Genomic DNA, 57,671 nt, shown 5'->3' with positions numbered 1-57,671 from the left:
TTTCGACACTCACGTCCTGCATCGAAACTGGCAGCAACTTCCGCTTCCAAAACGCAACACACCGCAACACCCCGCCGATGTACTTCGTTTGAACCCTTTTCCTAAGATGACGGCGCAGCACAACCTCATCTCAGAACAAGGATGTTCAAATGGCCACGCTTATTCACCCGTCCTCGATCGAATATAACGACGCAGACATTGCCGACATGCAACTTGTCGCCAATGAACGGCAACCTTCAACGATCGACTATGACGACGACAATTCCCGCCCGCCCTCTCCTGCGCTCAAAAACAAAAGAGCGCAGCTTAAAACCGTGGACCAAGTCTTCGGCCCGCTGCAGATAGGCGAATACTCCATTAGCCGCAGAGCGCTGGACACATTGGGCGCAACGGTCGACGGGCACCCCCTGGATGGCAAGAACACGTTTTTCCGTACCCCAGGAAAGCGCTTTATCAACGCCCTGCAATTTGACCCGGTCGCCATTGAAGCGCGGATGAAAACAACGACCGGCGCAGACGACTATTTACTGCCGGCCCTGCTCTTCGAAATGGCCAGCCGACGCCCTCTCACGGCACCTCCCTTGTTGATTGATCCACTCGATACTCAAACCGATCCAGGTGCTTATCAGGCCAAGCTGAAACAACTTCTGAACTCGGCGCAGAGACTCAATATCCGCCATGCCCATATCGAGGAGCCACTTCCCAACTGGGTCAAACGCTCAAGCAGCCGAACCATGGCCAGCACCGGTATCGGACTTCAGGCGTTCGGTATCTACAGTGGTCTTCGCGGTCTGCAGGATGCGATCAGAGACAAGGATTCGTATGGCATTGTGTTCAACAGCTCGGCGTTCACCGCCGATGTCGCTTCGATAGCGATCGATCTGGCCGTCGCCCGCAAAGCCACACAAATGCTCAAAGCCAGCGAGAGTGCCTACAAGGGATTTGCCAAAACCAGTTTCGCCCTCAAGTTGGGTCGCGGCGGTGGCTTGATCGGCGGTGCCCTGACGCTGCCGTTCGATGTCATTTCTGCAGTGGATGGTTTCAAAGCGGCAGCCAGGACAACCGGGAAAGAGTCGATCAATAATTATGTGAATGCCGGGCTGAGCGTCACCAGCGCGACCATGACCGTGCTGCTCGGCGCCGCGGCCCTGGCCGGATTTTCCTCGGCCGGCCCGATCGGGCTGGTCGCGGGTTTGCTGCTGGTCGCGGGATCGCGAGTCTGGGCGGCAATCAATGTAGTCGATGACATTGACGATTACATCACGCTGACCACCGAAGAGCGTCTGCGTACCGGCTGGTTCGCTTTCTGGGGCATCAGCCCGGATGAAAGCATTGAAGATCGTCACCTCATTGCCAGATCGGCTGCCCGACATTCACAACAACTTCAAACCACCGCCCGCAAGTTGCTGGACGAAACACTCAAGGATCAGACCGAAGCCATCATCAATGGCAGTTTCCGGGTGGAAGTCGAATCACTCCAGGTCGCGACTTATGAGTGGACCCCGGAAAACCCGAAGTACAAAACCATCAAGCGTCCACGAATCAGCGATAACAACGACAACATCGACGCACATGCAGGCGTCACCCAAGACACACCCGGGGCAGTGTTTGGAACTTCTGCCGACGACAAAGACATCCTATGGTTTATCGGTGGCGGTAACGACACGATTCTGGGGGTAAAGAAAAAACCGAACAGGTTCTATTACGGTGCCGGCCATAAATCCCTGAACGGTGGCGAGAAAGCCGACGAGTTCATCTTCGAGGGCGCTGCCGACCTGCTGAAAACCGGCACGCAAGAAACACTGATTTCCGAACTGCAAGGTGATGCAGGTAACGACACGCTGAAACTGGCGGGGCACTTTCCGCAAACCAACGAAGATCGTTACGGATTCCGAGTTGATTTGCATAAGGGCGAGATGTCGCTGCTGGTCAAGCCGCTCACTCCAAAAGAGCAGGCCTACAGGCTGCACAGTCATCTGCAAAGTATCGAAAACGTCGAGACGCTGGCCGGTGCAACCAATGAAGTCATCGGTAGTGACGGTCCGAACATCATCAAGTCCCGTGGTCGCGACGAGATTGATGCAGGCCCCGGCGAGGACCAGATTTATTTACTCGGCAGTTACGTATCGGCCAATGGCGGCAAAGGCAAGGATGCCTACGCAATCGCTCACGTCCCCGGCATGGTATCGATTATTGAAGACGGCGCAGATGAAAGCATCATTGCGCTGGACTGGCGCTGCGAGCTGATCGAAAGCTGGAAGATTGAAAAACGGGAACTGGTCATCACGTCAGGATTCGAATTCGACGATACCAGCAAGAAAATTGTCCGGATCAAGAATGTCTACCAGCAAACCGGGGACAAACGATTGCTACAGAATGGAAAACTGACCTTCATCAGCAAAGATGGATTTCATCTCGTGCCGGAACTTCCAGCCAGCATAGAAACGCCGCTAGCGGTCGATGTGGAAGTGGTGATCCTGCGACAGGGAACACGCCAGCTTCCGGTCATTGTGTTTGATAAGCAGCTCACCGTCCCCAACGACAGAAGTTCGAGCTACTGGCTGTCACGCAACAATATCCAGACGGTTTTCCAGGTAACAACGCCCGGTAATACAGGGGTCACTACGCTGCACATCGATTGTGCCAGCACAGAACTGACTCACGTCGAGGCTTATTACAACGCCGACCTCATGCGCGGAACTCATTTCAACTACATAATGTACAAGGAATGCGGGCTGACCCTGCATTTCGGCAGCAAACAGCTATCGATCAAAAATCTTGCCTCTTCGACCGTGTCCGGCATGCGCGATCTCAAGCCCCGGTTGAAGGCCCCCGAGCTGGCAACCAACCACTCGTTCATTCTGATCATGAACGACGGCGCGTCTTATCGACTTATCCAACCCCCTGTCACCGACAGTCATTTTTTGAACGACACGTTTGAAATAAGCGGCCCGATGCATTGGACCAGCAACGTGCCTCTGCCACTTTCCCCCAGAGCGGGAACGCATCAATACCTGCAACCGCTCGACAACCAGACACATGCGCTAGGTAGCGGGGAGAAGTGCGTCATGCTCAAACCGGCTGCGCAACAGACTGCCGTGGAAAGCCTCACCGGTGAAGGTTCGAAGTACCTCGTCCACCTCAACCCCGGCATGTCGTTGCGCATTTCCACGCCAGGCGCATTGGCGACCGCGAGCCAGCAACTGGCCTTTTCCTCGACTTGGGAATTCGACGCCTCCAGCCTGGGCGAGGTGGAGATCAGGCTCATCGACAACCAGTTGCAGATCGGGCAGACGATCATCTATCTGCCGCAATACCAGAACACGGGCGACCTGATCGACCAGGTTCGCGTGATAACCGCGCAGGGCATTGTCTGGGCGGTCGATCTGATTTTCGAGGCGGTCTATATCGAAGCGATAGACGCACGGTTCCTGGTACCGGCAACCGATGTTTCGACCTCCTTGCCTGCCGGGCTGAAGCAACATCCGGAAGACCACATACTTGTACGCAACATGGTCATGAAAGATGGCAGCCTCGGTGCACTGCGGTATCACCTGACACAGCGCAAATGGATGCTCGACACAGACAAGTCCCGCACCATTGACCGCCAGGATCTGCAGACAACCAACCACTGCACCCACCAACTGAAACTGTTCGAAGAAGTGGCACAGATCGGCCTCGCTTACTCTCCCCCGCTGGGCGACCACGCCTTGAGAGTCCTGCGCGAACATTGCGTCAGGCTGATGGGCGATCTCTCGCTGGATTACCCGGCAAAACTGGAACAGGCGAAACACCTCGCCTGGCTTTTATCCGGACAATCGCACTACAACTGACGCCCTCGGGAGTCACGGACTCCGCTGGAAACGCTTTGCATCAGTCGCTTGCGCCAATTGATATATGTACCACACGCCAGAAGCCTGCTTTGACGATCATTCAGCCCCCTTTAGCCAGCACCACTCCATGGCTTTACACCGCTGAATCAGTCGTACATCGGAGCACTTCAAATGGCCAAGCCACCCAAGCAGATTCCTCCCGCGAGTTCGTCGCCTCCCAGGTCCTTGACAGACACGCCTCCTGTCAATGTCGATCACGTTTCGAACATTCGCCCCGGCACGCATTTGCCAAGCGTCGAGCTGACGTTCGCCGGACATTCATCGCAACACACGGCAGACCATGGCGGGGGCAAACAGCCCTCGGTCGAGGTCAGCGAGATGCTGACCCGCCAGCATCCACACGGGTCAGTCATTGCACCTGACGCCTCGGCGAGGCCGACATCACCCGTGTTCATTCCCGTTCATCTGGCCCTCAGGCTGACCCCGGCAGCAGACTCACCGCAAGGCATTCGCCGTGACGGTCGTGAACGAACCTATGTCGACATGCGCGAAGGCACTGCCATGGTTCATCAACACCCTGACGGCCGCTATCAACTGACCTCGGCCAGCGAGTTGACGCCATCCGGTTTTCAAGTCGAGCGGATCCATGGCACGAATCTGTGGCAAAAACGCCAAGCCATCGCGGCACGTCGCCCGCATGTCGACGAGCCGGACGAGCAAGCCGGTCCGAGCAAGCGCCCGCGACTGAACGAAGATGAGGCGTCGACAACCATCCAGCAACCACTGGATCTGTCCAGCAAGCCATGGCGAAGCTGGGGTCAACCGACAAAACCCACCAGCGGTCAATCGGTTGAAGTAGATGGGCTGCACTACCCGATCGTGTCGCAGATCGTTCGCTCCAATACTCCCATTGTCTGCATCAAGCACCCGCGCTTCAACCCGGAACGCTTCGAAGCTTTCGAACAGATGCTCGTAGACAATCGCACGCTGCAACCGCGCTGGGCAGCCCGTGCCCCGGACAACCGGTGGGTCGTTGCAGACGATCACCTGCCATTCGAAAAACCGCTGACGCAATACGTCGCCGATACCTTCGAGTACTTGTCCGGGCAATCCGCCAGGGCCGTGGCCAAGGCCATGTTCAGCGCGTCACGTGGCGCCGAAGTGATCAATGGTGAGGGATTGCAGGCACTGAGCCAGACGTTCCGTTACTGGGAAAACAGGACCATCCCCGCCCACCGACAGCTCGCAGATCCGCTGATGTTGCTGCCGATCCAGCCCATCATCGATGACGGCACTTTCGGGGGAGGGATCGTACTGCCCCCGACAAGCGGGCCAAGCCTGCAGCGAGTCGATATTGATCCGCAGAAATTTTCGCAGCAATGGAATGAATATACGGCTGAACCGGGGGCTGCGAGCTTGCAAAAGCTCTTCTACAAAATTCTGGTCAAGAGCGGCTACACGGTCAGTCCGCCAGATCCCCTGCTGCTGGAAAACTCGCTGGTTTTCCGTCGGGAAGGACTGGACTCGCTTTTCGTACTGAAGCTCCCGCTCGTCTCCTCCGACTTCATCCCGCGATACACCCGACCGGGTTCCGAACTGACCAGCTCGGCAGCGCTGATGACACTCGACGAAACCGGACGGCAACGGCTGAACACCCTGCTGGCACAAGACAAAATCAACTATCTGGTGGGCGGCATTCAACGACCGAGTCCGGACCAACCCACCCTCTTCATTCTTCGCGAAGGCTGATCATCAATGAGCCCCAAACGCCCCACCCGACCGAAAACGGATACACCGGACTCCACGCCTGTCGTACGAGACACCACGCCGGACATTCCAGTCCCCCCACGCCTGACGCCCGACACCTTGATCGACCCAACCCTCACGCATCCGGCCTGGCAATTGCCTGCGCCGCCCGTGACTCGCCGTCAGATGATCGAAATCTACGATCTTCCTGCCGAGACACAGGTCAGGGCCAGCACCGCGCAAAGGCCGATCGGCAGTTATTTTCTTGCACCCGGGCTGGTCAACAGGTTGCCGCCTCCCGACTTGCCGAGCGGCATTCGTTCCGCCGGACGCTATGCCTATGTCGATCTTGTCGAGGGTGGCACCGTGCTGATCGACCCCGATGCACAGGATGGAGTAAGAGCTCGTTTATCGAACGAACTCTTCGCGTCCGGTCCGTTGCTGGAGCGGGTTGAAGGGACGCTGATGTGGCGCCCGGTTCCCGTGGAAACCGCGCCAGATACTTCCAGGCTGACCATCACACGCCACCGATTGCCGGATGATGAACCGTCAGCCGTACCGTCAAAACGCTCTCGCCTGGAAGAGACGCCGTGGAGCGATTGGGGCATCGACCCGCAACATGCCACCCCGGGTGACATTCGCGTCGACGGTATCCAGTACAAAGTCATTCCGCCAGGCGATGCGAGAGATCCGATCGTCTATATCAAGAACCCGAGTCACCTGATCTACGACTTCGACCTGCTGGAGCGCACACTCCGACTGGACCCGCAGCAACAGCCGCGAGGCGCCATTCAGGTTCCGCCTGCCCAGCACTGGCAAATCGATCCGACGTTGCCATTCGATCGTCCATTGACGAATTACGTCGCTCGATACTTTCCCGAGTTGTCCGCGAGCTCGCAGGAGAATGTCGCGTTTCACCAGTTTGTGCTGGCAAACGGAACCAATACCGCCACCGGCTCGGGACTGACCTTGCTGCGACAAACCTTCAACGACTGGGAAACCGGAAACGACACTCCACGCCAGCAATTGGCGGATCCGTTGCTGATGTTGCCGATCCTGCCAACGTCGGGCGCTGGAACGATCCGTGTGATCGAACTACCGACGCCGGAATCGGGTGGTCCGCTGCAGCGACTGGATTTCGATCCGGCGCTGTTTCGCCAGGAATGGCTGTATTCGACCAATACCCAATCGGCGGTGGATCTCAAACGCTTCATGGCGACGCTGCTGACCCGTAACGGTTACGCCGTGTTCGATCCTAGCCCTTCCAACTCGTATCCGGCATTGGTGTTCAAGCGCACCGGGCATGACTATGTATTCTTCATCAGCCTGCATCGCATCCGGGGCCGCAAGATCAACCAGACTCTGAATGTCGATCAGAACAGCGCCAGCTTGCGCCTGCATATTCAGGTGGGCGCACCGGCGGCGGCAGCGGTGATCGCAGCAAATGCCAGAAACAAAGTCGTCTGGCTCAGGGGCGGCCCGCAGACGCTTGCAAACGCTGACGACACAGTGTTTATCGTGCGCGACGGGCACCCACGGCTGTGATCGCAGATTGCTGAATGACAGACGAAAAAAAGCCCGCAGTGTGAGCGGGCGAAAGACCAAAGAAGCTATATGCGCAGTCGCTTCCCGGTAGGGGCAGCTGCTTGGGGGTCAGCTGCCCCGATAGGTGGAATAGCTGTAAGGCGAGATCAGCAACGGTACGTGGTAGTGATCCTGTTCGGCAGAAATGCCGAACCGCAGCACGACCACGTCCAGGAATGCCGGCTCCGGCAACTGGACGCCACGGGCGCGGTAGTAATCGCCGGCGTGGAACTGAACCTGATAGACACCGGTACGGTAGTCATCGCCTTGCAGCAGTGGCGCATCGACCCGGCCATCGCTGTTGGTAAGCGCACTGGCGACCAATTCCAGGTGCGAACCTTCAACGCGGTACAGCTCGACCTTGATCGAGCTGCCCGGGCAACCGTGTGCAGCGTCCAAAACGTGTGTTGTCAAACGTCCCATTGATTCTGCGCGCCTGCCTGCGTGGAGCAGTCAGACCTCGCGCCTCCCGAAGTCAGTTGAAAAGGAGACCGCACCGTTTCGGAGCACGAAAAGCTGCGGCGAGCGATTGATTAAGACACTTTTCAAAAAAATTGTACACAATAAAAACGACATTTTTGCTGCTACCCCCGCCATCCTTCGATTTCCCGGTGATTTGCCCCATAACCTCGCATTCATTGAACCCCCAATCCATTAGCTGACTGGTCAGGCAGGTTTCTTGCAGGTTCACGCCATTAACAGCAAAAGATGACAGCCGGTGAAAAATGCGAAAATTCAGGCTTACAAATTGAGAATAAAGTTGTATACAATCAGCCCATCGCTGTGACGCCAGCCTGCCATTCAAACTTCAGGGCGCCACACAATCTGTCAACGAATAAGAAGGAAGACTGCAGTGAGCGCTGACTACCCACGCGACCTGATCGGTTACGGCAGTAACCCTCCTCACCCACACTGGCCGGGCAATGCCCGGATCGCCCTGTCGTTCGTACTCAATTACGAAGAAGGCGGCGAGCGCAACATTCTGCACGGCGACAAAGAATCGGAAGCCTTCCTGTCCGAGATGGTTGCTGCCCAGCCTCTGCAAGGCGCGCGCAATATGAGCATGGAATCGCTTTACGAGTATGGCAGCCGTGCCGGCGTCTGGCGGATCCTGAAACTGTTCAAGGAATTCGATATTCCGCTGACCATCTTCGCCGTGGCCATGGCCGCCCAGCGTCACCCGGACGTGATCCGCGCGATGGTCGAGGCCGGTCACGAGATCTGCAGCCACGGCTACCGCTGGATCGACTACCAGTACATGGACGAAGCGCAGGAACGCGAGCACATGCTCGAAGCGATCCGCATCCTCACCGAACTCACCGGCGAGCGCCCACTGGGCTGGTACACCGGTCGCACTGGCCCGAACACCCGTCGCCTGGTGATGGAAGAAGGCGGTTTCCTCTACGACTGCGACACCTATGACGACGACCTGCCCTACTGGGAACCGAACAACCCGACCGGCAAGCCGCACCTGGTGATCCCGTACACCCTGGACACCAACGACATGCGTTTCACCCAGGTCCAGGGTTTCAACAAGGGCGACGATTTCTTCGAATACCTCAAAGATGCGTTCGACGTGCTTTATGCCGAAGGCGCCGAAGCACCGAAGATGCTGTCGATCGGTCTGCACTGCCGTCTGGTGGGCCGTCCGGCGCGTCTGGCTTCGCTCAAGCGCTTTATCGAATACGCTAAAAGTCATGAACAGGTGTGGTTCAGCCGCCGCGTCGACATCGCGCGTCACTGGCACGAAACCCACCCGTACCAAGGGGCTGCCAAATGAGCACCTTTCAAACCCTGCAACCGTCGACCCTGAGCCGCGACGCCTTCGTCAAAGCCTTCGCCGACATCTACGAACATTCGCCATGGGTGGCCGAGAAGGCCTTCGACCTGGGCCAGGACGCATCGATCGACCAGATCGAAACCCTGCACCAGCGCATGAGCGACATCCTGTTGAGCGCCGATCACGCCAGTCAGCTGGCACTGATCAACGCTCACCCGGACCTGGCCGGCAAAGCTGCCGTCCAGGGCGAGTTGACCGAAGCCAGCACCAATGAACAGGCTGGCGCCGGTATTCACCAATGCACGGCCGAAGAGTTCCAGCGCTTCACCGAGCTGAACGACGCCTACAAAGCCAAGTTCAAGTTTCCCTTCATCATGGCGGTAAAAGGCAGCAACCGGCATCAGATCCTCGCGGCGTTCGAAACGCGCATTCACAACCCGGTCGACACCGAGTTCAAATGTGCGCTGGCGGAGATCAACAAGATCGCCCTGTTCCGATTACTGACTCTCTAGCGAGCCTGGCCCGAGAAGCCTCTAGAACGCTTGTGTTTCCCAGGGCCCTGCAAGCATCCCAAGCCACTTATTTAAAGGCAGACAAGAAGAATGAAAGCTTACGCCGTACCTTTCGAGAAGTTCGTCAACCTGGCCGATGCCCGTCTGGGCACCAAAATCATCTCGGTCACCGATGACTGGTTCGCAGACGCCAATCGTCTGTTTCAGCCGACCCCGGCCGTGTGGAAGGAGGGCGTGTTCGATGACAACGGCAAGTGGATGGACGGCTGGGAATCGCGCCGCAAGCGCTTCGAAGGCTACGACAGCGCGGTGATCCGCCTGGGCGTACCGGGTTCGATCAAAGGCGTGGACATCGACACTTCATTCTTCACCGGCAACTTCCCGCCATCGGCCTCGCTGGAAGCCTGCTTCCTGGCGTCGGGCGAGCCGGACGAAAACACCCAGTGGACTGAAGTGCTGTCGGCCGTCGAGCTGCAGGGCAACAGCCACCACTACCACGAAATCAGCAACGACAAGGCGTTCAGCCACCTGCGCTTCAACATCTACCCGGATGGCGGCGTGGCCCGTCTGCGCGTGTACGGCATTCCGTTCCGCGACTGGTCGGCGGTTGGCGACAACGAGCAAGTGGACCTGGCAGCAGCCCTCAACGGTGGCCGCGCCCTCGCCTGCTCCGACGAACACTTCGGCCGCATGAGCAACATCCTCAACCCGGGCCGTGGCATCAACATGGGCGACGGCTGGGAAACCGCACGTCGTCGCACGCCAGGCAATGACTGGGTGATCGTCGCGCTGGGCCACCCGGGCGAGATCGAAAAAATCATCGTCGACACCCTGCACTTCAAGGGCAACTACCCGGACACCTGCTCGATCCAGGGCGCGTTCGTCAAGGGCGGCACTGACAGCCAGATCGAAACCCAGTCGCTGTTCTGGCGTGAACTGCTGCCAAGCCAGAAGCTGGAAATGCACGCCGAACACACCTTCGTCGAGCAGATCAAGGCACTGGGCCCGATCACCCACATCCGTCTGAACGTGTTCCCGGATGGTGGTGTGAGCCGCCTGCGCGTACTGGGCAAGGTCGCTAAATAAGCGCTGAACCCGATCGCCAGCAGGCTGGCTCCCACAAGGGAATGTATTCCAGATGTGGGAGCTGGCCTGCCAGCGATAGCAACAGAACCAACAACACAGAATTCGGATAAGAAGAACAGCATGCGCACACTGACGATTGAACCGCTGACCAAAGAAGCCTTCGCCCCTTTCGGTGACGTGATCGAAACCGACGGCAGCGATCACTTCATGATCAACAACGGTTCGACCATGCGCTTCCACAAACTGGCGACGGTCGAAACCGCGACGCCTGAGGACAACGCGATCATCAGCATCTTCCGCGCCGACGCGCAGGACATGCCGCTGACCGTCAGCATGCTGGAACGCCATCCGCTGGGCAGCCAGGCTTTCATTCCGCTGCTCGGCAACCCCTTTCTGATCGTGGTCGCGCCACTTGGCGATGTACCTGTATCAGGCTTGGTCCGCGCCTTCGTCACCAACGGCAGGCAGGGCATCAATTACCATCGCGGCGTCTGGCACCACCCGGTGCTGACGATCGAAAAGCGGGATGACTTCCTGGTGGTTGATCGCAGTGGCACAGGCAATAACTGCGATGAGCATTTTTTCAAAGAGGATGAGCGTTTGATCCTCGCCCCCCACCAATAAGAGAAGGTCCGATCACTCGACAACAAGAGTGACGGGCGAGAGGTAAAGACTGTGGAAGCACATCTGTTGGAATGGCTGAACCTGAGCGTGCGCTGGGTTCACATGATCACTGGCGTGGCCTGGATCGGCGCGTCGTTCTACTTCGTCTGGCTGGAGAACAACCTCAACCGCGTCAACCCGAAAACCGGTCTTGCCGGTGATCTGTGGGCGATCCACGGCGGTGGCATCTATCACCTGGAAAAATACAAACTGGCCCCTCCGTCGATGCCGGAGAACCTGCACTGGTTCAAATGGGAAGCCTATTTCACCTGGATGTCGGGGATCGCGCTGCTGTGCGTGGTGTTCTACTCCAACCCCGTGCTCTACCTCGTGGCACCCGGCAGCGGCCTGACCGGCCCTGAAGGCGTGGCCATCGGCATCGGTTCGCTGATCGCCGGCTGGTTCATCTACGACTTCCTCTGCGATTCGCCTCTGGGCAAAAAACCTGCCCTGCTCGGCTTCATCCTGTTCGTGCTGATCATCGGCGCGGCGTTTGGCTTCAGCAAGGTGTTCAGCGGTCGTGGTGCGTACCTGCACGTCGGCGCGATCATCGGCACCATCATGGTCGGCAACGTGTTCCGCATCATCATGCCGGCCCAGCGCGCACTGGTTGCCGCGATTGCCGAGAACCGCACGCCGGATCCGGCGCTGCCGGCCAAAGGCCTGCTGCGTTCGCGTCACAACAACTACTTCACCCTGCCAGTGCTGTTCATCATGATCAGCAACCACTTCCCGAGCACTTACGGCAGCCAGTACAACTGGCTGATCCTGGCCGGGATCGCAGTGTTGGCGGTGTTGGTGCGTCACTACTTCAACACCCGTCACGACAGCCACAAGTTTGCCTGGACCCTGCCGGTGGCAGCGGTGGGCATGATCAGTCTGGCGTACGTCACCGGCCCTGCGCCGATGTCGACCGCTCCGGACGTGGCCAAGGCGCCTGCGAAAATCGAGTACCAGCCACTGCCGGAAACGGCTTTGGGTGGTGGCGCGAAACCGGCTGAAGCGGCACAACCAGCCGCCCCTGCTGCACCGGCCGCTGCTCCGGCTCAGGCGTCCAACGCCGGCCCGGGTTTCGACAAGGTGCACACCGTGATCCAGGAACGCTGCGCGGTCTGCCATTCGGCCAAACCGACCAGCCCGCTGTTCAGCGCTGCACCGGCCGGTGTGATGTTCGACACCCCCGAGCAGATCCGCCAGAACGCGGCACGGATCCAGGCGCAAGCCATCACCACGCAGATCATGCCACTGGGCAACATCACACAGATGACCCAGCAGGAACGTGACCTGATCGGTGCATGGATCGCCCAGGGAGCCCAGACCAACTAAGCAGTAAAAGCATCGCTGGCAAGCCAGCTCCCACAGGGTTTTGCACTGCCTGTGTGGGAGCTGGCTTGCCAGCGATTAGCCGCAACGCGGTTTACCCGATGCAAAAGAACAGCTGTGAGCAACCCGGCCGCTGTTCATCACAAGAATAAAAAAGATCCGAGGTGTTGCATGTCCGAGCTGTCCAAAGCGCGCATCCCCGACGCACCCGCCATTCAGCGTTTGCCCCTTTTGCAACTGATCCTGGTCGGTTTGCAACATGTACTGCTGATGTACGGCGGCGCCATCGCGGTACCGCTGATCATTGGACAGGCCGCTGGCCTGAGTCGTGAAGAAATCGCCTTCCTGATCAACGCCGACCTGCTGGTCGCCGGCATCGCCACCATCGTGCAGTCCTTGGGGATAGGCCCGATGGGCATTCGCATGCCGGTGATGATGGGCGCCAGTTTCGCCGCCGTCGGCAGTATGGTCGCCATGGCCGGCATGCCCGGCATCGGTCTGCAGGGAATCTTCGGCGCCACCATCGCCGCCGGGTTCTTCGGCATGATCATCGCGCCGTTCATGTCCAAGGTCGTACGCTTCTTCCCTCCTCTGGTGACCGGCACGGTCATCACCTCGATCGGTTTGTCGCTGTTCCCCGTGGCCGTGAACTGGGCCGGTGGCGGCGCTGGCGCTGCTCAATTCGGTTCACCGATTTACCTGGCCATCGCCGCACTGGTGCTGGCCACCATTCTGTTGATCCACCGCTTCATGCGCGGTTTCTGGGTCAACATTTCCGTGCTGATCGGCATGTGCCTGGGCTACGTGCTCTGTGGCGCCATCGGCATGGTCGACCTGAGCGGCATGGCCAACGCGCCGTGGGTTCAGTTCGTCACCCCGCTGCATTTCGGCATGCCGAAGTTCGAACTGGCACCGATTCTGTCGATGTGCCTGGTGGTGGTGATCATCTTCGTCGAGTCCACCGGGATGTTCCTCGCACTGGGCAAGATCACCGGCCAGGAAGTCTGCCCGCGCATGCTGCGTCGCGGTTTGCTGTGTGATGCCGGCGCATCGTTCGTTGCCGGCTTCTTCAACACCTTCACCCACTCCTCCTTCGCGCAGAACATCGGCCTGGTGCAGATGACCGGCGTGCGCTGCCGCTCGGTGACCATCGTTGCCGGCGGCTTGCTGATCGTCCTGAGCCTGCTGCCGAAAGCGGCATTCCTGGTGGCGTCGATTCCACCGGCGGTGCTGGGTGGCGCGGCGATTGCGATGTTCGGCATGGTGGCAGCGACCGGCATCAAGATCCTGCAGGAAGCCGACATCGGCGACCGCCGCAATCAATTGCTGGTAGCCGTGAGCATCGGCATGGGCCTGATCCCGGTGGTGCGCCCGGAGTTCTTCGCCCACCTGCCGTTGTGGATGAGCCCGATCACCCACAGCGGGATCGCCATGGCCACCCTCAGCGCGCTGACGCTGAACCTGTTGTTCAACATCCTCGGCGGCGCCGAACGCGCCGCGATCAACGACTGCCACGCACACCCGCACTGATCCGAAGAGTAAAAGGGGGGCTCGCCCAAGCCTGCCCCCTCGCGACAGCTTTGCCTCAAACAATAAAAACAAGAGGGAGCAACAGATGATCCGGACTCAAACCAACGTGTTGTTGAGCGGCGGCCTGCTGGCCGCATCGCAAGCCATGGCCGGCGATTTATTGCTGTGGCAGACCAACAGCCTGAGCTACCTGTACGGCAAGAACTTCGCGATCAACCCGTCGATCCAGCAGACGGTGACGTTCGAGCACGCCGACAAGTGGAAGTACGGCGACAACTTCCTGTTCGTCGACAAGATCTTCTACAACGGCCAGGAAGACCGCAACAAAGGCCCCCACGCGTTCTACGGCGAATTCAGCCCGCGCCTGTCGTTCGGCAAGATCTTCGACAGGAAGCTGGAGTTCGGCCCGATCAAGGACGTGCTGCTGGCCATGACCTACGAGTACGGCGAAGGCGACAGCGAGGCCTATCTGATCGGCCCCGGCTTCGACCTCAAGGTGCCGGGCTTCAACTATTTCACCCTGAACTTCTATCGCCGCCAGACCGAAGGCCCGCGCCCCGGCGACGGCGTCTGGCAGATCACGCCCGGCTGGTCCTACAGCATTCCCGTGGGCAATTCCGACCTGCTGATCGACGGCTATCTGGACTGGGTGGTCGACAACGACCAGAACTCGCGCGGCACCTATCACGCCAACCTGCACATCAACCCGCAGATCAAATACGACCTGGGCAAAGCCCTCGGCTGGGGTGAAAAGCAGGTGTACGTCGGCACCGAATACAGCTACTGGAAAAACAAATACGGGGTCGAAAGCACCCACAGTTTCGACACCAACCAGAACACCGCCAGCCTGCTGGTGAAGGTGCACTTCTAAGATGACCCGCAACCGTGCCCCCTACCTGTCGTCGGTGCTCTGTTGCGGGGCACTTGAGGCCTGGCCGTTGAGTCAGTATTCTCCGCGGCCTCCTGAATTCGGTCTAAAAAAAAGCCCGAATTTAATTTCTGACCGAAAAGCCAACTTATCCAGGCTTCGGTCAGTACCGAGGCATCCCGAAAACACGCTCAATCGACTGTTTTTCAGCAGCCGACGGGCGTTTTTTTGCTTTTCGAAAAGCCTTGGCTCAGCTCTTGCTAACAGCATGAAAGCTGACCGGATGGATGATTTTTTGCTGCAACGAAAAAAGGCGCCACACCAGAGCGCCGACTCAAAAAAATAAACGTGGAACACCTACTTTGGGAGCAACCGAATGAAACGTATGTGCACCAGCCTGATGCTTGCGGGATCGCTGCTGGCAGGGGGTCAGGCCATGGCCGACGGCCTGCTGCAATGGCAGAACAACAGCCTGACCTACCTCTACGGTAAAGACTTCAAGGTCAACCCGGCGATCCAGCAGACCGTGACCTTCGAACACGCCGATGCGTGGAAGTACGGGGACAACTTCTTCTTCCTCGACAAGATCTTCTACAACGGTGACAAGGACTTCAACAACGGTCCGAACACCTACTACGGCGAGTTCCAGCCACGCATCTCGCTGGGCAAGGTGCTCGACCAGAAGATCGAGTTCGGCCCGATCAAGGACGTCCTGCTGGCGATGACCTACGAGTTCGGCGAGGGTGACACCGAGTCCTACCTGATCGGCCCCGGCTTCGACCTGGCCATTCCGGGCTTCGACTACTTCCAGCTGAACTTCTACCAGCGTCACACCGAAGGCTCGCGTGCGGGTGACAACGTCTGGCAGATCACACCAGTGTGGTCCTACACCATTCCGGTGGGCGACTCGAACATCCTGATCGACGGCTACATGGACTGGGTGGTCGACAACGACGTCAACAACAAAGGCGAATACCACGCCAACCTGCACTTCAACCCGCAGGTCAAATACGACCTGGGCAAGGCGCTGAATTTCGGCGAGAAGCAGTTGTACGTCGGTGTTGAATACGACTACTGGAAAGACAAGTACGGTATCGACGACACCAAGGCCTTCACCACCAATCAGAACGTGACCAGCTTCCTGGTGAAGTTCCACTTCTGATGAAGGTTCAGATGGCGCCCGCTCGGGCGCCATCGTTCTCAGGCCGGAACCAGCGCCTCGCCAATCCCGAGAAACCGGCACAGCTCATCACGTTTGGCCAAGGCATCACGCCGCCCGAGGTCGATCAATTCGCTGCAATACCCCGCCTCGAACAGCAAGTAACTCAACACCCCTGCCCCGCTCGTCTTGGTCGCTCCCGGCCCACGCAGAAACAACCGCAACGCCGCCGGCAGTTCCTGGCGATGCCGCGCCGCGATTTCATCGATCGGCTGACTCGGCGAGATCACCAGCACTTCCACTGGCGCCACACCCAGCGCGCGGGTCGGCGTGCCTTCGGGCATCAGATGACTGAACTGGTTCAGGCGCTGAAGCAACTCGATATCGCTTTCCAGGCTATCAATGAACGTACTGTTGAGCATGTGCCCGCCGATCTGCGCCAGCGTCGGCTGCTGCCCGGTGTAGGTGCGTTCCAGCGGTTGCGCCGGATCGAAACCGCGCGGGTTGCCGCTGACGCCCACCACCAGCACCCGACTCGCGCCCAGGTGCAGTGCCGGGCTGATCGGTGCCGACTGCCGCACCGCGCCATCACCGAAATATTCATCGCCGATCTTCACCGGCGCGAACAACAGCGGGATCGCCGAACTGGCCAGCAAGTGCTCCACCGCCAACTGCGTCGGTACACCGATGCGCCGATGACGCAGCCAGGAGTCAATAGTCCCGCCGCCCTCGTAGAAGGTCACCGCCTGCCCCGACTCGTAGCCGAACGCCGTCACCGCCACCGCGTGCAGTTGCTTGCGCGCGATGGACTCGGCGATGCCGGGCAGATGCAGTTTTTCGTTGAGCAGATGACGCAGCGGCGAACTGTCGAGCAGCGCCACCGGCATTTGCCGGCCCATGCCCAACAGACTGTGACTGACGAAACGACTGGCCTGGCGGATCACCCCCGGCCAGTCGCTGCGCAACACGCGATGGCTGCGAAAGCCTTGCCAGAACAGCGTCAGGCGTTCGATGGCGGCGCGAAAATCCGTCGCACCGCTGGCCAGGCTGACCGCGTTGATCGCCCCGGCCGAGGTGCCGACAATCACCGGAAACGGATTGTCCGCCCCCAACGGCAGCAATTCGGCAATCGCCGCCAGAACCCCCACCTGATACGCCGCCCGAGCCCCGCCGCCGGAAAGAATCAAACCTGTGACCGGTTCAGCTGGGCTCATCGCAACGCTCCGTGGTGCTTATGGGGATGGGTCAATCAACCGCGTTTGGCGTACAGCTTCGGCTCGCCCGGTGGCCGGCTCTTAAAGCGCCGGTGTGCCCACAGGTATTGCTCGGGGCACTCACGCAACACGCCTTCGACCCACTGATTGATGCGGATGCAATCTTCCTCTTCGGTCTCGCCCGGGAAACCTTCCAGCGGCGGATGAATCACCAGACGATAACCGCTGCCGTCGGCCAGACGCTCTTGGGTGAACGGCACCACCAGTGCCTTGCCCAGACGGGCGAACTTGCTGGTGGCGGTGACGGTTGCGGCCTGAATCCCGAACAGCGGCACGAAGATGCTTTGCTTGGCGCCGTAGTCCTGATCCGGTGCGTACCAGATCGCCCGGCCTGCGCGCAGCAATTTGAGCATGCCGCGCACGTCGTCACGTTCCACCGCCAGCGAATCGAGGTTGTGCCGCTCGCGGCCCTGACGCTGGACGAAGTCGAACAACGGGTTCTTGTGTTCGCGGTACATGCCGTCGATGGTGTGTTGCTGGCCGAGCAGCGCTGCGCCGATTTCCAGGGTGGTGAAATGCACCGCCATCAGAATCACGCCCTTGCCTTCGCGCTGGGCCTTTTGCAGGTGCTCAAGACCTTCGACATGAGCCAGTTTCGCCAGGCGCTGACGCGACCACCACCAGCTCATCGCCATTTCAAAGAAGGCGATGCCGGTGGACGCGAAGTTTTCCTTGAGCAGACGCTTGCGTTCGGCGGCGGACTTTTCCGGGAAACACAGTTCCAGATTGCGCTTGGCAATGCGCCGCCGGTCGCCGGCGAAGCGATACATCAGGGCACCAAGAAAACGACCGATGGCCAGCAAGGCTGGATACGGCAGCTGCACGATCAGCCACAACAGCCCGAGGCCGCACCAGAGCGGCCAGAAGCGTGGGGCAAGAAATGCTTTTCGAAAACGCGGGCGATCCATTAAAGCTTCCGTAAATACAGTGGCCGCGCATTCTACATCGTTCGACCCGGCTTGCGGCCTGCGGGCGTTCTCGTTATAAGTCTCGGCACTTTTAGTGACAAGCCGTTGTATGCCGACATGAGCCAAACCGAACCGCTAGACCAAGATCCCGTGTTCCAGCTGAAGGGCAGCATGCTCGCCATTACGGTGCTGGAGCTGTCCCGCAATAACCTGGACAGCCTCGATCGGCAACTGGCCGCCAAAGTCGCCCAGGCACCGAATTTCTTCAGCAACGCGCCGCTGGTTCTGGCGCTGGACAAACTGCCGCCAAGCGAAGGCGCCGTCGACCTGCCGGGCCTGATGCGCGTGTGCCGCCAGCACGGTCTGCGCACCCTGGCGATCCGCGCCAGCCGCATCGAAGACATCGCCGCCGCCATCGCCATCGACATCCCGGTGCTGCCGCCGTCCGGCGCCCGCGAACGACCGCTGGAAAGCGCCGACCCCGTCGCACCGAAGAAGCCGGAAAAACCACCGGAGCCAGCCGTCAAACCGACCCGCGTCATCACCACGCCAGTACGTGGTGGCCAACAGATATATGCGCAAGGTGGCGATCTGGTGGTGGTTTCTTCGGTCAGTCCGGGGGCGGAACTTCTCGCCGATGGCAACATCCATGTATACGGCCCGATGCGCGGTCGTGCGCTGGCCGGGGTCAAGGGCGACACCAAGGCGCGGATTTTCTGTCAGCAATTGAGCGCTGAACTGATCTCCATCGCAGGCCATTACAAGGTTTCCGAGGACCTGCGTCGCGATCCGATGTGGGGCTCGGGCGTACAGGTCAGCCTGTCGGGCGACGTGTTGAACATCATTCGGCTTTAACGGATACTGCCGCATTTTCCAAGCATCTCTAAAACGTAGCGAAAACGGCTCAAACGAAGTAGGAAAAAGGCCAAAAGCCGAATTCCAGCCAAGGCTGTCCGACTGCAGTAGTTTTCTAGAGATGTTTTTCAGGGGCTGAACAGTCCTTCTTCCTTAGGGGTGAAACACCTTGGCCAAGATTCTCGTGGTTACATCCGGCAAGGGTGGTGTGGGTAAGACCACCACCAGCGCCGCTATCGGTACCGGCCTCGCTCTGCGCGGCCACAAAACAGTGATCGTCGACTTCGACGTGGGCTTGCGTAACCTTGACCTGATCATGGGTTGCGAGCGCCGCGTGGTGTATGACTTCGTCAACGTCGTGAACGGCGAAGCCAACCTGCAACAGGCCCTGATCAAAGACAAGCGCCTGGAAAACCTCTATGTGCTGGCCGCCAGCCAGACCCGCGACAAAGACGCACTGACCGTCGAAGGCGTGGAAAAAGTCCTGATGGAGCTCAAGGAACAATTCGAGTTCGTGGTCTGCGACTCCCCTGCCGGCATCGAGAAAGGCGCCCACCTGGCCATGTACTTCGCTGACGAAGCGATCGTCGTGACCAACCCGGAAGTGTCATCGGTACGTGACTCGGACCGCATGCTCGGCCTGCTGGCCAGCAAGTCCCGTCGCGCCGAACGTGGCGAAGAGCCGATCCAGGAACACCTGCTGATCACCCGCTACCACCCGGAGCGCGTCGAAAAAGGCGAAATGCTCGGCGTCGAAGACGTCAAGGAAATCCTCGCCGTACGCCTGTTGGGCGTCATTCCGGAATCCCAGGCCGTACTCAAGGCCTCCAACCAGGGCGTACCTGTGATCCTCGATGATCAGAGCGACGCCGGCCAGGCCTACAGCGATACCGTTGATCGCCTGCTGGGCAAGGAAAAAGAACACCGGTTCCTGAATGTCGAGAAGAAGGGATTCTTCGAGCGTCTGTTTGGAGGTAGGTAATGAACCTTTTTGACTTCTTTCGTGCCAACAAAAAGCCAAGTACCGCCTCGGTCGCGAAAGAGCGTCTACAGATCATCGTGGCGCATGAACGCGGCCAGCGCAGCACCCCTGACTACCTGCCATCCTTGCAGAAGGAACTGGTGGAAGTGATCCGCAAATACGTCAACATCGGCAACGACGACGTACATGTGGCACTGGAGAGCCAGGGCAGCTGCTCGATTCTGGAACTCAACATCACCCTGCCAGATCGCTGAGTCGATCCGGCAGGAACGACGGCGGCTCAGGGCCCTTCCGACACCGGAGGGGCCCTGAGCCGCCGTTGGCATTTGTTACGAGGCTGTTTTAATGCCGTTGTCCAACGTCCAAATCATTCATCAGGACGCCGCCGTACTGGTGGTGAACAAACCCACCCTGTTGCTCTCGGTGCCCGGTCGGGCCGATGACAACAAGGACTGCCTGATCACCCGCCTGCAGGAAAACGGCTACCCGGAAGCGCGTATCGTCCATCGCCTGGACTGGGAAACCTCGGGGATCATTCTGCTCGCACGTGACGCCGATACCCACCGCGAACTGTCGCGCCAGTTTCACGATCGTGAAACAGAGAAAGCCTACACTGCGCTCTGCTGGGGTCAGCCGGAACTGGACAGCGGCAGCATCGACCTGCCATTGCGCTACGACCCGCCGACCAAACCGCGCCACGTGGTCGATCACGAACTCGGCAAGCACGCCCTGACCTTCTGGCGCGTGCTGGAGCGTTGTGGCGACTGGTGTCGTGTCGAGCTCACGCCGATCACCGGGCGTTCGCACCAGTTGCGCGTGCACATGCTATCGATCGGTCACCCGTTACTCGGTGACGGCCTCTACGCCCACGAGCAAGCCTTGGCGGCGTGGCCCCGCCTGTGCCTGCACGCGAGCATGCTCAGCTTCACTCATCCGCAAAGCGGCGAGCGTTTGCGCTTCGAATGCCCGGCACCCTTCTGAATCGCGTCTGCCTCTGAAAGCCCTTCCTGATGAAGGGCTTTTTTTTGTCCTGTCAAAATCCCACCGGCAATAGATTGACGTAAAGAACTGTCATAAAATTGTAATCAATTATAAATTTTGACACCTCGACATCAGGCAGGAGGCCTTTTCCCGTGTTATGCAGTAAAACGCTCCAATCCGAATATCCAATCATCTATGCATTCGGTAACACTACCCTGCACCTGAGCGAACCACCCAGCATCCCGGCGCGCGAGGCCCTCGAGCAGCTGATAAAAAAACGTCGCGCGCGCAAACTGACCCGGGCCAGCGCACCGCTGTCCTCGTGTGAAACCCCGCTCTTTGCCAAGGTCCAGCCATTGGACACTTTCAAGGCAAAGGTGCGGGTGAGCCTGAACAAACCGCAACGCAACGGGCGCTTCGACTGGCCGCTCGAAGAGTTGATGAACTCCCTCGAAGCTCAGCGCCGGGGCGTGGATATGCCGCCATTGAAGGGCTATGGCTATACCCGCAGCAGGCTTGGCCTGACCGAGGAATTTTTCCTTCTGACACACCTGCTCGAAGGCCATATTGATGGCGCTCAGTGCATCAGACGCAATCCCCAGAACATCGAAGCTTTCATCCTCGACGCGTTTCAACTGCTCAGCTCGCTGGCCAGCAAAAACATCACTCACATGGATTTCTGGGTGGGCAACATCATGGTGCCCGAGCAAACGCACAGACCACTGAAAGCCATCGACTTTGAAAACTGCTTCGCCGGCCCGACCGCGCACTTGAGTGAAACACTCGGTTTTCAACTGGGCTTTTTCTATCGTCGGGAAGTCTACAAATTCATTACCGAAGCCGCCTACGATCAACTGGTCGATCAATACCTCAGTGCGCTGCCCGATTTATCTCGAGACAAGTTCGAAGCGGTCTATCAGTCGAGCAAGCATGAAGACATCGGTCGCAAGCAACGCCGTGAAGTCTTCCTCAATGGCAGACTGATCACCGGTTGAGACCCTGCCAGGCAACACCTTGAAGCATGTGTGTGACCAGCAAATCGGCCGTCATGAATGGTGGGGCACAAGCGCATCGGTCATCACTCCTGACAATACCCGCGCAACCACGTCCCAATGGGGCGGAGTGATGCGTTAAACTCCCGCCCATTGCTGTCTGGAGCTTCTTATGCGCGAAGAGTTGAACCAAGGCCTGATCGACTTCCTCAAGGCCTCCCCTACCCCGTTCCACGCCACCGCCAGCCTTGTTCAACGCCTGGAGGCCGCCGGTTATGTGCGCCTCGACGAGCGCGAAACCTGGCACACGGAAGCCAATGGTCGTTACTACGTCACCCGTAACGATTCCTCGATTGTCGCGATCAAGATGGGCCGCAACTCGCCGCTGCACGACGGCATCCGTCTGGTCGGCGCCCACACCGATAGCCCGTGCCTGCGGGTCAAGCCACAACCTGAACTGCAACGCCAGGGCTTCTGGCAGCTCGGTGTCGAAGTCTACGGCGGCGCGCTGTTGGCGCCGTGGTTCGACCGCGACCTGTCGCTGGCCGGCCGCGTCACCTTCCGCCGCGACGGCAAAGTCGAGAGCCAGCTGATCGACTTCAAGGCCCCGATCGCGATCATTCCCAACCTGGCCATCCACCTCAATCGTGAAGCCAACCAAGGCTGGGCTATCAACGCCCAGACCGAACTGCCGCCGATTCTCGCGCAGTTCGCCGGTGACGAGCGCGTGGACTTCCGCGCGGTACTCACCGATCAACTGGCTCGCGAACACGGCCTCAACGCCGACGTGGTGCTCGATTACGAGCTGAGTTTCTACGATACCCAGAGCGCTGCGGTCATCGGCCTGCATGGCGACTTCATCGCCGGCGCACGCCTCGATAACCTGCTGTCGTGCTACGCCGGCCTGCAAGCCTTGCTGACCGCCGACACCGAAGAAACCTGCGTGCTGGTGTGCAACGACCACGAAGAAGTCGGCTCCTGCTCGGCGTGTGGCGCCGACGGCCCGATGCTGGAACAGACCCTGCGCCGTCTGCTGCCGGAAGGTGACGAATTCGTACGCACCATCCAGAAATCCCTGCTGGTTTCGGCCGACAACGCCCACGGCGTACACCCGAACTACGCCGAGAAGCACGACGCCAACCACGGCCCGAAACTCAACGCCGGCCCGGTGATCAAGGTCAACAGCAACCAGCGCTACGCCACCAACAGCGAAACCGCCGGTTTCTTCCGCCATCTGTGCATGGCCGAAGAAGTGCCGGTGCAAAGCTTCGTGGTGCGCAGCGACATGGGCTGTGGCTCGACCATCGGCCCGATCACCGCCAGCCACCTGGGCGTGCGCACCGTCGACATCGGCCTGCCGACCTTCGCCATGCACTCGATCCGCGAACTGTGCGGCAGCCATGACCTGGCCCACCTGGTCAAAGTGCTGAGCGCGTTCTACGCCAGTCGCGAATTGCCGTAGCAAGCAGCCGGGATCGCAGCGTGGAGCTGCGATCCCCCGGCCCGTAAAACCGGCTCATTTCTGATACACATCAGCACCGTCCATCGAAAACCCACCTAGACTTGAATCATTCCCTTCGACAAGGCTGTCGCCATGATCTCGATGTCTGCGTTCCACTCCATGCTCATTCCCATCCTCGGCGGAATGATTCTGCTGGCCATCGGTTTCAACTTCCGTGACAAGAACGCCGGTGTGTTCGCCATGTGGATCGGCATGCTGATGATCCTGGCCACCGTGGTCTACAAGATCCTCGCCAAACTCAACGAATAAATCCGCGCCCGGCTCGCATTGAATCTGGCGGGCTCGTACACTCGCCCGATCCGCCCCTTGCGAGGTTGACCGCCTAGTGTTCGCTCGTCTTTTTGCCCTGCCCTGCCTGTTTCTCGTCTGCCTGATGACCCTGATGTCGCCGGCGCCCGCCGACGCTGCCGGTCTGCCGGGACTGCTCACGGGTTCCGGCAAGGCCCAGCCCGAGGCTCAGGAACCGCTCGGCCAGTCGCTGGACGAAGTCATCAAGTCGCTGGAAAACGACAAGCAACGTGCCCAGTTGCTGACCGACCTGAAAAAACTCCGCGACGCCACGAAAAAAGCCCAGGCCAGCCCCGAAGAAGGTGTGCTGGGACTGATCGGCGGCACCCTCGCCACTTTCGAAAAACAGTTCACCGGCGCCGACAGCCCGCTCAATCGCTGGTCCGCCGAATTCGACATGGCCCAGGACGAGCTCAAAGGCCTGATGCTGCCGGCCAGCGAATGGCTGCCGATCATCTTCGCCTTCGCCGTGATCCTCGCGGTCTGGAGCCTGCTCGCCGCCGCGCTGATCTGGCTCGGCCACCGGGTACGCATGCGCTTCGGCCTGACCGAAGAACTGCCGCAAAACCCCCGGGCCCTCGACATGCTGCGCTTCGCCCTGCGCAAGCTCGGCCCCTGGCTGATCGCGTTGGTGATCACGGTCTACATGAGCTACGCATTGCCCTCGTCACTGGGCAAAAGCCTGGCGATGGTGCTGGCTTACGCACTGGTGGTCGGCACCTGTTTCTCGGCCATCTGCGTGATCGCCTTCTCCGTACTCGACGGTCCGCACCGGCACCGCGCGCTGTACATCCTGCGTCACCAGGCCTTTCGGCCGTTGTGGCTGATCGGCAGTTTCGCCGCCTTCGGTGAAGCCCTGAGCGATCCAAAACTGGTGGCCGCCCTCGGCGTGCACCTGGCCCACACCGCCGCCACCGTCGCCAACGTCCTCGCGGCGCTGTCGACCGGCCTGTTCATCCTGCGTTTCCGCCGGCCGATCGCCCACCTGATCCGCAACCAGCCGCTGTCCCGCCGCCTGACCCGCCGCGCCCTCAGTGACACCATCGAAATCCTCGGCACCTTCTGGTACATCCCGGCACTGGTGCTGGTGGGCATTTCCCTGTTCGCCACCTTCGTCTCCGCCGGCGACACCAGCACCGCCCTGCGCCAGTCGCTGATTTGCACCGTGCTGCTGGTGTTGTGCATGGTCATCAACGGCCTCGTCCGCCGCCACGCCCTCAAACCCCAACGCGGACCGAAACGCCACGCGCTGTATTCCGAACGCCTGAAAAGCTTCTTCTACACCCTCGCCCATTTGCTGGTGTGGCTGGCGTTCATCGAACTCGGCCTGCGGGTCTGGGGCATGTCGCTGATCGGCTTCACCGAAGGCGAAGGCCACGACATCAGCGTCAAACTGTTCAGCCTGATCGGCACGCTGATCTTCGCGTGGCTGATCTGGATCCTCAGCGACACCGCCGTCCACCACGCCCTCACCCGCTCACGCAAAGGCCTGGCCAACGCCCGCGCGCAAACCATGATGCCGCTGATCCGCAACGTGCTGTTCGTGGCGATCTTCATCATCGCCCTGATCGTCGCGCTGGCGAACATGGGCATGAACGTCACGCCCCTGCTGGCCGGTGCCGGCGTGATCGGCCTGGCCATCGGCTTCGGCGCGCAGTCGCTCGTAGCGGATCTGATCACCGGCCTGTTCATCATCATCGAAGACTCCCTGGCCATCGACGACTACGTCGACGTCGGCGGCCACCTGGGCACCGTCGAAGGCCTGACCATCCGCACCGTACGCCTGCGGGACATCGACGGCATCGTCCACACCATCCCGTTCAGCGAAATCAAAAGCATCAAAAACTACTCCCGCGAATTCGGCTACGCGATTTTCCGCGTGGCGGTGCCCTTCAACATGAGCATCGACGAAGCCATCAAACTGATGCGCGACGTCGGCCAGAAAATGCGCACCGACCCACTGCAGCGACGCAACATCTGGTCGCCACTGGAATTTCAGGGCGTGGAAAGCTTTGAATCCGGCAACGCGATATTGCGCGCAAGGTTCAAGACCGCACCGATCAAACAGTGGGAGGTTTCAAGGGCATTCAATTTGTCGCTGAAACGGCATCTGGACGAGGCCGGGCTGGACCTGGCGACGCCGAGGATGAATGTGCAGGTGATCACGGCGGGCGGTGGAGTGGAGACTGAAAAATAGTTACCGAATAAACCCCAATCGGAATGCACTTCGATTGGGGTCCTTTGATTTGGGCTTACCCTTTGAATCCGGGCATCCCGTTCTCCGCACGCCAGCTCTTCAGCGTTTGGAGTATTCCTTCAGGGCTATCATCTTCGCCATCCAGCGGATAATAAATAATTCCATTACCCCTTGGGTGATCCACTGCAGCGTCAAACTTTTCAACAAGGACCATGTATTCTCTTTCACTGCAGCTGGTTACATAACAGAGACCTTTCAAAAGCTCAAGAAACTCTGACTCCGTATAGTCTTCGAGTTTACGATGCATTTCTCCTCCACTAGCAGAATGAACTTCCACGTGCTGCTTAGGTGTCAACAATCTTAAGTTATCCATATCGTAGACCGCACCTCCATTCTTGATGAAATCCAGATGATGAATTTCATAAACTTTATTACCGCCTACCTGCTCACCAGGAATGGTAAATGGAGAATGCCCGCGCATTAACCGCTCTCTATTGGTATTGCCAAATTGTGAAGAGAGCTCGGAGTCTGCCCCTACTGCTTTCCAGAAGGACTCTCTGAACGTCCTGAAATCGCTGAACTGCCGACCTCTCAATTGCTCTGCAATCTGCGCCGGAATCGCCGCACCATTGCCTTGCGAAGCCGCCTCGAGCCACCCCGTCGCCACTGGCTCTCCGTACCCGGAAGCAATCCCGGAATCGTTTCGCGGATCCCGGAACATGATGTATTGCGGGGGGATGCCGGAATCCGGTGGAAAAACCAGAATCCAGTCATTGAAATCAAAATCACCCAGATCAGGATGACGATCAATTCGCCCCTCGACAGGGACGATGTCGCCGCCGGTATATTGCGCAGGATCCGGTTCGGGAACGGGCAATACAGTCGAACTGTCAGCGGGCGTAATTGACGGCGTCCATACCAATGTTTCTGATGGAATGTCGGTGGTCGTCGCGCGATAGGTGTTGTCCTGCGGGTTGTGAACGGCAGCAATCACCGGCACGCCGGTGGGAAACCTGACGCCATCGACTGGAATGACCAGCAGCTCGGTGTGATCGCCCTCGCCAGCTCTGGAATTGACACGCACGGGCAAATCCAGAGAACCACCGGTAGCCGCGAGCTGACCCAAGTCTGGCACGGGACCGGACAGCAGATCGGACAACGGCACGCTGACCAGAAACCGCTTGGGCAGCTCACCGTTTCCCAGCGCGGGCGAGTAAACCAGTGCTGCAACACCCACCATCAAACCCGACACCGTGCCCGCGGCCAGAGCGGATAATCCGGCCGACGCGGAACGGATGGCCGCCCGCAATCTCGACCTTGCGCTCTCGCGGATGGAAACCGGCCCGGTCGACGTCGAAAATACAAGTTGCGGATTCCAGGCAGCGTCCTGCAAATGGAAGGCTTGCGCCTCCCGGCGCGCCCGATCCGCGTCGCGCAATCGATCCTCAAGCAGTTGCCGTGCATGCTCATCGGCTTCACGTCGCGCCTGCTCTTCAGCCTTTTGACGAGCTTCATCAACGGCCGCCAGCCGGGCGATTTCTGCCGCTTGTGCAGCTACACGCGCCTGCTCCTCGGCCACAAGCCGAGCCTGATTCTGCGCAGCGATGCGCGCCTGCTCATGTGCAATTCGATTGGCCTCTTGCACCTGCACAGCCGCGATTACATTCCTGACCGTTGCGGACTGACTGTTCAACTGGCCGATGCCTTCTACCAGCAACTTGGCATTGAACAACTCGCTATAGGCCTGGCGAACGCTGACGTTACCGCCACGCCGATTGACCTGCGGTAACCGACCGCCATTGAAAAACGTTTCGACCTGCGCATGGCCAAACCGCTGAATCGCAATGTCCTTCGCCGCGATCAGCGCACCAAACTTTCTGGCGATCAGCGCATCCCGGAAACGCAGCTCACGCGCCAGCGTGTCCAAGGGAGGCAATAAACTCGAATCACCGCCAGCCCTGACCTGGGCAAGTTCAACTTCAAGGATTTGAGGCAAACTTCCGGAAAATGCCTTGTAGGTATTTTCCATATCCAGTATTTCCCCCAAGGGGGCAAAATCAATTGCCGGCCCGGAGCCATCACCGAGACCTAAGTAGTGCACATAAACATCTTGATTGTCCGGCCTCACGATTGAAGCTGGAAGCTCAATTCCACGCCGTGCCATAAATACATTCCTCCTTGAATTAAATGCAGTGCTCGACAACCGGAAACAAATTCAAACATTGCGTCCGGCGCCTGGAGAAATGTATGGAAATAACAACCACGGACTGCGGTATATATGTACCTCGCACAAAAAAATCTGTCGCGTCAGATGCAGCCGAACAACAAGTAGGAAACGTCCAGAAATTAAAATCCGGATTCGCCCAATTGAAAAAATCCAACTCAAACAGCAGAACCGACGCTTAAGAGGCACATATCCAGAACACGATGAGCGTTAGCTCAAGAAAAGCTTTTGACGTGCCGGCCCCATCGGAAGGCTGAGTGGAGGGATTGATCCGGGGGTGGGAGCGCAGCGACCGTGCGGCGCAGCCGCATGCATCGAGAGGAGGTGCAGCGAAGCAAACCGTAGGCGATGCCCCCGGATGAATCCCGGAGCGAAGGAACCCCGAGCCTCAGCGAGGGGCCGAACGCAGGGGCCAAGCCTTTTGCTTACTTTTCGGCGTCTGGAAAAGTGAGCCGCTGTAAGAGCGGAACCGCCAGCCGCAGCCCCCCGAAAAAACGGATATTCACCCAAAACAACCCAAAACCTGGCCGGCCCAGAGGCCGCCAAGGTCAAGGTCAAGGTCAAACAACGTCAACCCCAACGTGAATCGCATCATGCCGCCAAAACTCCAGATCACAATCAATCAACCGCCCAGACTGATCATAATTAACCCGAGCAATCCTCAACCCCGGACTCCCCACTGACACCCGCAACGCCGCCGCCGCATCGACCGATAAAGACGTAGGCACAATCTCGAACCGCACCCGCCCATAGTGCAAATCGTAATGCCGCGCATAAAGCTCGGTAATCGACTGATTCAAATCAAACTCCAGAATCCCCGGAAAAAACTGCGGATTCAGATAATGCTCCACATACAACACCAGCCGTCCATCGATCCGTCGCGACCGGCAAATCTGAATCACGCTCGACAACGCCGGCAACTGCAACCACGCACAGACCGCCGCTGACGCTGGCTGCAACCGCGCCGAAATCACCTCGGTCGACGGCACCCGCCCCTGCGCACTGACCATCGCGTGAAAGTGACTGCGCTGCATCAGGTTATAGGCCAAACGCGGTGGCGACACGAACCAGCCCCGCCGCTCCTCGCGATAAATCTGCCCTTGCGCCTCCAGCTGCAACAAGGCTTCCCGTACCGTAATCCGCGTCGTGCCGAACAACTCACTGAGCTTGCGCTCGGCCGGCAACTTGCTCCCCGCCGCCAGCAACCCATGGTCGAGTTGCTCCTGAAGGATCTGGCCAATCGCTGTCACCGCTTTTGTTGCCTCATCGCGCATCAACGTTACCTATCTGGACTAGACCAGCACTGTTTCGGGGCAAAACCGCACAGCTATTGCGCCGTTTGGTCATGTTGCAAGCCTAGGCAGTGCAGATGACCGAGAGATGACAAAACTACCGAACGGTCGCCCTGACAACTTGCAATACATCGGCCAAGTCCCTTGCCCACCGGGACTTTGCGGGTGGTCTACGCTTAGCGGGCAGCCGTCGATACAGGAGAAATAAAACGCGGGTCAGGTATCCGCCGACATCAAAGTGTCATCCAGCCCCCCTACATTGGCTCAGGTATTGCTGACCTAGACCAACACAAACCGCAATCGCAGCGTTGAACACGACCAAGGAGCTTCGGAATGAAACAGCTTTTCCTGGCAACACTGTTAGGCTCGACCATTGCCATGTGCACCGCCGCCATGGCGGCTGATGATCTGAAAACCCTCGAAGCCGCTGCGAAAGCGGAAGGTGCCGTCAACAGCGTCGGCATGCCCGATGACTGGGCCAACTGGAAAGGTACCTGGGAAGACCTGGCCAAGAAATACGGCCTGAAACACATCGACACCGATATGAGTTCGGCCCAGGAAATCGCCAAGTTCGCCGCCGAAAAAGACAACGCCACCGCCGACATCGGCGACGTCGGCGCGGCCTTCGGCCCGATCGCGGTCAAGCAAGGCGTGGTGCAACCGTACAAGCCGAGCACCTGGGATCAAGTGCCGGACTGGGCCAAGGACAAGGACGGCAACTGGGCACTGGCCTACACCGGCACCATCGCCTTCATCGTCAACAAGAAGCTGCTGCACGGCTCCGAAGTACCGACCAAATGGGCTGACCTCAAGGGCGGCAAATACAAGGTTTCCATCGGTGACGTGAGCACCGCGGCCCAGGCTGCCAACGGCGTACTCGCCGCAGCACTGGCCAACGGCGGCGACGAGAAAAACCTCCAGCCGGCCTTGCTGCTGTTCGCAGACATCGCCAAGCAGGGGCGCCTGTCGATGGCCAACCCGACCATCGCCACCATGGAAAAAGGCGAGATCGAAGTCGGCGTGGTCTGGGACTTCAACGGCCTGAGCTACAAGGCCAAGATGGCCAACCCGGATGACTACGTGGTGCTGATCCCGTCCGACGGCTCGGTGATTTCCGGCTACACCACCATCATCAACAAATACGCGAAGAACCCGAACGCCGCCAAGCTGACCCGCGAATACATCTTCAGCGACGCCGGCCAGACCAACCTCGCCCGCGGCAACGCCCGCCCGATCCGCGCCGAGCACCTGCAACTGCCGGAAGACGTGAAAGCCAAGCTGCTGCCGAACGATCAGTACAAGAAGGTCACCCCGATCAAGGACGCCGATGCGTGGGAAAAAACCTCCAAGGCCCTGCCGCAGAAGTGGAACGAAGAAGTCATCGTCGAGATGAAGTAAGCCGGTAGATCCCCACTGGGTCTGACGCAAAACCCTGTGGGAGCGGGCTTGCCCGCGATGGCAGTTTCACATTCAACACATGAGTTGAATGACATGACGCCTTCGCGGGCAAGCCCGCTCTCACAGGATCCGTGTCGACTTCGAGTTTCCCGTTTTTATTGTTTCGCGGAGTTTTTGCCCCTATGAAGCACACCGTCATCCTTGTCGTGCTCGACGGCCTCAACTACGAGGTTGCGCGTCACGCCATGGGGCATCTGCAGGCTTACGTTGGCGCAGGACGCGCCGCGCTCTACCAGTTGGAGTGCGAGTTGCCGGCTCTCTCCCGACCGCTTTACGAATGCATCCTCACGGGCGTACCGCCGATCGACAGCGGCATCGTCCACAACAACGTCTCGCGCCTGTCCAGTCAGCGCAGCATCTATCACTACGCCCGCGATGCCGGTCTGAAAACCGCCGCCGCGGCGTACCACTGGGTCAGCGAGCTCTACAACCGCTCGCCGTTCGTGGCAGCACGGGATCGGCATACCGATGACCCGACGCTACCGATCCAGCACGGCCACTTTTACTGGAACGATCACTATCCGGATTCGCACCTGTTCGCCGACGCCGAAAACCTGCGCCTGCGCCATGCACCGGACTTTCTGCTGATCCACCCGATGAACATCGACGACGCCGGGCACAAGCACGGCCTCGACACCCCGCAATACCGCAACAGTGCGCGCAGCGCCGACATCATCCTCGCCGACTACCTGCAAGGCTGGCTCGACGCCGGCTGCCAGGTGCTGGTGACCGCCGACCACGGCATGAACAACGACCGCTCGCACAACGGCCTGCTGCCGGAAGAACGTCAGGTGCCGTTGTTCGTATTCGGTGATGCCTTCAGCCTGGACAGCGAAGCTGCACCGAAGCAGACCGACATCTGCGGCACCGTCTGCGAACTGCTCGGCGTGCCCCACGACAAACCTGTGTGCCGGGAGTTGCTCAAGTGAACTCAATGACTCGCGGCAAATGGCTGGCGGCCCTGTGCCTGGTGCCTTTCGCACTGTTCTTTATCGTGTTCGAAATCGCCCCGCTGATCTGGGTGATGATCAACAGCCTGCAATCGGAAGAATTCGGTTGGGGCTTCGCCAACTTCAGCAAGATCTTCAGTTCGAAGTTCTATCTGCAGGCGATCCAGTACAGCCTCGAAATCAGCTTCTGGTCGAGTGTGTTCGGGATCATCATCGCGGTGCTGGGCGCCTACTCCCTGCGCCGGGTCGATTCGAAGCTGCGCAACTTCGTCAACGCCTTCGCCAACATGACCAGCAACTTCGCCGGCGTGCCCCTGGCGTTTGCGTTCATCATCCTGCTCGGCTTCAACGGCAGCATCACCATCATGTTGAAGCAGGCCGGGATCATCGAGGACTTCAACCTGTACTCGAAAACCGGGTTGATAATCCTCTACACCTACTTCCAGATTCCGCTCGGCGTGTTGCTGTTGTACCCGGCATTCGACGCCCTGCGTGAAGACTGGCGCGAATCCGCCGCACTGCTCGGCGCTGACGGCTGGCAGTTCTGGCGCCACATTGGCCTGCCGGTACTGACTCCGGCCCTGCTCGGCACCTTCGTGATCCTGCTGGCAAACGCCCTTGGCGCCTACGCCACGGTCTACGCGCTGACCACCGGCAACTTCAACGTATTGCCGATCCGGATTGCGGCGATGGTCTCCGGTGACATTTCCCTCGACCCGAACCTGGCCAGCGCCCTGGCCGTGGTGCTGGTGGCGCTGATGACCCTGGTGACCGTCGTGCATCAACTGCTGCTGAAGAGGAGCTACCATGTCTCGCGCTGAATCCGGCCCGGCCGGCGTCTACCACCGCGTCGTGGTCTATCTGTTGTTCGCCATCCTGCTGCTGCCGCTGGTGGGCACGCTGATCTACTCGATCGCCAGCAGTTGGTCGGCCACCATCCTGCCCAGCGGTTTCACCTTCAAGTGGTACATCCAGTTGTGGAGCGATCCGCGTTTTCTGCACGCCTTCGGTCAGTCGCTGCTGGTGTGCGTCGGCGCGCTGATCCTGTCGGTGGTGTTGATCCTGCCGCTGCTGTTCGTGGTGCATTACCACTTCCCGAAACTCGATGCGCTGATGAACATCCTGATCCTGCTGCCCTTCGCCGTACCGCCGGTGGTGTCGTCGGTGGGCCTGTTGCAGCTCTACGGTTCCGGGCCGTTCGCGATGGTCGGCACGCCGTGGATCCTGATCGGTTGCTACTTCACCGTGGCGCTGCCGTTCATGTACCGGGCGATCACCAACAACCTGCAAGCGATCAACCTGCGCGACCTGATGGACGCCGCCCAACTGCTTGGCGCCAGCACTTTTCAGGCAGCTTTCCTGGTGGTGCTGCCGAACCTGCGCAAAGGCCTGATGGTCGCGTTGCTGCTGTCGTTCTCGTTCCTGTTCGGTGAGTTCGTGTTCGCCAACATCCTGGTCGGCACCCGCTACGAAACCCTGCAGGTTTATCTGAACAACATGCGCAACAGCAGCGGCCACTTCACCAGTGCGCTGGTGATCTCCTACTTCTTTTTCGTGCTGGTCCTGACCTGGGTCGCCAACATCTTGAACAAGGACAAAAGCGAATGAGCTATGTCAGCGTCCAACACCTTCAGAAAAACTACGCGGGCACCACGGTGTTCAGCGACATCAACTGCGAAATCAACAAGGGTGAATTCGTCACCCTGCTTGGTCCGTCCGGTTGCGGCAAATCCACCCTGCTGCGTTGCATCGCCGGGCTGACGCCGGTGGATGGCGGCAAGATTCTGCTCGATGGCGTCGACATCGTGCCGCTCACCCCGCAGAAGCGCGGGATCGGCATGGTGTTCCAGAGCTACGCGCTGTTCCCCAACATGACCGTCGAACAGAACGTCGCCTTCGGCCTGCGCATGCAAAAGGTCAACGCCGACGACAGCCACAAGCGGGTTGCCGAAGTGTTGAAACTGGTTGAACTCAACGATTTCGCCAGTCGCTATCCGCATCAGCTGTCCGGCGGCCAGTGTCAGCGTGTCGCCCTCGCCCGTTCGCTGGTGACCCGTCCGCGCCTGTTGCTGCTGGATGAACCGCTGTCGGCCCTCGATGCGCGAATTCGCAAACACCTGCGCGAACAGATCCGTCAGATCCAGCGCGAACTTGGCCTGACCACGATCTTCGTCACACACGATCAGGAAGAAGCCCTGACCATGTCTGACCGGATTTTCCTGATGAATCAGGGAAAGATCGTACAAAGCGGCGATGCCGAAACTCTCTACACCGCGCCGGTCGACGTATTCGCCGCCGGCTTCATCGGCAACTACAACCTGCTGGATGCCGAGAGCGCGTCGAAGCTGTTGCAGCGGCCGATCAACCATCGCATCGCGATTCGCCCGGAAGCCATTGAACTCAGCCTCAGCGGTGAACCCGATGCGCAAATCCGCAGCCACAGTCTGCTGGGCAACGTGATCCGCTACCGCGTCGAAGCCCGGGGCGTGGAACTGGTGGTGGATGTGCTCAACCGTTCGGCGGCGGATCTGCATCCCGATGGTCAGCGCCTGTCACTTTCCATCGATCCCACCGCCCTGTGTGAGGTAGCCTGATGACTTTGCTGACACCCAAGAGGGAACTGAACTGATGGCCCTGGCAATTTTTGATCTGGACGAAACCCTGATCCACGGCGACTGCGCCACCCTCTGGAGCGAGCAGATGGGGCGCCTGGGCTGGGTCGATCCCGAGTCGTTCATGCGCCGGAACAACGAGCTGATGGACGCCTACAGCCATGGCAAGTTGCGCATGGAAGACTACATGGACTTCAGCCTCGAGCCGCTGATCGGCCGCACCCCGGAAGAAGTCGAGCATCTGGTCGGACCGTGGGTGGAAGACTTCATCGAACCGATCATCTTCAGCGACGCCACCAAGACCATCGCCGCCCACCGCAAGGCCGGCGACCGGATTCTGGTGATCTCGGCCTCGGGTACGCACCTCGTGAAACCGATTGCCGATCGACTGGGCATCGACGAGGTGCTGGGGATCGAACTGGAAGTGGCGCATGGCGTGTACAGCGGCCACACCGTGGGCACCCTGACCTACCGCGAAGGCAAAATCACCCGCTTGCTGGAATGGCTGGATGCCGAAGAGGAAAACCTTGAGGGCGCGAGTTTCTATTCCGACTCACGCAATGATCTGCCGCTGCTGCTGAAAGTGGATTTCCCGCATGTGGTCAATCCGGATCCGGTCCTGCTTGCAGAGGCCGAGAAGTCTGGCTGGCCGATCCACCTCTGGAAGTAAGCGGTTGTCTTGTGGGAGCAAGCCTGCTCCCACAAGCATCAACGATCAGCTCAGGCTTTCGTCGATCACCAGCACCAGCTTCCCCGCCACCGTGTTGCTCGCCAGCTCGGCAAACGCAGCCTCGGCATCCTTGATCGGGAAGGTCTTGGCCAGTTGCGGCTTCAGGCGACCTTCGGAAAACAGTGGCCACACGTGCTGGCTCAGATCGCTGAACAGATCGGCCTTGAACTGATCGTCACGGCTGCGCAGGGTCGAGCCCAGCAGTTGCACGCGCTTGGCCAGCACCTGGGCCAGATCCAGCTTCGCCTCGCGGCCGCCCATCAGGCCGATCAGCACCCATCGGCCGTCCTGAGCCATCAACTTAAGGTTCAAAGCCGAATAATTGCCGCCCACCGGATCCAGAATCACATCGAACGGCCCGAAATCCCGCAGGCTTTCCAGATCGTCGGTGCGAACCACCCCGCCCTGGGCCCCCAGCGATTCGCAGTAGGCCAGCCGCTCGGCCGAGCCGACGCTGACCCAGCAGGGATTGCCGAAAGCCTTGCACAGTTGAATGGCGGCTGAACCGATACCACTGGCTCCGGCGTGCAGAAGAACTTTCTCACCCGGTTTGAGCGCAGCGAGTTGAAACACATTCAGCCAGACGGTCGCGTACACCTCGGGCAACGCAGCGGCCTCGATCAGCGATACACCTTCCGGAACCGGCAGCACATGCCTTGCGTCGACGACCACCTCTTGCGCCATCCCGCCCCCGGCCAGCAAGGCGCAAACCCGGTCACCGACCTGCCAGGACGAGCCTGCGCCGACCTCGCTGATCACCCCGGAACACTCAAGACCCAGCACCTGGCTGGCACCTGGAGGGGGTGGATAAAGTCCGGCTTTCTGTAATAAATCCGCGCGATTGAGGCCCGCTGCCGCCACCCGGATGCGAACTTGTCCTACATCACATGTAGGACTTGGTTCATCAACCCATGCCACTTGACCTTCAACGCCTTGCAATGCCTTCACAGTGCCTCCATAGTGAGTCTGGACTGAGCCCGAAGCTGTAGCGCCGGGCTTTTTGCATTATGCGACCGGCCCTGGGGTCTGAACGAACGCTGAACAGCAGTTATCGTACAGAGCGTAGAGGTACCGGCGACTTCAAAGACGGCCTAATATGCGTTATCAATTGTCCCCGCGTCGAATCAGCATGAAGCATCTGCTCCCCAGCACCGCCCTCGCTCTTTTCATCGGTATCGGTCTGTTGCCGGTGTCGGGCACCACATTCGCAGCCAACAGCTGGGACAAGTTGCAGCCTGATCGCGACGAAGTGATCGCCAGTCTGAACGTCGTCGAGTTGCTCAAGCGTCACCACTACAGCAAGCCGCCGCTCGACGATGCGCGCTCGGTGATCATCTACGACAGCTACATCAAGCTGCTCGACCCGTCGCGCAGCTACTTCATGGCCAGCGACATCGCCGAATTCGACAAGTGGAAGACCCAGTTCGACGACTTCCTCAAGAGCGGCGACCTCAACGCCGGGTTCACCATCTACAAGCGCTACCTGGACCGCGTGAAAGCGCGTCTGGACTTCGCCCTTGCCGAGCTGAACAAAGGCGTCGACAAGATGGACTTCACCACCAAGGAAACCTTGCTGATCGATCGCAAGGACGCTCCGTGGCTCAAGTCCACCGCCGAACTCGATGACCTGTGGCGCAAACGCGTCAAGGACGAGGTGCTGCGGCAGAAGATCGCCGGCAAAGAGCCGAAGCAGATCCAGGAAACCCTGACCAAGCGCTACAAGAATCAACTGGCGCGTCTGGACCAGACCCGCGCCGAAGATATCTTCCAGGCGTACATAAACACCTTCGCCATGTCTTACGATCCGCATACCAACTATCTGTCGCCGGATAACGCGGAGAACTTCGACATCAACATGAGCCTGTCCCTCGAGGGTATCGGCGCCGTGTTGCAGAGCGACAACGACCAGGTGAAAGTCGTGCGTCTGGTGCCGGCAGGCCCGGCCGACAAGACCAAGCAGGTTGCTCCGGCCGACAAGATCATCGGCGTTGCCCAGGGCAACAAAGAGATGGTCGACGTGGTCGGCTGGCGTCTGGATGAAGTGGTCAAGCTGATCCGTGGCCCGAAGGGCACCGTGGTGCGTCTGGAAGTCATCCCGGCGAGCAATGCGCCGAACGACCAGACCAGCAAGATCGTGCCGATCACCCGTGAAGCGGTGAAGCTCGAAGACCAGGCCGTGAAGAAGTCCGTGCTGAACCTGAAACAGGACGGTCGCGACTACAAGCTCGGCGTGATCGAGATTCCAGCGTTCTACCTCGACTTCAAGGCCTTTCGTGCCGGCGATCCGGACTACAAGAGCACCACTCGCGACGTCAAGAAGCTGCTGACCGAACTGCAGAAAGAGAAAGTCGACGGCGTGGTCATCGACCTGCGCAACAACGGCGGCGGTTCCCTGCAGGAAGCCACCGAGCTGACCAGCCTGTTCATCGACAAGGGCCCTACCGTGCTCGTGCGTAACGCCGATGGCCGGGTCGATGTACTTGAAGATGAAAACCCGGGCGCCTTCTACAAAGGCCCGATGGCGCTGCTAGTCAACCGTCTGTCCGCCTCGGCTTCGGAGATCTTCGCCGGCGCCATGCAGGACTACCACCGCGCGCTGATCATCGGTGGCCAGACCTTCGGCAAAGGCACGGTCCAGACCATCCAGCCGCTGAACCATGGCGAACTGAAACTGACCCTGGCCAAGTTCTACCGGGTTTCCGGTCAGAGCACCCAGCATCAGGGCGTACTGCCGGACATCGATTACCCGTCGATCATCGACACCAAGGAAATCGGCGAAAGCGCCCTGCCGGAAGCCATGCCGTGGGACACCATCCGCGCGGCGATCAAACCGGCGAGCGATCCGTTCAAGCCGTACCTGGCCCAGCTGAAATCCGAGCATGACACCCGTTCCGCCAAGGACGCGGAGTTTGTGTTCATCCGTGACAAGCTGGCCCTGGCGCAGAAGCTGCTGGAAGAAAAAACCGTCAGCCTCAATGAAGCCGAACGCCGTGCCCAGCACGCCGACATCGACGCCAAGCAACTGGCGATGGAAAACATCCGTCGCAAGGCTAAAGGCGAAGAACCGCTCAAAGAGCTGAAGAAAGAAGACGAGGACGCCCTGGCGGCCGCCGAGCCGGACAAGGTCAAACCGGAAGACGACGCCTACCTGAGCGAGACCGGGCGCGTACTGCTGGATTACCTGAAGCTGAGCAATCAGGTCGCAAAGAAGTAAGGTGATGGCAATTTAATGCTGACGATCCCCGGATCGTCATCAAACAGTCATCATTCTGTCGTGCAATAAAGGACTGGGAGCTGTTCTCTTCATCGAGAACGCTCCCAGTCCTTTTTTTATCGCCAGAGATTGCCATGACCACGACCGAACAGCTGAGTGCCTTGAGCTCGATCCTGACTCAAAGCGGATTACACAGCCTGTTCCAGCCGATCATTTGCCTCTCTGAACGGCGCATTCTCGGCTACGAAGCCCTGACCCGCGGCCCGTCCAACAGCCCGCTGCACTCCCCCATCGCCCTGTTCGCCGTGGCCCGCCAGGCCGGACGCTTGAGCGAACTGGAAATCGCCTGCCGCCAAAGCGCCTGTCGCCGTTTCAACGAACAGCAGTTGCCGGGCAAGCTGTTTCTCAATGTCTCCCCGGAATCCCTGCTCGAAGCCGCGCACCAGCCGGGGCGCACGCTGCAGCTGCTGCAGGATTTTGGTATTCCGCCGAGTCAGGTGGTGATCGAACTCACCGAACAAACGCCGATCGATGACTTTCAGTTGCTGCAAACTGCGCTGCATCACTATCGGGCGATGGGTTTTTCGATTGCCCTCGACGATCTGGGCGCGGGTTATTCAAGCCTGCGTTTGTGGTCGGAGCTGCGACCGGATTACGTAAAGATTGACCGGCACTTCATCGACGGCATCCATCAGGACGCCTTGAAGCGCGAGTTCGTCGGATCGATTCTGCAAATCGCCAAGGCCTCGCGTGCGCAGGTAATCGCCGAAGGCATCGAGCTGCCGGAAGAACTGGCAGTGCTGACCGAGATGGGGGTGGATCTGGTGCAGGGCTACCTGCTCGGGCGCCCTCAGGAACACCCGCCGCGCGATGCCCGCGCCTTGATGCCCAAGCACGACAGCAGCGCCGTCACATTGAACGATGAAGGCAGCGACCTCAGCGCCCTGCTCAACGATCAACCGGCCGTGAATCGCGACACACCGACCGCTACCGTACTGGAAGCCTTCCGCCGTCAGGCCAACCTGAACTCACTGGCGGTGCTCGACGAACAGGGTCAGCCATGCGGCATCGTTCATCGTCACTCGCTGTCCGATGCGCTGCTCAAACCGTTCGCCACCGACCTGTTCGCCCGCAAACCGATCAGCCGCCTGATGAACGACGACTTCCTCGCCGTCGAAATGAGCCAGTCGCTGCAACAGGTCAGCCGCCTGATCACCAGCCGCGCCCGGCAACGCATCGAAGAAGATTTCATCATCACCCTCAATGGCAGCTACCTGGGCTTGGGCCGGGTGATTGACGTGCTCAAACTGATTACCGAACTGAAGATCCAGCAGGCCCGCTATGCCAATCCGCTGACTTTGTTGCCGGGGAATGTGCCCATTCAGCAATGCCTCACCCGCCTGTTGCAACAGGGGCGCGAGTCGGTTATCTGCTATGTCGACATCGACAGCTTCAAACCCTTTAACGATATCTATGGGTATGGGCGCGGGGATGAGGTGCTGCTGTGTCTGGCGCAATGCCTCAACGAACGCGTCGACCCGTCCCGCGATTTCGTCGGGCATATTGGGGGGGATGATTTCTTGTTGGTGCTCGGCCCGGAGGATTGGCGCAAACGGCTGAACCAATTGCTTGATGATTTCCAGAGCCAATGCCGGCGTTTCTACCGCCCGGAACATCTGGAGGCTGGGTGTTTTGTTGCGCCGAACCGCCAGGGTATTCGTCAGGAGTTTCCGTTGCTGTCATTGTCCATTGGCGTGGTGCATTTGCATCCTGAAGCGTGTGCGCAGCTGGATGCGAGTCAGTTGGCGGAGATGGCTTCGCAGGCGAAGCATCATGCGAAGAATGTTCCGGGGTATAGCGTGCATTTGATTGATAGTCTTACGGCTCCTGACCTTGATACACCGCAGGTTATTGGCCAACGCTGACGCCCCAAACAACACAAATCCCATTGGGAGAAAGCTTGGTCGCGAAGGGGGCTGCCCAATCAGCCTGAACATTATTATCTCCATCCTTATCCCGTCAAAGCCGAGGACCACCAAACAAACTCAGGTCGAATCGTGCTCTGCAACTAAGATAGAACTCACCCTCAAGGCTAGTCTTATCATGACGAAAATCCATTATCTGCTTATAAAACGATTTTATGGCTGGATCATTCGAACTACTCATAGCATTAATCACCTCACACTTTTTATAAACCTGCTCCGCCACACTCATCACGCTCTCGAAATATTCCTCACGATTTTCAATTCCGAGAAATCTCGAAAACTGAAAGGGCAAATCTTGCCCTGACCGAAAAACATCGCAAAGACTAAGCACCAAAAGCTCTGCAAAGTACAAGCGCTCTCTGCAGTTTGGATTTGAGATCAATTCCAGTAACCCTGCGTCTCCACACTCGCCTATAATATTTAGATCCACAGCATCGGGATCTTCACTGTACTGATCACCAAATAGTTCTGCGTTCGATTCGCCGCGACCCCACCGCTTAAAGTCGTTGAATGACCATCTCCCCTCAATGACCTCAATCATTCAGTATTTCACCCCTTGATTTTTTCAAGCTGATATCTGACCAAACACTTCAGCAGAACCTGCATAAATCGGCGCTGATCCAAAATATCGTCGTCAAAATACGTCGTCATTCGCCCAAACACACGATCAAAACTGTCACCCTCTTTTAAAAAATGAGCGATGGTGTCTGTTAGAGAAGCCTGTTCGCGAGGGGTATAGTCCAAAAATTCAGGTTTCAAAAGAACATCAAACAACTCAGTTAGCTCTTCATCATTATTTACATTTCTGGAAACTATAGCCCTCTCCCTCTCGTCATTTCTTACATTCTCTATATCAAAAACAAAAAGCAGATTTTTTATATCGACAATCTCATAAGAAACTTTCATCAATCAAAATCCGTATATGCTGTCTTTACACGCCCACTTGCATCAAGAATAACTACCGCCTTCGTTTGCCTTCCATAATCAAGGCTTCCTTTCTTGTATCCCTCACCAATCACCTTCCCCATATCAATCGGCCTCTTCGATATTTGTAGGTTTGTGTATCGAAGAATCAGCTGTGCTCTATAAATAGCATTTAACTGATCTCTATGACTCAAAAAATGCGTGGCCGCCGATGGGATCATAGGCTGCCCTTTCTTTTTCCCACTGCTATAAACCTCCACGATTCCTGTCGTCGGATTTTTAGCTGAGGTCACTCGTTCAAATTGAGAGTTCAAGGTAGTTTGGGCACCGTGTTTTTCCAGAAAATGCTCTCCATTCGTTGGATCCTCCATGTCATGTAGACGCCTATAAGCATTTTCCTCAGCTAACGCATCAATCCTCGCCCGCCGCTCCTGCGCCGTCATCTTCGGCAGCGCTGGCTCACCTTCATGAACCTTGACGCCACTGACATCACCAGGCACCGAACAACCCGGCTTGTTCGGCGGCGGACAGTTGGACGTCAACCCCAACGGATCCACCCACCCTGTCGGATTCGGCACGTACTGGTACTGATTCAGCCCACCCGCCAGCTTCACCGGATCCGGCGTCAGATACCGTCCCACGTCCGGGTCGTAGTACCGGTGCCGGTTGTAATGCAGCCCGCTTTCGTCATCGAAATATTGCCCCTGAAAGCGCAGCGGCTGGTTCAGGTAGTCCTCGGTCGCCAGTTCCAGCGAGGTGACCTTGCCGTAGGCGCTGTATTTGGCTGACCAGACGATCTCGCCGCTGTAGTCGGTCAGTTCCTGCGGGGTGCCGAGGTGGTCGAGCTGGTAGTAGAACGGGCAGGCGCGTTTCGGGCCTTTGCCGTCGAGCATGGCCAATGGGCGGAAGGTGCCGGGTTCGTAGATGAAGCTGCGGTGCTGTTCCTTGCTGCTTTCGGCGATCAGGTGGTCGCCTTGCCAGAAGAACTCGGTGGTCTGGCCGTCGACGGTTTTGCGGATGCGCCGGCCGAAGGCGTCGTATTGGTAGGTCGCGGTTTTGCCGTCGGGGCGGGTCAGGCCGATCAGGCGGTGCTGGCTGTCGTAGCGGTATTCGGTGACAAGGGTTTGCGCGCGGCCGCGGCGTTCGCGGATCAGGTTGCCGAAGGCGTCGTAGTCGTAATGACGATCGCCCTGCATCCGCAGGCGATTGCCGTTGATCTGTGTCGGACCGGGGCGATCCTGCATCAGCAGGTTGCCGGCCGGGTCGTGGGCGAGGTTTTCCGGCACATCGTCGCGGGTGTGGCGCACGCGGATCAGCCGGTCGAGGGCGTCGTACGTGTAGCTGCGCTGGCCGTGGCGGGTGTCGGCGATGTGTTCGAGGTTGCCGTTGGCGCTGTAGGCAAAGTCGCGGCGGTACAGCGCGCTGCGTTGATGGCCTACGGCGTGGGACTTCAAGCGGCCCTGTTCGTCGTAGGTGTATTCGCTGAGCAGCAGGCCTTGCTGGCGCTGTTGTTCGCGGCCGTTCTGGTAGACGTGGCGGGTGAGCAAGGCGCCGTTGAGGTCGATCGCGGTCAGCGCGCCGCCCTTGGCGTAGTGGTAATCGAGCTTGCTGTTGTCCGGCAGGCGCAGGCGGGTGAGCTGGCCGCAGGCGTCGTAGTTGTAACGCAAGGTGCCCCAGCCCTGATGCTCGCGCACCAGCCGGTCCTGCCGGTCGTATTCGAAGGCCAGCGGGTGATCCTGGCCGTCATCCACGCCGACCAGCCGACCGAGGCGGTCATAGCGGTAGCTGACCTCGACCCCATCCGGCAGGGTCTTGAGCAGCAGACGCCCAGCAGCATCACGTTGATAGCCGGTGACCAGCGTCGAGCCGTCATCGCCGAACTCGGTCTTTTCCAGCAGGTGGCCGTTGCGGTCGTAGGCGTACGCGGTACGTCGGCCATCGAAGCCGGTTTCCTGTCGGATCAGTCCGGTGGGCGTGTAGTCCAGCCGATACTTTTCGCCGGACTCGTTCTCGATTTCCGTCAGCAGCAGCTGCGCATGGTCGTAGCGGTATTGCAGGCGCGTGCCGTCGGGGTTGATCCGCCGGCTGACCAAATGCAGGTCGTCGTCATATTCGTAGCGGGTGATACGCCCCAGTTCATCTCGCTCGGCGGTGATCTGGCCGTAGGCGCTGTAACTGAAAGCCCGTGTCGCCCCGGTAGGCAGCGTTGTTTGGATCAGCCGGCCAACGGCGTCCCACGCGTGGCGAGTGATCGCGCCGTTTTCGTCCTGCGCAGTAATCCGCCGCCCCTGAAGGTCGTAGGAAAACTTCCGAACCCCACCGTCCGGCAAGCTTTCCTCGACCAACTGACCCAGGTCGTTCCACACGAACACATGCCGACCCGAATCCGGATAACGGATCGACAGCAACCGCCCCTGCGCGTCGTAGTGGTAATGGGTGACATGGCCATCGGGATCGACCGCTTCGGTGATGTCACCCTGGGCATTGCGCCGGTACGTCCACACCGCATCGCCACGTGAGCGGCTGTGCAGAAAACCGTTGCGGTACTCGTAGGACGTCGGCGCATCGTCCGGCGGAATCAGCGCGATCAACCGCCCGGCGTCGTCATAGCGGTACTCGGTGACCGCGCCCAGCGCATCCTGCTCGGCGACCAACCGACCCTGCGCGTCATAGGCCTTGAGCTGCTCACCACCATCGGCGGCGACCTGACGCACCAACCGCGCGGTGTCGTCGTGGACGTAAGTTTCCTCAGTCCCATCGACGTACTGCACGGTGACCCGGCCAGCGTCATCCCAGACGTAACGCGTGTCCATCTGCGAAAACGACGCCCAGTGCCGCACGCAGCGCGCCGCCTTGCCGGCGCGCTCCCACGCCCAGAAGAAACTCGCGCCGCCGCTAAGTTGCCGTTGCAGGATGACGTGCTGGTCGTCGTAGTCGTAACGCTCAGTCTCGCCAACCGCGTTGGACGCCTCGATCAGTCGATGGCGAGCATCAAAGCGGTAACTGACCAGCGTCTGCTCGGTGCGCCAGGCCGCATCGCGCCACACCTGATAATCGACCGCGATCAGATGCGCCCGCTCATAGCGCAGCAACAGGGAACGACCGGCCCCGTTATCGAGGCGCTCAACGCGATCCAAGCGGTCCCGCGTAATACGCAAGCGGTTGCCATAGGCATCGCTGACAGCCGTCAGACGCCCCGCCCGAAAGTGATAAAACCGCGCCGCGTCCCCCGCCAGCGCAACAATCAACTCCTCCGGCTCATTCCCGAGAAAGATCGCCGCCCGCGACAGGCTGTTGTGTATCGCCGGCCGCTCAACGCTCGGCAACGGAAACCGCGTGCGCCGGTTCTCGTGGTCCACCCAGAACACCGAAGCGCCCTCGACCTCCAGCCGATGCGCCAGCGAGTGACTCCAGCCAAACCCTAGCCCGACATCAATCTCGGCCGCGCTGCTGCGGTACAACCGGCTGAACTCGAACGGCAACAGCCCATCGAGCACGCCATCGGTGAGGGTCAGCAATTCCTCACCGGTGACCATCGACACCGGACAGCCGTTGGTGCAGGTCAGCGGCGCACAATCGGCACTGTCACCGTTGGGGTTTTTCGCCTGATCCGGCGTGTCGTCGTGGTGTTCGTCTTTTTTCAGGGAAGCATTGCGCCGGGCATCCCAGCGCAATTGCATGCGCCCCTTTTTCACCCCGGCAGCAATGCCCCGTGCGGCGACGGATTTGTACTGGTTCACGTAGCCGATGAAGGTGCTGACGATGCCGAACATCGCCTTCACCAGGCGCGTCACCGCCGACAGCAACTGAGCGCCACGCTCCGCCAGACGCAAGGTCAGGTACGCAATCCCAGCTCCGGCGCCAACAAAGGTCAGTACAACGCCGATCAACACATCGATCAGCAGTTGCACCACCACCATCGACATCGCCTCGGCGGTTTTCCCGGCAATTTCACTGGGTGGCAGCATCTCCAGCCAGAGGCTGGCGGTATGCAGCAACAGACAAAGCGCCGCTTCGTCACTGACCAGCAACTGAAGCTTCTCCATCATTTCCGGCGCTGTATCTGCCAACGCGATCAGCTGTGCGGCGCCACTGCCCAACCGCTCGGCAAACTTTCCGGGATCCTGGAGCATCTCCGACAGCAACCCGATGCTGTCCCACACTCCCTCGATCGCTGCCCAGCTCCCGGCCAGCATGCCGTTCCCGGCTGCTGTGGCCACTGACTGCGACCATTGCGGCTTGAATCCCTGCCACTCGCTGCGCAGCCAGCCATCCAGCTGCCGAGTCAGGCCATCGTAGGATTCGAAAAGCGCATCAACCTGCTGCTCGCTGGCCTCGCCGTGCACCACCACCCGATAAAACTTGCCCGCCTCACCGGTGAACTCCCCTTTGCCCTGAGCATCGAGGGTGACCGACTTGACTGCACCGCCCTCCACCGCCACCACATCGACAACGATGTCGCCCAACGGAATGTCGTACGCCGACTCGAACTTGCTCTCGATCTCCATCGGCCCGCTTTCCGGGCATTGCACGACCGCAGAAGAAAAACGGCCGTCGTCTATCGCAACCGCCGTGCTGTGCTCGCCAAAACGGATGATCCGCTCCATCCCCATCAGCGACGGCAGATCGGCCGTATGACTGACAGTGTCTGCCGAGCGGCTGAGCCAGTGCTTCAGCTGTTCGCGATAGAGATCGAGGGTGCGGGGAAAGCTGTCGAGTTCTTGCTCGATGCGGGTGACGGCATCCATCAGCGCATCTCCATGCGCATGGCGAAACGAAAAACCGGGTCAAACATGTGCGTTCCCTCGCGCAAAAATCAGGCGACGGACTTTGCGGGGGATCAAACGGAAAAGAAGTCAGGCGAGTAGGCGAAAGATGTAGGAGAAGTCTGTAACTGATCTTTATCGAACTGCAGACGCAAAAACGGGGCGGGAGGTTTCCCTCACGCCCCGTTCACGGAACAGATGATTTGCTTATCGAGAAGCGTCTCGGCCGGCCAGCTCTTTCAACTTGAGCTCCGCCAACGGATGCCCGGCCTTCGCGGCCATGGTCCACCAGCGAGCGGCCTCCGAAGGATCTGGCGCTTTGCTCGGCGTACCTGCAAGACTGATGACACCGACTTGATACGCCGCCTTGCCATCCCCGGCCAGCGCAGCCAGTCGCAACAACCGCACACCTTCTTCACGCGCGCCCAGGCCAACCCCGCGAAACGTCAGGATGTGCCCGTAAAAACTTTGCGCACCGACATCGCCCAGGTTGGCCATGCGTGCAAACTGTCCTTCGAGCCAGCGCCAGCCGCGGGGCTGACGGACAAACCACGACCAGTGAAACAGCCTACGGGCCAGCCAGTAACTTGCCCGCGCCTTGAGTCGTAAAAACACTCAGGCCTCCGCCGATTCCGGGTACTCGTACTCAAACACCCGCACCACTTCCGAAGCATGCCAGGAGGCGGCGGCAACGCCGTCGGACGGCCCGGAAAAGCGCCCCAGACGCTCGACACACTCAAAGAAACCGGTGCGTGGCAGGCGGCTGGCACCCTGGCTGATCACCAGCGAGCTGCGCAACGGTTGTTCGGCTTTCGCGTCCAGTGCGGCGAGATGCTCAAGTGCCGCGGTCAATGTCTGCATGGCCGGCGTGGGCAGTTGCAGGCGTTCAAGCAAGGCTCGATAAGTCAAAAGATGGCGCTGCCTGCGCGCCTGATCCAGCTCCCCCAGCAATCCGTCCCAATGTTGACGACTGATGCGTACGCTCACGATTGTTCCCTCCACCCTGGCACCGTCAACTCCCAGGCCAGGCTGCGGCGAATCGCGGCGTCGGGCAGACGCTCGCCACTTTCGATCATGGCCAGGTAAGACGGGCTGATGCCTACCGTGCGGGCCAGCGCCTCGATGGCGATGCCCTTCCCTTCGCGCAAACTGCGTAACTGATCCAGACCTGGAAGAATCGGGTCCGGGGTTGCCGCAAGCGGCGCTGGAGCCAGTTGCGACGGTGCTTCGTTGATGCCTGCTGCTTTCAGTAGAGCCTGATACTGAGCCCATGGCAGAACCGCATATTCGGGCTCGCCATCGCGTGCAATTATCTGAATATCCATGACTACCCCGTAGGACAACAACACTTAGCGAGTCGGCACTTTTCCCTAGAAGTGTAATCCTAACAGCGGCCAAGGTCGTGGGGGGTATCTATCTGTGTACGAGGCTGTCGCGATTCAGGACTTTTTCGGCCCCTGAAGCTGAAGTTGCTCGGGTGTATCGGGTAAACGCTCGACCACTCTGAGCTTTTCCGGAGCCTGGCGCTGGCGCCACAGGCGGAAGGCATTCAGTTCATCGTCGAGGGTTTTCATCAGCCAGGCGAGGACGGCGATGTCATCGAGCATGCCGAACATGGGAATGAAATCCGGGATGGCGTCCACCGGACTGAGGAAGTACATCAGACCCGCCACCACCGAAACGATGGCCTTGGCGCTGATCGCACGGTACTCGCCGCGCCAGTACGCCAGACACAACGCCTGCAACAGACGCAGATCGTCCTTCAGCTTGCCGAGACGATTGCCCTGAGCGGCGCCTTTGCTGGCCACGGCGAACAACAAGGTCGGCAAGCGACCTCGAGCCAGCAGGCGTCCGGCCAAAGGCAGGAATCGGGCGAAATTCCACGGCGCTTTCATTTATTTCTCCCGTTGAAATGTTATCCACACAAATTGTGGATAACCTTGTGAACAGAGCTGCATTTCAGCGCTGAGAGCCCCGTTTCATAAGGGCTGCGCTCAGATCGGGCGTTTTTTACTCACATATAAAATCCCAATATTTCATTGACTTGGCGGCCCCGGGCGTCTAGCGCGGGCAACCTTAAAGTCTAGGACTGCCATGACCGGCATCGGTTCGGTCTGTTTACGCCGACCATCGTCCAGATGCAACAACGCCCCGCATAAGCGAGGCGTTGTTGTTGAAACCGGCGAAGATTACTTGGCGGCGGCGTCTTCTTTGGCTGGATCCTTGATGGCCAGCAGTTCCAGATCGAAAACCAGAACCGAGTTGGCCGGGATTGCCGGGCTCGGCGATTGTGCGCCGTAAGCCAGATCGCTAGGGATGTACAGCTTGTACTTCTCGCCAACGTGCATCAGTTGCAGGCCTTCTACCCAACCCGGGATCACACCGCTGACCGGCAGATCGATCGGGCTGCCACGCTCGACGGAGCTGTCGAAAACGGTGCCGTTGGTCAGCTTGCCGGTGTAGTGAACGGTCACGACGTCGGTCGGCTTAGGCTGTGGGCCGTCGGCTTTCTTGACCACTTCGTACTGCAGACCGGAAGCGGTGGTGGTCACGCCGGCTTTCTTGCCGTTTTCTTCGAGGAATTTCTTGCCGGCGGCTGCCGACTCTTCGCTCATCTTGGCCATGCGCTCTTCGGCACGCTTTTGCAGCGCGGCGAAAGCTTCGACCAGTTCTTCATCTTTCAGCTTCTGTTCTTTCTTGCCGACGGCATCTTCGATGCCCTGGGCTACCGCTTTGGAGTCCAGATCATCCATGCCTTCCTGAGCAAGGCTCTTGCCCATGTTCAGGCCGATACCGTAGGAAGCTTTTTGCGCCGGGGTTTTCAGCTCTACGCTGGTCTGCGAATCACAACCCGCGAGTACCAGGCTAACCAGGGCAACCGCCGCCGCCAACCGATGCTGTTTCATGCTATTTCCTTGTTCATGCGCCGAAAGGGCAATCGAGTAAAGCCGCGAGCTTATCAGGCCGCCACGACCAATGGCTACCGGCATGAGAGCAGGAATCTTCCGATAAGTTCAGGGATTAAAAAGCATTTGGCGAAAGGCACGATGAAGCTTCTGTCATCTTTCGCCGACAGCGATTGATGCCGCTTCCCACAACACTTGGCGTAATGGCCACTTGCCGCACAGGACTCGGCTCAGGCATAACAGCGCAACAACTCGACAAGGATGTTCATCTTGCGCCTCTTATACCGTGTGCTGACGCTGATCGTGGTGCTGCTGGGACTGGTCCTGGCGGTGGTTCTTTACTATGTCGCCAATCCGAGATTGCCCTTCCCTGCGCCCGCAAAACAGGTGCACTACCTGAACCAGTGGACTGAGCAAGAGCGCCAGACCTACTACTTCACTCCGCAGGGAACGCAGGTCAAAGGCCTTCGTTACGAATGGTTTCAGGCGCTGGAGCTGCCATTCTCGCAGCAACGTTTTGCCTCCCCGGAATACCTCGCGCGCTTCGGCTTTCTGATCGATCCGCAGCAGAAAGCCACGCCGGACAACCCGGGGAATCTGCCGGTAGGTTTCGCCCGGCACCAGAATCCCGGCAGCGCCGAGCAATATCTCGACATCACGTGTGCGGCCTGCCACACCGGTGAACTGCACTTCAATGGCCAGGCAATCCGTATTGACGGCGGCTCGGCCCAGCATGTGTTGCCCTCCAGCGTTCCTACATTGCGCGGCGGCAGTTTCGGACAGGCATTGGTCGCCAGTCTCACCTCAACTTACTACAACCCGTGGAAATTCGAGCGCTTCGCCCGCCACGTGCTGGGCAACGACTACGACGCACGCCACGAACAACTGCGCAAAGACTTCAAAAGCTCACTCAACACCTTCATCAAAGTGGCCTGGAACGACACCCATCGCGGCCTCTACCCCACCGAAGAAGGCCCGGGGCGCACCGATGCGTTCGGGCGTATCGCCAACGCGACCTTCGGCGACGCGATCTCCCCGGACAACTACCGCGTGGCCAACGCCCCGGTGGATTACCCGCAGCTTTGGGACATGTGGACCTTCGACTGGGTGCAGTGGAACGGTTCGGCGCAACAACCGATGGCACGCAATATCGGCGAGGCGCTGGGCGTCGGCGCCACCCTGAATTTTTTCGGCACCAACGGCCAGCCGCTGCAGGGCGATGACCGCTATGCCTCCAGCGTACGTGTGCGTGATCTGCACAAGATCGAAGAAACCCTGCAAAAACTGCGACCGCCGGCATGGCCTGAAGAGTTGCTCGGCGCCGTCGACAAACCCTTGGCAGCCAAGGGGCGAGCCCTGTTCGCCGAGAATTGCGCCGGGTGCCACGTACCGCGCCAGACCCAGGACGGCGAACGCTGGGTGCAACATCTGCACATGCTCCCGGTGGACGTCATCGGCACCGACCCGAATGCCGCCAACAACATTGCCAATCACCGCTTCGACCTGACCGCCCTGCAATGGAACCCGGCGGAACTCGAACAAATGGACGTGAAGTTGCATCCCAAACCCAAGGAGCCACTGGACCTCAGCCAGCTGTCAGTGGCCAAGGGACTGGCTTACGTCACCGCCTTCGTGGAAAACCGTGCGTACCGTGAAGCAGGCGTCACCGCCGCCGAGAAACCACAGCTCGACGGCTTCGGTCTGCCGATCGGCGTTCGCGAAAAAGTCGCCTACAAGGCGCGTCCGCTTGCCGGCGTATGGGCCACGGCCCCGTTCCTGCACAACGGCTCGGTGCCGAGCCTTTATCAGTTGCTGTCGCCTCAGGACGAGCGCGCCACCACCTTCTATAAAGGCACCTTCGAATACGACCCGCGCCATCTGGGCTACCGCACCGAAGCCTTCACCAACGGTTTCCTGTTCGACACCCGCATCACCGGCAACCACAACAGCGGCCACGAATTCCGCGCCGGCGAGCGCGGCAACGGCGTCATCGGCCGACTGCTGCAGCCAGAAGAGCGCTGGGCGCTGCTTGAATACCTGAAAGTGCTGGGCGGCCCGCTGGAGGCGCAACTGCCATGATCTTCAATTCCTTCAAAAGACCTTCGATACTGGCGCGTTTCTGGCTCTGGCTGGGACGGTTACTGGGCAAAACCCTGCTGATCCTGCTGGTGATCGGTCTGATCGGCTGGGCACTGAGCACCGCGTGGTTCGCCTGGCAGCACCGTGGCCCGGTGTCGGCGCTGGAGCAGATTCCAGATGGCGAAGCCGCCATGACCCAGGACGTGATTCAGACCGCCGTGCGCATCGTCGATCAGCACCGCGAAAGCACCCGCTACCTGCGCGATGCACATGCCAAGGCTCATGGCTGCGTGAAGGCCGATGTGCAGGTGTTGCCGGATCTGGCTCAGGAATTGCGCCAGGGCGTTTTCAGCGAACCGGGCAAGCTGTGGAAAGCGACGATGCGCCTGTCCAACGGCAACGCCTATCCGCAATTCGACAGCATCCGCGATGCCCGGGGCATGGCGCTCAAATTGCTCGATGTGCCGGGCAAGCAGTTGCTGGGGGACCGTCAGGGGCTGCACGAGCAGGATTTCGTGATGTTCAGTCACCCGAACTTCTTTGTCAGCGATGTCGCCGAGTATCGTCAGAATGTGGCGGCGCAGGCTGACGGCAAGAAGGTCATGGCGTTTTTTCCGGGGTGGGATCCGCGCAGCTGGCAGATCCGGCATTTGTTCATTGCATTGGCAACCCTATCGCCACCGCCGGAAAGCCCGACCCGCACGACCTATTTCTCGGTATCGCCCTACAAGTTCGGCGAGGCCAATGCCAAGTTCCGGGTGATGCCGGATCCGGAGCGCTGCCCCGCTTATACCTTGCCGAAACAGAACCAGGATCTGCCGAACTTCCTGCGCAATGCGCTGAATCAACAGCTGTCCACCGACCGGATTCCGGCGTGTTTCGTGTTGCAAATTCAGCGGCAGGACGCGAACAAGTACATGCCGATCGAAGACACCAGCATCGAATGGCGCGAGCAGGACAGCCCATTCCAGACAGTGGCGCGGATCACCCTGCCCCCGCAGGACTTCGACACCCCGGCGCTGAACCTGCAATGCGACAACCTTTCCTTCAACCCTTGGTTCGGCATCGACGCTCATCGCCCGATTGGCGGGATCAACCGCCTGCGCAAGGCGGTGTATGAAGCGGTCAGCGATTACCGCCACAGCCGCAACTCGGCGCAATAGCAGCGCCAGAAACGAAAAAAGCGACCTTCAAAGGTCGCTTTCTCATGTTCAGGCCGGCAAAAGCCAAATCCCGGACAGCAAAAAGCCCGCGCTAGGCGGGCTTTCTGTGGTGATCTGGCGTTCAGTGTTCCAGATTACCGAATATGGCGCAGCGGACGGGACTCGAACCCGCGACCCCCGGCGTGACAGGCCGGTATTCTAACCGACTGAACTACCGCTGCGCGAAACGCTTGAAACGAATGGTGGGTGATGACGGGATCGAACCGCCGACATTCTGCTTGTAAGGCAGACGCTCTCCCAGCTGAGCTAATCACCCTTCGCTTCGTTACGGGGCGCATTATGCCACAGATTTTCGTAATGTGTTGATTTAATTGAAGTTTTTTTCAAATAAATCCGAAAACCGTGAAACGACACATCCCGCATGTACAACTCGAGGCAGAAAAAAACCCGCCTTGGCGGGTTTTTCCGTGGTGACCTGGCGTTCAGTGTTCCAGGTTACCGAATATGGCGCAGCGGACGGGACTCGAACCCGCGACCCCCGGCGTGACAGGCCGGTATTCTAACCGACTGAACTACCGCTGCGCTAAACACTTGAAACGAATGGTGGGTGATGACGGGATCGAACCGCCGACATTCTGCTTGTAAGGCAGACGCTCTCCCAGCTGAGCTAATCACCCTTCGCTTCGGTGTGGCGCGCATTCTACGGAGCGACCCAACCTCTGGCAAGCACTTTTTTAAATAATTTTCTCAGCCCTTCCAAAGGCTTAGAGAAGGGTTGGCCTATGACCCGGCGAAGACAATAATGCCCCCCTTTGTATAAAGGAGAGACTCACCCCATGTGGTTCAAAAACCTGCTTATCTATCGCCTGACCCAAGACCTGCCTGTCGATGCCGAGGCGCTGGAAACTGCACTGGCCACCAAACTGGCGCGTCCATGTGCAAGCCAGGAGTTGACCACCTACGGTTTCGTCGCGCCGTTCGGCAAGGGCGAAGATGCTCCACTGGTGCACGTCAGCGGTGACTTCCTGCTGATCTCCGCCCGTAAAGAAGAACGCATCCTGCCCGGCAGCGTCGTGCGTGACGCGGTCAAGGAAAAGGTCGAAGAGATCGAAGCCGAGCAGATGCGCAAGGTCTATAAGAAGGAGCGCGATCAGATCAAGGATGAAATCATCCAGGCCTTCCTGCCGCGCGCCTTTATCCGCCGCTCGTCGACCTTCGCCGCCATCGCGCCGAAACAGGGTCTGATCCTGGTCAACTCGGCCAGCCCGAAACGCGCCGAAGACCTGCTCTCCACCCTGCGTGAAGTGATCGGCACCCTGCCGGTTCGCCCGCTGACCGTGAAAACCGCGCCGACCGCCGTGATGACCGAATGGGTCACCACCCAGCAAGCCGCCCCGGACTTCTTCGTGCTGGACGAGTGCGAACTGCGCGACACCCACGAAGACGGCGGCATCGTGCGTTGCAAGCGTCAGGACCTGACCAGCGAAGAAATCCAGCTGCACCTGAGCACCGGCAAGGTGGTGACTCAACTGTCGCTGGCCTGGCAGGACAAGCTGTCGTTCATGCTCGACGACAAGATGACCGTCAAGCGCCTGAAGTTCGAAGATCTGCTGCAGGATCAGGCGGAACAGGACGGCGGCGACGAAGCCCTCGGCCAACTGGACGCCAGCTTCACCCTGATGATGCTGACGTTCGGCGACTTCCTGCCGGCGCTGGTTGAAGCACTGGGCGGCGAAGAGACTCCGCAGGGCATCTAAGCCTCTGCGCAGTCTTTGGGTTATCTTCAAACGCCACCGCTTCGGTGGCGTTTTCACATAATAAGGAACAGGCCATGCGCGCACTGGCTGCACTGAGTCGTTTTGTCGGCAACACCTTCGCTTACTGGGTTCTGATTTTCGCGGTGATCGCGTTCCTGCAACCGGCCTGGTTCCTCGGCCTCAAAGGCGCGATCGTGCCACTGCTCGGGCTGGTGATGTTCGGCATGGGCCTGACCCTCAAACTCGACGACTTCGCCGCCGTCGCCCGCCATCCGTGGCGTGTGGCGCTGGGCGTGGTCGCGCATTTCGTGATCATGCCGGGGATGGCATGGCTGCTGTGCCAGATCTTTCATCTGCCGCCGGAAATCGCCGTCGGCGTGATTCTGGTCGGTTGCTGCCCAAGCGGCACCTCATCGAACGTCATGACCTGGCTGGCCCGTGGCGACCTTGCGCTGTCGGTGGCCATCGCCGCCGTCACCACCCTCCTCGCCCCGCTGCTGACCCCGGCGCTGATCTGGCTGCTGGCCTCGGCCTGGTTGCCGGTTTCGTTCATGGAATTGTTCTGGTCGATCCTGCAAGTGGTGCTGCTGCCGATCGTTCTCGGCGTGGTCGCGCAACGAGTGCTTGGGGACAAGGTGCGCCACGCGGTGGAAGTGCTGCCGCTGGTGTCGGTGGTCAGCATCGTGATCATTGTTGCCGCCGTGGTTGCCGCCAGCCAGGCGAAAATCGCCGAATCCGGCCTGCTGATCATGGCCGTGGTGATGTTGCACAACAGCTTCGGCTATTTGCTGGGGTATTTCACCGGGCGCCTGTTCGGCCTGCCGCTGCCGCAGCGCAAATCCCTGGCGCTGGAAGTCGGTATGCAGAACTCGGGGTTGGGGGCTGCGCTGGCCAGTGCGCACTTCTCGCCGCTGGCGGCGGTGCCGAGCGCGTTGTTCAGTGTGTGGCACAACATTTCCGGGGCGCTGCTGTCGACGTACTTCCGACGGATGAGCGAAAAACAAGACCGTGAGACTCTGGCGCAACAGGCGGCCGACTGATCCCGGATCAAGGCGCGGCGCACAATTTTCGGTAGTATGTGCGCCACGCGGGGACGACCCTGCGGCTCAATCGAGTTTTCAATCTGGGGACGGCCCCGTCAATCGATGGAGGTTTTTCATGTCCTGGATCATTCTGTTTTTCGCCGGCCTGTTCGAAGTCGGCTGGGCCGTCGGCCTGAAATACACCGACGGTTTCACCCGTCCGCTTCCGACCGTTCTCACCGTTGCCGCCATGGCAGTCAGCCTTGGCCTGCTGGGTCTGGCAATGAAGGAATTGCCACTGGGCACGGCCTATGCGATCTGGACTGGCGTCGGTGCCGTGGGCACGGTGATTGCCGGGATCATTCTGTTTGGCGAATCGATGGCGTTGATTCGCCTGGCCAGCGTGGCGTTGATCGTCACCGGGTTGATCGGGCTCAAGGTCAGCGCCTGATTCACTGCCGCTATCGCGAGCAGGCTCGCTCCCACAGTAGTTCTGCATTTACAGTTCCAATGTGGGAGCGAGCCCGCTCGCGATAAGGCCCGCACAATCAACAGCTACCTGACTGTCCCGCGCAATTCCCCGACCAACGCCTGCAACTCCGCTGGCTGCGCTGCTTCAACAGCAACCGGCGAACCCGCCACCAGCGTCACCCGCGACCACAAGCGCCGGAACACTCCCTTGTTCGGATCGCGGCTGAAGAAACTTCCCCACAACCCCTGCAACGCCAGCGGAATCACCGGCACCGGTGTCTCTTCGAGAATCCGCGTCAGCCCGCCCTTGAACTCGTTGATCTCGCCATCAGCGGTCAACTTGCCTTCCGGGAAGATGCACACCAGCTCACCGTCCTTCAGATACTGGGCAATCCGGGTGAAGGCTTTTTCGTAGATCTGGATGTCTTCCTGACGTCCGGCGATAGGAATCGTCCCCGCCGTGCGGAAGATAAAGTTCAGCACCGGCAGGTTGTAGATCTTGTAGTACATGACAAAACGAATCGGCCGACGCACCGCGCCGCCAATCAGCAACGCATCGACGAACGACACGTGGTTGCACACCAGCAACGCAGCGCCCTCATCGGGAATCGCCTCAAGGTTGCGATGCTCGACGCGGTACATCGAATGGCTGAGCAACCAGATCATGAAACGCATGCTGAACTCGGGGACGATCTTGAAGATGTAGGCGTTGACGCCGATGTTGAGCAGCGACACCACCAGAAACAGCTGCGGAATAGACAGCTTGACCACGCTCAACAACACGATGGTGACAATCGCCGAGATCACCATGAACAGCGCGTTGAGAATGTTGTTGGCGGCAATCACCCGCGCCCGCTCGTTCTCGGCGGTGCGCGACTGGATCAGCGCGTACAGTGGGACGATGTAGAAACCGCCGAAGATCCCGAGGCCCAGCACATCGATCAACACCGCCCAGGCATGGCCGAAACTCAGCACTTCGGTCCAGCTATGGCCAACAGCGCTTTCTGGAATTCCACCGGAATGCCACCACAGCAACAGCCCGAAAACCGTCAGGCCGAACGAGCCAAACGGCACCAGGCCGATCTCGACTTTGCGTCCGGATAGCTTCTCGCACAGCATCGAACCCAGCGCGATACCGACCGAAAACACCGTCAGAATCAGGGTGACCACGGTTTCGTCGCCGTGCATCCACTCCTTGGCGTAAGCCGGGATCTGCGTCAGATAAATCGCCCCGACGAACCAGAACCACGAGTTGCCGACAATCGAGCGCGACACCGCTGGCGTCTGCCCCAGGCCCAGTTTCAAGGTCGCCCAGGACTGACTGAAGATGTTCCAGTTCAGGCGCATCTCCGGGGTGGCCGCCGCGGCGCGGGGAATGCTGCGACTGGCCAGATAGCCCAGCACGGCGATGCCGACAATCGCGGCGGACACCACCGGCGCGTAATTGGCCGACGACATCATCACTCCGGCACCGATGGTCCCGGCCAGGATCGCCAGGAACGTGCCCATCTCCACCAGCCCGTTGCCGCCGACCAGTTCATCGTCGCGCAAGGCCTGCGGCAGGATCGAATATTTCACCGGCCCGAACAGCGCCGAGTGCGTGCCCATGGCGAACAGCGCCACCAGCATCAGCGACAGGTGATCGAACAGGAAGCCGACGGATCCCACGGCCATGATGGCGATTTCTGCCAGCTTGATCAGACGGATCAACGCGTCCTTGGCGAATTTTTCCCCGAACTGCCCGGCCAGCGCCGAGAACAGAAAGAACGGCAGAATAAACAGCAGCGCACACAGGTTGACCCAGATCGAGCGGTCACCTTCGATGGTCAGCCGATAGAGAATGGCGAGGATCAGCGACTGCTTGAACACGTTATCGTTGAACGCGCCCAGCGACTGGGTAATGAAGAACGGCAGGAAGCGCCGGGTGCGCAGCAGGTTGAACTGTGAGGGGTGACTCATCTTCCGTGTGACCCTGTTGTTTTTGGAAAGAGAAGGTAGCGAGTGGCCTGGCTACGCTTATAAGAATCTCGAACCG

The 57,671-nt window shown here is 59.4% G+C and carries 48 protein-coding genes and 4 tRNA genes; 33 read left to right on the top strand and 19 right to left on the bottom strand.

What is annotated here, in order from left to right:
• The first annotated feature begins 149 nt into the window (after positions 1 to 149).
• The 3 genes from ABFB52_RS09795 (at position 150) to ABFB52_RS09785 (ending at position 7,124) form a co-directional block, all read left to right on the top strand.
• On the top strand, positions 150 to 3,833 hold the full coding sequence (locus tag ABFB52_RS09795) for a calcium-binding protein (protein ID WP_129973344.1): 3,684 nt from the start codon (positions 150 to 152) through the stop codon (positions 3,831 to 3,833).
• A gap of 171 nt (positions 3,834 to 4,004) precedes the next feature.
• On the top strand, positions 4,005 to 5,582 hold the full coding sequence (locus ABFB52_RS09790) for a hypothetical protein (protein WP_129973343.1): 1,578 nt from the start codon (positions 4,005 to 4,007) through the stop codon (positions 5,580 to 5,582).
• A gap of 6 nt (positions 5,583 to 5,588) precedes the next feature.
• Positions 5,589 to 7,124: a hypothetical protein gene (locus ABFB52_RS09785; RefSeq protein ID WP_129973342.1), complete on the top strand. Its 1,536-nt coding sequence runs from the start codon at positions 5,589 to 5,591 to the stop codon at positions 7,122 to 7,124.
• 108 nt (positions 7,125 to 7,232) lie between these two features.
• Here ABFB52_RS09785 and uraH read toward each other — a convergent pair whose 3' ends face one another.
• Positions 7,233 to 7,586, bottom strand: a complete 354-nt coding sequence (gene uraH, locus ABFB52_RS09780; protein ID WP_011333195.1) for a hydroxyisourate hydrolase — start codon at positions 7,584 to 7,586, stop codon at positions 7,233 to 7,235.
• Positions 7,587 to 8,016: 430 nt separating this feature from the next.
• On the opposite strand from uraH, the gene puuE reads away from it, so the two are divergent.
• The 9 genes from puuE (at position 8,017) to ABFB52_RS09735 (ending at position 16,087) form a co-directional block, all read left to right on the top strand.
• Positions 8,017 to 8,943: an allantoinase PuuE gene (gene puuE, locus ABFB52_RS09775; protein WP_007960032.1), complete on the top strand. Its 927-nt coding sequence runs from the start codon at positions 8,017 to 8,019 to the stop codon at positions 8,941 to 8,943.
• Complete coding sequence (gene uraD, locus ABFB52_RS09770; RefSeq protein ID WP_085748493.1) at positions 8,940 to 9,455, top strand: 2-oxo-4-hydroxy-4-carboxy-5-ureidoimidazoline decarboxylase; 516 nt, start codon at positions 8,940 to 8,942, stop codon at positions 9,453 to 9,455. The genes puuE and uraD overlap by 4 nt, the downstream gene beginning before the upstream one ends.
• Before the next feature lie 90 nt (positions 9,456 to 9,545).
• A complete protein-coding gene (gene alc, locus ABFB52_RS09765) occupies positions 9,546 to 10,541 on the top strand; it encodes an allantoicase (RefSeq protein WP_007960036.1) in 996 nt (331 codons plus the stop codon).
• Between the two features lie 120 nt (positions 10,542 to 10,661).
• Entirely contained in the window at positions 10,662 to 11,165 is a 504-nt protein-coding gene (locus ABFB52_RS09760) for an ureidoglycolate lyase (protein ID WP_027613342.1), read from the top strand.
• Between the two features lie 51 nt (positions 11,166 to 11,216).
• Complete coding sequence (locus tag ABFB52_RS09755) at positions 11,217 to 12,530, top strand: urate hydroxylase PuuD (RefSeq protein WP_129973341.1); 1,314 nt, start codon at positions 11,217 to 11,219, stop codon at positions 12,528 to 12,530.
• A gap of 168 nt (positions 12,531 to 12,698) precedes the next feature.
• Complete coding sequence (locus tag ABFB52_RS09750; protein WP_085608811.1) at positions 12,699 to 14,057, top strand: nucleobase:cation symporter-2 family protein; 1,359 nt, start codon at positions 12,699 to 12,701, stop codon at positions 14,055 to 14,057.
• 85 nt (positions 14,058 to 14,142) lie between these two features.
• Positions 14,143 to 14,928 carry an outer membrane protein OmpK gene (locus ABFB52_RS09745; protein WP_011333187.1) on the top strand — a complete coding sequence of 262 codons (786 nt, stop codon included), beginning with the start codon at positions 14,143 to 14,145 and terminating at the stop codon, positions 14,926 to 14,928.
• 1 nt (position 14,929) lies between these two features.
• Positions 14,930 to 15,271, top strand: coding sequence for a hypothetical protein (locus ABFB52_RS09740; RefSeq protein WP_129973340.1), 342 nt, complete (start codon positions 14,930 to 14,932; stop codon positions 15,269 to 15,271).
• A gap of 30 nt (positions 15,272 to 15,301) precedes the next feature.
• Positions 15,302 to 16,087, top strand: coding sequence for an outer membrane protein OmpK (locus ABFB52_RS09735; protein ID WP_085748491.1), 786 nt, complete (start codon positions 15,302 to 15,304; stop codon positions 16,085 to 16,087).
• A gap of 38 nt (positions 16,088 to 16,125) precedes the next feature.
• Here the strand turns inward: ABFB52_RS09735 and ABFB52_RS09730 are convergent, their stop codons facing one another.
• Positions 16,126 to 17,298: a patatin-like phospholipase family protein gene (locus tag ABFB52_RS09730; RefSeq protein ID WP_085748490.1), complete on the bottom strand. Its 1,173-nt coding sequence runs from the start codon at positions 17,296 to 17,298 to the stop codon at positions 16,126 to 16,128.
• 35 nt (positions 17,299 to 17,333) lie between these two features.
• Positions 17,334 to 18,266: a lipid A biosynthesis lauroyl acyltransferase gene (locus ABFB52_RS09725; protein ID WP_007960061.1), complete on the bottom strand. Its 933-nt coding sequence runs from the start codon at positions 18,264 to 18,266 to the stop codon at positions 17,334 to 17,336.
• Between the two features lie 117 nt (positions 18,267 to 18,383).
• Here ABFB52_RS09725 and minC point away from each other — a divergent pair, with 117 nt between their 5' ends.
• The 8 genes from minC (at position 18,384) to ABFB52_RS09685 (ending at position 26,083) form a co-directional block, all read left to right on the top strand.
• Entirely contained in the window at positions 18,384 to 19,121 is a 738-nt protein-coding gene (gene minC, locus ABFB52_RS09720) for a septum site-determining protein MinC (protein WP_085748518.1), read from the top strand.
• A gap of 169 nt (positions 19,122 to 19,290) precedes the next feature.
• Positions 19,291 to 20,103: a septum site-determining protein MinD gene (gene minD / locus ABFB52_RS09715; protein WP_007960065.1), complete on the top strand. Its 813-nt coding sequence runs from the start codon at positions 19,291 to 19,293 to the stop codon at positions 20,101 to 20,103.
• On the top strand, positions 20,103 to 20,357 hold the full coding sequence (gene minE, locus ABFB52_RS09710; RefSeq protein WP_007960071.1) for a cell division topological specificity factor MinE: 255 nt from the start codon (positions 20,103 to 20,105) through the stop codon (positions 20,355 to 20,357). Before minD ends, minE begins: the two co-directional genes overlap by 1 nt.
• Positions 20,358 to 20,448: 91 nt before the next feature.
• Positions 20,449 to 21,084, top strand: a complete 636-nt coding sequence (locus ABFB52_RS09705; protein WP_007960072.1) for an RluA family pseudouridine synthase — start codon at positions 20,449 to 20,451, stop codon at positions 21,082 to 21,084.
• A 152-nt stretch (positions 21,085 to 21,236) separates the two neighbouring features.
• On the top strand, positions 21,237 to 22,079 hold the full coding sequence (locus tag ABFB52_RS09700) for a hypothetical protein (protein ID WP_085748488.1): 843 nt from the start codon (positions 21,237 to 21,239) through the stop codon (positions 22,077 to 22,079).
• 169 nt (positions 22,080 to 22,248) lie between these two features.
• Positions 22,249 to 23,538, top strand: a complete 1,290-nt coding sequence (locus tag ABFB52_RS09695; RefSeq protein ID WP_007960074.1) for a M18 family aminopeptidase — start codon at positions 22,249 to 22,251, stop codon at positions 23,536 to 23,538.
• A 132-nt stretch (positions 23,539 to 23,670) separates the two neighbouring features.
• Positions 23,671 to 23,847, top strand: coding sequence for a hypothetical protein (locus ABFB52_RS09690; RefSeq protein WP_165369545.1), 177 nt, complete (start codon positions 23,671 to 23,673; stop codon positions 23,845 to 23,847).
• 76 nt (positions 23,848 to 23,923) lie between these two features.
• On the top strand, positions 23,924 to 26,083 hold the full coding sequence (locus tag ABFB52_RS09685) for a mechanosensitive ion channel domain-containing protein (RefSeq protein ID WP_085748487.1): 2,160 nt from the start codon (positions 23,924 to 23,926) through the stop codon (positions 26,081 to 26,083).
• 55 nt (positions 26,084 to 26,138) lie between these two features.
• On the opposite strand, the gene ABFB52_RS09680 is transcribed toward ABFB52_RS09685, so the two are convergent.
• Together ABFB52_RS09680 and ABFB52_RS09675 are read right to left on the bottom strand one after the other, a co-directional pair.
• Entirely contained in the window at positions 26,139 to 28,247 is a 2,109-nt protein-coding gene (locus tag ABFB52_RS09680) for an S-type pyocin domain-containing protein (RefSeq protein ID WP_129973339.1), read from the bottom strand.
• Between the two features lie 620 nt (positions 28,248 to 28,867).
• Positions 28,868 to 29,581, bottom strand: a complete 714-nt coding sequence (locus ABFB52_RS09675) for a UTRA domain-containing protein (protein WP_085732333.1) — start codon at positions 29,579 to 29,581, stop codon at positions 28,868 to 28,870.
• A gap of 351 nt (positions 29,582 to 29,932) precedes the next feature.
• On the opposite strand from ABFB52_RS09675, the gene ABFB52_RS09670 reads away from it, so the two are divergent.
• The 6 genes from ABFB52_RS09670 to ABFB52_RS09645 all read left to right on the top strand — a co-directional run bounded on the left by ABFB52_RS09670 (position 29,933) and on the right by ABFB52_RS09645 (position 35,289).
• Positions 29,933 to 30,997, top strand: coding sequence for an ABC transporter substrate-binding protein (locus tag ABFB52_RS09670; RefSeq protein WP_102688265.1), 1,065 nt, complete (start codon positions 29,933 to 29,935; stop codon positions 30,995 to 30,997).
• Positions 30,998 to 31,179: 182 nt separating this feature from the next.
• Complete coding sequence (locus tag ABFB52_RS09665; protein WP_129973338.1) at positions 31,180 to 31,986, top strand: alkaline phosphatase family protein; 807 nt, start codon at positions 31,180 to 31,182, stop codon at positions 31,984 to 31,986.
• A gap of 5 nt (positions 31,987 to 31,991) precedes the next feature.
• Positions 31,992 to 32,828, top strand: a complete 837-nt coding sequence (locus ABFB52_RS09660) for an ABC transporter permease subunit (protein WP_162130491.1) — start codon at positions 31,992 to 31,994, stop codon at positions 32,826 to 32,828.
• The gene (locus tag ABFB52_RS09655) at positions 32,815 to 33,615 is read left to right on the top strand and encodes an ABC transporter permease (protein WP_007960203.1); all 801 of its coding nucleotides are present in this window, start codon (positions 32,815 to 32,817) and stop codon (positions 33,613 to 33,615) included. The genes ABFB52_RS09660 and ABFB52_RS09655 overlap by 14 nt, the downstream gene beginning before the upstream one ends.
• Positions 33,612 to 34,601 (top strand): ABC transporter ATP-binding protein, encoded by a 990-nt coding sequence (locus tag ABFB52_RS09650; protein ID WP_085748482.1) that lies wholly within the window; start codon positions 33,612 to 33,614, stop codon positions 34,599 to 34,601. Before ABFB52_RS09655 ends, ABFB52_RS09650 begins: the two co-directional genes overlap by 4 nt.
• 34 nt (positions 34,602 to 34,635) lie before the next feature.
• Positions 34,636 to 35,289: an HAD family hydrolase gene (locus ABFB52_RS09645; protein ID WP_102718289.1), complete on the top strand. Its 654-nt coding sequence runs from the start codon at positions 34,636 to 34,638 to the stop codon at positions 35,287 to 35,289.
• 45 nt (positions 35,290 to 35,334) lie between these two features.
• On the opposite strand, the gene ABFB52_RS09640 is transcribed toward ABFB52_RS09645, so the two are convergent.
• Positions 35,335 to 36,297: a zinc-binding dehydrogenase gene (locus ABFB52_RS09640; protein ID WP_129973337.1), complete on the bottom strand. Its 963-nt coding sequence runs from the start codon at positions 36,295 to 36,297 to the stop codon at positions 35,335 to 35,337.
• Between the two features lie 181 nt (positions 36,298 to 36,478).
• On the opposite strand from ABFB52_RS09640, the gene ABFB52_RS09635 reads away from it, so the two are divergent.
• Positions 36,479 to 38,563, top strand: coding sequence for a carboxy terminal-processing peptidase (locus ABFB52_RS09635; RefSeq protein WP_165369544.1), 2,085 nt, complete (start codon positions 36,479 to 36,481; stop codon positions 38,561 to 38,563).
• 134 nt (positions 38,564 to 38,697) lie between these two features.
• Positions 38,698 to 40,488, top strand: a complete 1,791-nt coding sequence (locus ABFB52_RS09630) for a bifunctional diguanylate cyclase/phosphodiesterase (RefSeq protein WP_085748478.1) — start codon at positions 38,698 to 38,700, stop codon at positions 40,486 to 40,488.
• 94 nt (positions 40,489 to 40,582) lie between these two features.
• Here ABFB52_RS09630 and ABFB52_RS09625 read toward each other — a convergent pair whose 3' ends face one another.
• From ABFB52_RS09625 to ABFB52_RS09590, 8 genes are all read right to left on the bottom strand, one after another.
• On the bottom strand, positions 40,583 to 41,089 hold the full coding sequence (locus ABFB52_RS09625) for a hypothetical protein (RefSeq protein WP_085748477.1): 507 nt from the start codon (positions 41,087 to 41,089) through the stop codon (positions 40,583 to 40,585).
• 8 nt (positions 41,090 to 41,097) lie between these two features.
• Positions 41,098 to 41,454 (bottom strand): hypothetical protein, encoded by a 357-nt coding sequence (locus ABFB52_RS09620; RefSeq protein ID WP_085748476.1) that lies wholly within the window; start codon positions 41,452 to 41,454, stop codon positions 41,098 to 41,100.
• Positions 41,454 to 46,220 carry an RHS repeat-associated core domain-containing protein gene (locus tag ABFB52_RS09615; protein ID WP_346836124.1) on the bottom strand — a complete coding sequence of 1,589 codons (4,767 nt, stop codon included), beginning with the start codon at positions 46,218 to 46,220 and terminating at the stop codon, positions 41,454 to 41,456. The genes ABFB52_RS09620 and ABFB52_RS09615 overlap by 1 nt, the downstream gene beginning before the upstream one ends.
• Before the next feature lie 225 nt (positions 46,221 to 46,445).
• A complete protein-coding gene (locus ABFB52_RS09610; RefSeq protein WP_064378694.1) occupies positions 46,446 to 46,853 on the bottom strand; it encodes an SEL1-like repeat protein in 408 nt (135 codons plus the stop codon).
• The gene (locus ABFB52_RS09605; RefSeq protein ID WP_003223109.1) at positions 46,854 to 47,225 is read right to left on the bottom strand and encodes a hypothetical protein; all 372 of its coding nucleotides are present in this window, start codon (positions 47,223 to 47,225) and stop codon (positions 46,854 to 46,856) included.
• Positions 47,222 to 47,563 (bottom strand): helix-turn-helix transcriptional regulator, encoded by a 342-nt coding sequence (locus ABFB52_RS09600; protein ID WP_102688669.1) that lies wholly within the window; start codon positions 47,561 to 47,563, stop codon positions 47,222 to 47,224. Before ABFB52_RS09600 ends, ABFB52_RS09605 begins: the two co-directional genes overlap by 4 nt.
• A 114-nt stretch (positions 47,564 to 47,677) precedes the next feature.
• A complete protein-coding gene (locus ABFB52_RS09595) occupies positions 47,678 to 48,133 on the bottom strand; it encodes a YkvA family protein (protein ID WP_007950434.1) in 456 nt (151 codons plus the stop codon).
• Between the two features lie 294 nt (positions 48,134 to 48,427).
• Positions 48,428 to 49,144 carry an FKBP-type peptidyl-prolyl cis-trans isomerase gene (locus ABFB52_RS09590; protein ID WP_007950433.1) on the bottom strand — a complete coding sequence of 239 codons (717 nt, stop codon included), beginning with the start codon at positions 49,142 to 49,144 and terminating at the stop codon, positions 48,428 to 48,430.
• Positions 49,145 to 49,414: 270 nt separating this feature from the next.
• Between ABFB52_RS09590 and ABFB52_RS09585 the strand changes: the two genes are divergently transcribed.
• Together ABFB52_RS09585 and ABFB52_RS09580 are read left to right on the top strand one after the other, a co-directional pair.
• Positions 49,415 to 51,223: a di-heme-cytochrome C peroxidase gene (locus ABFB52_RS09585; protein ID WP_129973580.1), complete on the top strand. Its 1,809-nt coding sequence runs from the start codon at positions 49,415 to 49,417 to the stop codon at positions 51,221 to 51,223.
• 26 nt (positions 51,224 to 51,249) lie between these two features.
• Entirely contained in the window at positions 51,250 to 52,386 is a 1,137-nt protein-coding gene (locus tag ABFB52_RS09580) for a catalase family protein (protein ID WP_178082628.1), read from the top strand.
• Between the two features lie 144 nt (positions 52,387 to 52,530).
• Here the strand turns inward: ABFB52_RS09580 and ABFB52_RS09575 are convergent.
• The 4 genes from ABFB52_RS09575 to ABFB52_RS09560 all read right to left on the bottom strand — a co-directional run bounded on the left by ABFB52_RS09575 (position 52,531) and on the right by ABFB52_RS09560 (position 53,063).
• A tRNA-Asp gene (locus ABFB52_RS09575) sits at positions 52,531 to 52,607 on the bottom strand.
• A 19-nt stretch (positions 52,608 to 52,626) separates the two neighbouring features.
• Positions 52,627 to 52,702 (bottom strand) — tRNA-Val (locus ABFB52_RS09570).
• 189 nt (positions 52,703 to 52,891) lie between these two features.
• Positions 52,892 to 52,968, bottom strand: a tRNA-Asp gene (locus ABFB52_RS09565).
• A gap of 19 nt (positions 52,969 to 52,987) precedes the next feature.
• Positions 52,988 to 53,063, bottom strand: a tRNA-Val gene (locus ABFB52_RS09560).
• A gap of 159 nt (positions 53,064 to 53,222) precedes the next feature.
• Between ABFB52_RS09560 and rdgC the strand changes: the two genes are divergently transcribed.
• The 3 genes from rdgC (at position 53,223) to sugE (ending at position 55,616) form a co-directional block, all read left to right on the top strand.
• Positions 53,223 to 54,143, top strand: a complete 921-nt coding sequence (gene rdgC / locus ABFB52_RS09555; protein ID WP_007950430.1) for a recombination-associated protein RdgC — start codon at positions 53,223 to 53,225, stop codon at positions 54,141 to 54,143.
• A gap of 74 nt (positions 54,144 to 54,217) precedes the next feature.
• Positions 54,218 to 55,183, top strand: coding sequence for a bile acid:sodium symporter family protein (locus tag ABFB52_RS09550; protein WP_064378690.1), 966 nt, complete (start codon positions 54,218 to 54,220; stop codon positions 55,181 to 55,183).
• A gap of 118 nt (positions 55,184 to 55,301) precedes the next feature.
• Entirely contained in the window at positions 55,302 to 55,616 is a 315-nt protein-coding gene (gene sugE, locus ABFB52_RS09545) for a quaternary ammonium compound efflux SMR transporter SugE (protein WP_039769847.1), read from the top strand.
• Positions 55,617 to 55,720: 104 nt separating this feature from the next.
• On the opposite strand, the gene ABFB52_RS09540 is transcribed toward sugE, so the two are convergent.
• Positions 55,721 to 57,595, bottom strand: coding sequence for an MFS transporter (locus ABFB52_RS09540; RefSeq protein ID WP_085747051.1), 1,875 nt, complete (start codon positions 57,593 to 57,595; stop codon positions 55,721 to 55,723).
• Positions 57,596 to 57,671: the final 76 nt, after the last annotated feature.

This window comes from Pseudomonas sp. 9.2(2024) (assembly GCF_039695385.1).
Taxonomy (GTDB): Bacteria; Pseudomonadota; Gammaproteobacteria; order Pseudomonadales; family Pseudomonadaceae; genus Aquipseudomonas; species Aquipseudomonas paraglycinae.
The sequence above is the reverse complement of the archived record's forward strand: the minus strand, read 5'-3'. Positions and strand labels throughout refer to the sequence as shown.

Excerpts from the sequence above, each read along its gene's own strand:
- ABFB52_RS09705 (WP_007960072.1), top strand. The coding sequence starts at position 20,449 with ATGCCGTTGTCCAACGTCCAAATCATTCATCAGGACGCCGCCGTACTG.
- ABFB52_RS09650 (WP_085748482.1), top strand. The coding sequence starts at position 33,612 with ATGAGCTATGTCAGCGTCCAACACCTTCAGAAAAACTACGCGGGCACC.
- ABFB52_RS09595 (WP_007950434.1), bottom strand. The coding sequence starts at position 48,133 with ATGAAAGCGCCGTGGAATTTCGCCCGATTCCTGCCTTTGGCCGGACGC.
- ABFB52_RS09660 (WP_162130491.1), top strand. The coding sequence starts at position 31,992 with ATGACTCGCGGCAAATGGCTGGCGGCCCTGTGCCTGGTGCCTTTCGCA.
- ABFB52_RS09665 (WP_129973338.1), top strand. The coding sequence starts at position 31,180 with ATGAAGCACACCGTCATCCTTGTCGTGCTCGACGGCCTCAACTACGAG.
- ABFB52_RS09645 (WP_102718289.1), top strand. The coding sequence starts at position 34,636 with ATGGCCCTGGCAATTTTTGATCTGGACGAAACCCTGATCCACGGCGAC.
- ABFB52_RS09745 (WP_011333187.1), top strand. The coding sequence starts at position 14,143 with ATGATCCGGACTCAAACCAACGTGTTGTTGAGCGGCGGCCTGCTGGCC.
- ABFB52_RS09790 (WP_129973343.1), top strand. The coding sequence starts at position 4,005 with ATGGCCAAGCCACCCAAGCAGATTCCTCCCGCGAGTTCGTCGCCTCCC.
- ABFB52_RS09655 (WP_007960203.1), top strand. The coding sequence starts at position 32,815 with ATGTCTCGCGCTGAATCCGGCCCGGCCGGCGTCTACCACCGCGTCGTG.
- alc (WP_007960036.1), top strand. The coding sequence starts at position 9,546 with ATGAAAGCTTACGCCGTACCTTTCGAGAAGTTCGTCAACCTGGCCGAT.
- minC (WP_085748518.1), top strand. The coding sequence starts at position 18,384 with ATGAGCCAAACCGAACCGCTAGACCAAGATCCCGTGTTCCAGCTGAAG.
- ABFB52_RS09725 (WP_007960061.1), bottom strand. The coding sequence starts at position 18,266 with ATGGATCGCCCGCGTTTTCGAAAAGCATTTCTTGCCCCACGCTTCTGG.
- ABFB52_RS09670 (WP_102688265.1), top strand. The coding sequence starts at position 29,933 with ATGAAACAGCTTTTCCTGGCAACACTGTTAGGCTCGACCATTGCCATG.
- ABFB52_RS09550 (WP_064378690.1), top strand. The coding sequence starts at position 54,218 with ATGCGCGCACTGGCTGCACTGAGTCGTTTTGTCGGCAACACCTTCGCT.
- ABFB52_RS09680 (WP_129973339.1), bottom strand. The coding sequence starts at position 28,247 with ATGGCACGGCGTGGAATTGAGCTTCCAGCTTCAATCGTGAGGCCGGAC.
- ABFB52_RS09760 (WP_027613342.1), top strand. The coding sequence starts at position 10,662 with ATGCGCACACTGACGATTGAACCGCTGACCAAAGAAGCCTTCGCCCCT.
- ABFB52_RS09695 (WP_007960074.1), top strand. The coding sequence starts at position 22,249 with ATGCGCGAAGAGTTGAACCAAGGCCTGATCGACTTCCTCAAGGCCTCC.
- ABFB52_RS09600 (WP_102688669.1), bottom strand. The coding sequence starts at position 47,563 with ATGGATATTCAGATAATTGCACGCGATGGCGAGCCCGAATATGCGGTT.
- uraH (WP_011333195.1), bottom strand. The coding sequence starts at position 7,586 with ATGGGACGTTTGACAACACACGTTTTGGACGCTGCACACGGTTGCCCG.
- ABFB52_RS09740 (WP_129973340.1), top strand. The coding sequence starts at position 14,930 with ATGACCCGCAACCGTGCCCCCTACCTGTCGTCGGTGCTCTGTTGCGGG.
- ABFB52_RS09620 (WP_085748476.1), bottom strand. The coding sequence starts at position 41,454 with ATGAAAGTTTCTTATGAGATTGTCGATATAAAAAATCTGCTTTTTGTT.
- minE (WP_007960071.1), top strand. The coding sequence starts at position 20,103 with ATGAACCTTTTTGACTTCTTTCGTGCCAACAAAAAGCCAAGTACCGCC.
- ABFB52_RS09625 (WP_085748477.1), bottom strand. The coding sequence starts at position 41,089 with ATGATTGAGGTCATTGAGGGGAGATGGTCATTCAACGACTTTAAGCGG.
- ABFB52_RS09540 (WP_085747051.1), bottom strand. The coding sequence starts at position 57,595 with ATGAGTCACCCCTCACAGTTCAACCTGCTGCGCACCCGGCGCTTCCTG.
- ABFB52_RS09590 (WP_007950433.1), bottom strand. The coding sequence starts at position 49,144 with ATGAAACAGCATCGGTTGGCGGCGGCGGTTGCCCTGGTTAGCCTGGTA.
- ABFB52_RS09730 (WP_085748490.1), bottom strand. The coding sequence starts at position 17,298 with ATGAGCCCAGCTGAACCGGTCACAGGTTTGATTCTTTCCGGCGGCGGG.
- ABFB52_RS09750 (WP_085608811.1), top strand. The coding sequence starts at position 12,699 with ATGTCCGAGCTGTCCAAAGCGCGCATCCCCGACGCACCCGCCATTCAG.
- ABFB52_RS09630 (WP_085748478.1), top strand. The coding sequence starts at position 38,698 with ATGACCACGACCGAACAGCTGAGTGCCTTGAGCTCGATCCTGACTCAA.
- ABFB52_RS09690 (WP_165369545.1), top strand. The coding sequence starts at position 23,671 with ATGATCTCGATGTCTGCGTTCCACTCCATGCTCATTCCCATCCTCGGC.
- ABFB52_RS09635 (WP_165369544.1), top strand. The coding sequence starts at position 36,479 with ATGAAGCATCTGCTCCCCAGCACCGCCCTCGCTCTTTTCATCGGTATC.
- ABFB52_RS09795 (WP_129973344.1), top strand. The coding sequence starts at position 150 with ATGGCCACGCTTATTCACCCGTCCTCGATCGAATATAACGACGCAGAC.
- ABFB52_RS09675 (WP_085732333.1), bottom strand. The coding sequence starts at position 29,581 with ATGCGCGATGAGGCAACAAAAGCGGTGACAGCGATTGGCCAGATCCTT.
- sugE (WP_039769847.1), top strand. The coding sequence starts at position 55,302 with ATGTCCTGGATCATTCTGTTTTTCGCCGGCCTGTTCGAAGTCGGCTGG.
- ABFB52_RS09785 (WP_129973342.1), top strand. The coding sequence starts at position 5,589 with ATGAGCCCCAAACGCCCCACCCGACCGAAAACGGATACACCGGACTCC.
- ABFB52_RS09735 (WP_085748491.1), top strand. The coding sequence starts at position 15,302 with ATGAAACGTATGTGCACCAGCCTGATGCTTGCGGGATCGCTGCTGGCA.
- uraD (WP_085748493.1), top strand. The coding sequence starts at position 8,940 with ATGAGCACCTTTCAAACCCTGCAACCGTCGACCCTGAGCCGCGACGCC.
- ABFB52_RS09615 (WP_346836124.1), bottom strand. The coding sequence starts at position 46,220 with ATGGATGCCGTCACCCGCATCGAGCAAGAACTCGACAGCTTTCCCCGC.
- rdgC (WP_007950430.1), top strand. The coding sequence starts at position 53,223 with ATGTGGTTCAAAAACCTGCTTATCTATCGCCTGACCCAAGACCTGCCT.